Origin of the sequence: Rheinheimera pacifica (genome assembly GCF_900108485.1) — a bacterium.
Classification (GTDB): domain Bacteria; phylum Pseudomonadota; class Gammaproteobacteria; order Enterobacterales; family Alteromonadaceae; genus Alishewanella; species Alishewanella pacifica.
The window spans coordinates 1-57,671 of record NZ_FNXF01000005.1; the positions used below are offsets into that span (position 1 = coordinate 1).

The 57,671-nt window shown below is 50.2% G+C and carries 52 protein-coding genes (1 of these 52 running past the window's edge); 13 read left to right on the forward strand and 39 right to left on the reverse strand.

Annotated elements, in window-relative coordinates; translation table 11 throughout:
• Window positions 1–446: 446 nt before the first annotated feature.
• From BLW68_RS08165 to BLW68_RS20930, 4 genes are all read right to left on the reverse strand, one after another.
• A complete protein-coding gene (locus tag BLW68_RS08165) occupies window positions 447–1,238 on the reverse strand; it encodes a DUF4393 domain-containing protein (RefSeq protein WP_092792189.1) in 792 nt (263 codons plus the stop codon).
• A gap of 93 nt (window positions 1,239–1,331) precedes the next feature.
• Window positions 1,332–2,165 (reverse strand): abortive infection family protein, encoded by an 834-nt coding sequence (locus BLW68_RS08170; protein ID WP_092792191.1) that lies wholly within the window; start codon window positions 2,163–2,165, stop codon window positions 1,332–1,334.
• A 117-nt stretch (window positions 2,166–2,282) separates the two neighbouring features.
• Entirely contained in the window at window positions 2,283–2,645 is a 363-nt protein-coding gene (locus BLW68_RS08175; protein WP_092792193.1) for a hypothetical protein, read from the reverse strand.
• A gap of 82 nt (window positions 2,646–2,727) precedes the next feature.
• Window positions 2,728–3,084, reverse strand: coding sequence for a hypothetical protein (locus tag BLW68_RS20930; protein WP_143039936.1), 357 nt, complete (start codon window positions 3,082–3,084; stop codon window positions 2,728–2,730).
• A 544-nt stretch (window positions 3,085–3,628) separates the two neighbouring features.
• Here BLW68_RS20930 and BLW68_RS08185 point away from each other — a divergent pair.
• Window positions 3,629–4,108, forward strand: a complete 480-nt coding sequence (locus tag BLW68_RS08185; RefSeq protein ID WP_092792197.1) for a pyocin activator PrtN family protein — start codon at window positions 3,629–3,631, stop codon at window positions 4,106–4,108.
• A gap of 315 nt (window positions 4,109–4,423) precedes the next feature.
• Here the strand turns inward: BLW68_RS08185 and BLW68_RS21100 are convergent, their stop codons facing one another.
• Window positions 4,424–4,564 carry a hypothetical protein gene (locus BLW68_RS21100; protein WP_177172188.1) on the reverse strand — a complete coding sequence of 47 codons (141 nt, stop codon included), beginning with the start codon at window positions 4,562–4,564 and terminating at the stop codon, window positions 4,424–4,426.
• 353 nt (window positions 4,565–4,917) lie between these two features.
• On the opposite strand from BLW68_RS21100, the gene BLW68_RS08190 reads away from it, so the two are divergent.
• From BLW68_RS08190 to BLW68_RS08200, 3 genes are all read left to right on the forward strand, one after another.
• Window positions 4,918–5,547, forward strand: a complete 630-nt coding sequence (locus BLW68_RS08190) for a TetR/AcrR family transcriptional regulator (protein ID WP_092792612.1) — start codon at window positions 4,918–4,920, stop codon at window positions 5,545–5,547.
• Window positions 5,548–5,625: 78 nt separating this feature from the next.
• Complete coding sequence (locus tag BLW68_RS08195) at window positions 5,626–6,756, forward strand: efflux RND transporter periplasmic adaptor subunit (protein WP_092792198.1); 1,131 nt, start codon at window positions 5,626–5,628, stop codon at window positions 6,754–6,756.
• Window positions 6,753–9,818 (forward strand): efflux RND transporter permease subunit, encoded by a 3,066-nt coding sequence (locus tag BLW68_RS08200; RefSeq protein ID WP_092792200.1) that lies wholly within the window; start codon window positions 6,753–6,755, stop codon window positions 9,816–9,818. The genes BLW68_RS08195 and BLW68_RS08200 overlap by 4 nt, the downstream gene beginning before the upstream one ends.
• A gap of 68 nt (window positions 9,819–9,886) precedes the next feature.
• On the opposite strand, the gene speD is transcribed toward BLW68_RS08200, so the two are convergent.
• From speD to BLW68_RS08240, 8 genes are all read right to left on the reverse strand, one after another.
• A complete protein-coding gene (gene speD / locus BLW68_RS08205; RefSeq protein ID WP_068232775.1) occupies window positions 9,887–10,693 on the reverse strand; it encodes an adenosylmethionine decarboxylase in 807 nt (268 codons plus the stop codon).
• A gap of 54 nt (window positions 10,694–10,747) precedes the next feature.
• Window positions 10,748–11,176: an OsmC family protein gene (locus BLW68_RS08210; protein ID WP_092792614.1), complete on the reverse strand. Its 429-nt coding sequence runs from the start codon at window positions 11,174–11,176 to the stop codon at window positions 10,748–10,750.
• 84 nt (window positions 11,177–11,260) lie between these two features.
• Window positions 11,261–11,608 carry a DUF3802 family protein gene (locus BLW68_RS08215; RefSeq protein WP_092792204.1) on the reverse strand — a complete coding sequence of 116 codons (348 nt, stop codon included), beginning with the start codon at window positions 11,606–11,608 and terminating at the stop codon, window positions 11,261–11,263.
• Window positions 11,609–11,726: 118 nt separating this feature from the next.
• Window positions 11,727–13,196 carry a succinylglutamate-semialdehyde dehydrogenase gene (gene astD / locus BLW68_RS08220; RefSeq protein WP_092792206.1) on the reverse strand — a complete coding sequence of 490 codons (1,470 nt, stop codon included), beginning with the start codon at window positions 13,194–13,196 and terminating at the stop codon, window positions 11,727–11,729.
• Window positions 13,197–13,208: 12 nt separating this feature from the next.
• Window positions 13,209–14,225 (reverse strand): arginine N-succinyltransferase, encoded by a 1,017-nt coding sequence (gene astA / locus BLW68_RS08225; RefSeq protein WP_092792209.1) that lies wholly within the window; start codon window positions 14,223–14,225, stop codon window positions 13,209–13,211.
• A 118-nt stretch (window positions 14,226–14,343) separates the two neighbouring features.
• Window positions 14,344–15,561 carry an aspartate aminotransferase family protein gene (locus BLW68_RS08230; RefSeq protein ID WP_092792212.1) on the reverse strand — a complete coding sequence of 406 codons (1,218 nt, stop codon included), beginning with the start codon at window positions 15,559–15,561 and terminating at the stop codon, window positions 14,344–14,346.
• Window positions 15,562–15,882: 321 nt separating this feature from the next.
• A complete protein-coding gene (locus BLW68_RS08235; RefSeq protein ID WP_092792616.1) occupies window positions 15,883–16,998 on the reverse strand; it encodes an HDOD domain-containing protein in 1,116 nt (371 codons plus the stop codon).
• 92 nt (window positions 16,999–17,090) lie between these two features.
• Window positions 17,091–17,681, reverse strand: coding sequence for an anthranilate synthase component II (locus tag BLW68_RS08240; protein WP_092792618.1), 591 nt, complete (start codon window positions 17,679–17,681; stop codon window positions 17,091–17,093).
• A gap of 262 nt (window positions 17,682–17,943) precedes the next feature.
• On the opposite strand from BLW68_RS08240, the gene BLW68_RS08245 reads away from it, so the two are divergent.
• Complete coding sequence (locus tag BLW68_RS08245; RefSeq protein ID WP_092792215.1) at window positions 17,944–20,730, forward strand: TonB-dependent receptor; 2,787 nt, start codon at window positions 17,944–17,946, stop codon at window positions 20,728–20,730.
• A 230-nt stretch (window positions 20,731–20,960) separates the two neighbouring features.
• On the opposite strand, the gene BLW68_RS08250 is transcribed toward BLW68_RS08245, so the two are convergent.
• Window positions 20,961–22,814: a family 43 glycosylhydrolase gene (locus tag BLW68_RS08250; RefSeq protein ID WP_092792217.1), complete on the reverse strand. Its 1,854-nt coding sequence runs from the start codon at window positions 22,812–22,814 to the stop codon at window positions 20,961–20,963.
• Between the two features lie 37 nt (window positions 22,815–22,851).
• Entirely contained in the window at window positions 22,852–23,925 is a 1,074-nt protein-coding gene (locus BLW68_RS08255; protein ID WP_218141332.1) for an arabinan endo-1,5-alpha-L-arabinosidase, read from the reverse strand.
• A 223-nt stretch (window positions 23,926–24,148) separates the two neighbouring features.
• On the opposite strand from BLW68_RS08255, the gene BLW68_RS08260 reads away from it, so the two are divergent.
• From BLW68_RS08260 to BLW68_RS08270, 3 genes are read left to right on the forward strand one after another with little or no spacing between them, the layout of a single operon-like run.
• Entirely contained in the window at window positions 24,149–25,501 is a 1,353-nt protein-coding gene (locus BLW68_RS08260) for an MFS transporter (protein ID WP_068232795.1), read from the forward strand.
• A gap of 10 nt (window positions 25,502–25,511) precedes the next feature.
• Window positions 25,512–26,456 carry a glycoside hydrolase family 43 protein gene (locus BLW68_RS08265; protein ID WP_092792219.1) on the forward strand — a complete coding sequence of 315 codons (945 nt, stop codon included), beginning with the start codon at window positions 25,512–25,514 and terminating at the stop codon, window positions 26,454–26,456.
• 26 nt (window positions 26,457–26,482) lie between these two features.
• Window positions 26,483–28,825: a glycoside hydrolase family 127 protein gene (locus tag BLW68_RS08270; protein WP_092792221.1), complete on the forward strand. Its 2,343-nt coding sequence runs from the start codon at window positions 26,483–26,485 to the stop codon at window positions 28,823–28,825.
• Between the two features lie 52 nt (window positions 28,826–28,877).
• On the opposite strand, the gene BLW68_RS08275 is transcribed toward BLW68_RS08270, so the two are convergent.
• From BLW68_RS08275 to BLW68_RS08320, 11 genes are all read right to left on the reverse strand, one after another.
• Window positions 28,878–30,416, reverse strand: coding sequence for a glycoside hydrolase family 43 protein (locus BLW68_RS08275; protein ID WP_092792223.1), 1,539 nt, complete (start codon window positions 30,414–30,416; stop codon window positions 28,878–28,880).
• Window positions 30,417–30,627: 211 nt separating this feature from the next.
• Window positions 30,628–31,668, reverse strand: a complete 1,041-nt coding sequence (locus tag BLW68_RS08280) for a glycoside hydrolase family 43 protein (RefSeq protein WP_092792225.1) — start codon at window positions 31,666–31,668, stop codon at window positions 30,628–30,630.
• A complete protein-coding gene (locus BLW68_RS08285; protein WP_092792227.1) occupies window positions 31,665–32,621 on the reverse strand; it encodes an SMP-30/gluconolactonase/LRE family protein in 957 nt (318 codons plus the stop codon). Before BLW68_RS08285 ends, BLW68_RS08280 begins: the two co-directional genes overlap by 4 nt.
• Window positions 32,614–33,600 carry a galactofuranose ABC transporter, permease protein YjfF gene (gene yjfF, locus BLW68_RS08290; protein WP_092792229.1) on the reverse strand — a complete coding sequence of 329 codons (987 nt, stop codon included), beginning with the start codon at window positions 33,598–33,600 and terminating at the stop codon, window positions 32,614–32,616. The genes BLW68_RS08285 and yjfF overlap by 8 nt, the downstream gene beginning before the upstream one ends.
• Entirely contained in the window at window positions 33,597–34,664 is a 1,068-nt protein-coding gene (locus BLW68_RS21245; protein WP_218141333.1) for an ABC transporter permease, read from the reverse strand. The genes yjfF and BLW68_RS21245 overlap by 4 nt, the downstream gene beginning before the upstream one ends.
• Entirely contained in the window at window positions 34,665–36,167 is a 1,503-nt protein-coding gene (locus BLW68_RS21250) for a sugar ABC transporter ATP-binding protein (RefSeq protein ID WP_218141334.1), read from the reverse strand.
• A gap of 56 nt (window positions 36,168–36,223) precedes the next feature.
• Entirely contained in the window at window positions 36,224–37,183 is a 960-nt protein-coding gene (locus BLW68_RS08300) for an ABC transporter substrate-binding protein (protein WP_092792231.1), read from the reverse strand.
• An 88-nt stretch (window positions 37,184–37,271) separates the two neighbouring features.
• Window positions 37,272–38,339, reverse strand: a complete 1,068-nt coding sequence (locus BLW68_RS08305) for an aldose epimerase family protein (protein ID WP_092792623.1) — start codon at window positions 38,337–38,339, stop codon at window positions 37,272–37,274.
• A gap of 11 nt (window positions 38,340–38,350) precedes the next feature.
• The gene (locus BLW68_RS08310) at window positions 38,351–39,967 is read right to left on the reverse strand and encodes an aldehyde dehydrogenase (NADP(+)) (RefSeq protein WP_092792233.1); all 1,617 of its coding nucleotides are present in this window, start codon (window positions 39,965–39,967) and stop codon (window positions 38,351–38,353) included.
• A 31-nt stretch (window positions 39,968–39,998) separates the two neighbouring features.
• Window positions 39,999–40,781: an SDR family NAD(P)-dependent oxidoreductase gene (locus BLW68_RS08315; protein ID WP_092792235.1), complete on the reverse strand. Its 783-nt coding sequence runs from the start codon at window positions 40,779–40,781 to the stop codon at window positions 39,999–40,001.
• Window positions 40,782–40,829: 48 nt separating this feature from the next.
• Window positions 40,830–42,581: an IlvD/Edd family dehydratase gene (locus BLW68_RS08320; RefSeq protein ID WP_092792237.1), complete on the reverse strand. Its 1,752-nt coding sequence runs from the start codon at window positions 42,579–42,581 to the stop codon at window positions 40,830–40,832.
• Between the two features lie 191 nt (window positions 42,582–42,772).
• On the opposite strand from BLW68_RS08320, the gene BLW68_RS08325 reads away from it, so the two are divergent.
• Together BLW68_RS08325 and araD1 are read left to right on the forward strand one after the other, a co-directional pair.
• Complete coding sequence (locus tag BLW68_RS08325; protein ID WP_092792239.1) at window positions 42,773–43,708, forward strand: glycoside hydrolase family 43 protein; 936 nt, start codon at window positions 42,773–42,775, stop codon at window positions 43,706–43,708.
• 73 nt (window positions 43,709–43,781) lie between these two features.
• Complete coding sequence (araD1, locus tag BLW68_RS08330; RefSeq protein WP_092792241.1) at window positions 43,782–44,780, forward strand: AraD1 family protein; 999 nt, start codon at window positions 43,782–43,784, stop codon at window positions 44,778–44,780.
• An 89-nt stretch (window positions 44,781–44,869) separates the two neighbouring features.
• On the opposite strand, the gene BLW68_RS08335 is transcribed toward araD1, so the two are convergent.
• The 3 genes from BLW68_RS08335 to rpe form a co-directional block, all read right to left on the reverse strand.
• Window positions 44,870–45,598, reverse strand: a complete 729-nt coding sequence (locus tag BLW68_RS08335) for a FadR/GntR family transcriptional regulator (RefSeq protein ID WP_092792243.1) — start codon at window positions 45,596–45,598, stop codon at window positions 44,870–44,872.
• Window positions 45,599–45,809: 211 nt separating this feature from the next.
• Complete coding sequence (gene trpS, locus BLW68_RS08340) at window positions 45,810–46,814, reverse strand: tryptophan--tRNA ligase (RefSeq protein WP_092792245.1); 1,005 nt, start codon at window positions 46,812–46,814, stop codon at window positions 45,810–45,812.
• Window positions 46,815–46,921: 107 nt separating this feature from the next.
• A complete protein-coding gene (gene rpe, locus BLW68_RS08345; RefSeq protein WP_092792247.1) occupies window positions 46,922–47,596 on the reverse strand; it encodes a ribulose-phosphate 3-epimerase in 675 nt (224 codons plus the stop codon).
• Window positions 47,597–47,829: 233 nt separating this feature from the next.
• Here rpe and BLW68_RS08350 point away from each other — a divergent pair, with 233 nt between their 5' ends.
• Window positions 47,830–48,510 carry a TorF family putative porin gene (locus tag BLW68_RS08350; RefSeq protein WP_092792249.1) on the forward strand — a complete coding sequence of 227 codons (681 nt, stop codon included), beginning with the start codon at window positions 47,830–47,832 and terminating at the stop codon, window positions 48,508–48,510.
• Between the two features lie 8 nt (window positions 48,511–48,518).
• Here the strand turns inward: BLW68_RS08350 and BLW68_RS21105 are convergent, their stop codons facing one another.
• Window positions 48,519–48,665 (reverse strand): hypothetical protein, encoded by a 147-nt coding sequence (locus tag BLW68_RS21105; protein ID WP_177172189.1) that lies wholly within the window; start codon window positions 48,663–48,665, stop codon window positions 48,519–48,521.
• On the opposite strand from BLW68_RS21105, the gene BLW68_RS08355 reads away from it, so the two are divergent.
• Together BLW68_RS08355 and BLW68_RS21675 are read left to right on the forward strand one after the other, a co-directional pair.
• Window positions 48,664–48,915, forward strand: a complete 252-nt coding sequence (locus BLW68_RS08355; RefSeq protein WP_218141335.1) for a hypothetical protein — start codon at window positions 48,664–48,666, stop codon at window positions 48,913–48,915. The genes BLW68_RS21105 and BLW68_RS08355 overlap by 2 nt on opposite strands.
• Before the next feature lie 53 nt (window positions 48,916–48,968).
• The gene (locus BLW68_RS21675) at window positions 48,969–49,106 is read left to right on the forward strand and encodes a DUF2970 domain-containing protein (protein WP_425438496.1); all 138 of its coding nucleotides are present in this window, start codon (window positions 48,969–48,971) and stop codon (window positions 49,104–49,106) included.
• Here BLW68_RS21675 and BLW68_RS08365 read toward each other — a convergent pair.
• From BLW68_RS08365 to BLW68_RS08405, 9 genes are all read right to left on the reverse strand, one after another.
• A complete protein-coding gene (locus BLW68_RS08365) occupies window positions 49,051–49,926 on the reverse strand; it encodes a Dam family site-specific DNA-(adenine-N6)-methyltransferase (protein ID WP_092792253.1) in 876 nt (291 codons plus the stop codon). The two genes, BLW68_RS21675 and BLW68_RS08365, sit on opposite strands and share 56 nt — an antisense overlap.
• Before the next feature lie 6 nt (window positions 49,927–49,932).
• Window positions 49,933–51,207, reverse strand: coding sequence for an SPOR domain-containing protein (locus tag BLW68_RS08370; protein WP_092792256.1), 1,275 nt, complete (start codon window positions 51,205–51,207; stop codon window positions 49,933–49,935).
• Window positions 51,194–52,264 carry a 3-dehydroquinate synthase gene (gene aroB, locus BLW68_RS08375; protein ID WP_092792260.1) on the reverse strand — a complete coding sequence of 357 codons (1,071 nt, stop codon included), beginning with the start codon at window positions 52,262–52,264 and terminating at the stop codon, window positions 51,194–51,196. Before aroB ends, BLW68_RS08370 begins: the two co-directional genes overlap by 14 nt.
• A 24-nt stretch (window positions 52,265–52,288) precedes the next feature.
• Entirely contained in the window at window positions 52,289–52,807 is a 519-nt protein-coding gene (gene aroK, locus BLW68_RS08380; protein ID WP_068232868.1) for a shikimate kinase AroK, read from the reverse strand.
• A 173-nt stretch (window positions 52,808–52,980) separates the two neighbouring features.
• Window positions 52,981–54,954 (reverse strand): type IV pilus secretin PilQ, encoded by a 1,974-nt coding sequence (locus BLW68_RS08385; protein ID WP_245728298.1) that lies wholly within the window; start codon window positions 54,952–54,954, stop codon window positions 52,981–52,983.
• Between the two features lie 111 nt (window positions 54,955–55,065).
• Window positions 55,066–55,602, reverse strand: coding sequence for a pilus assembly protein PilP (locus BLW68_RS08390; protein ID WP_092792265.1), 537 nt, complete (start codon window positions 55,600–55,602; stop codon window positions 55,066–55,068).
• Window positions 55,599–56,192: a type IV pilus inner membrane component PilO gene (locus BLW68_RS08395; protein WP_092792267.1), complete on the reverse strand. Its 594-nt coding sequence runs from the start codon at window positions 56,190–56,192 to the stop codon at window positions 55,599–55,601. The genes BLW68_RS08390 and BLW68_RS08395 overlap by 4 nt, the downstream gene beginning before the upstream one ends.
• A complete protein-coding gene (locus BLW68_RS08400) occupies window positions 56,189–56,785 on the reverse strand; it encodes a PilN domain-containing protein (protein ID WP_092792270.1) in 597 nt (198 codons plus the stop codon). Before BLW68_RS08400 ends, BLW68_RS08395 begins: the two co-directional genes overlap by 4 nt.
• A protein-coding gene (locus BLW68_RS08405) for a pilus assembly protein PilM (RefSeq protein WP_092792273.1) crosses the window boundary here: on the reverse strand, window positions 56,773–57,671 show its 3' portion. 181 nt of this gene lie beyond the right edge of the window; the window shows 899 of its 1,080 coding nt (coding positions 182–1,080); the start codon falls outside the window, past its right edge; its stop codon occupies window positions 56,773–56,775. Before BLW68_RS08405 ends, BLW68_RS08400 begins: the two co-directional genes overlap by 13 nt.

Consider the following 57,671-nt stretch of genomic DNA (forward strand, 5'->3'; position numbering starts at 1 on the left):
TGAGGCCTAAATTGTTAAAGCGGATAACCAAATCACTGATGGTTGCCCGGCCAATATTTAAAGCCTGAGAGATTTGCCTGTCGCTTAGTCTGGCCTCAAATTTAAGACGGAATATATCCAGATAAGTTTGCATATCTGTCCTTACCATTTTCTTTTTACGTGTCATGACTACTCCGGCAAACAGTTAAAAAACTGTTATGCCAAAGTCCGTAAAACGAAGGAAGAACAAACTGGCCGGACGATACCGAAACAGGTGGCCGGATAAGGCCGAAATCAGTGGCCGGATGATACCGAAATGGGTGGCCGACTCATGCCGAAATCGCTGGCCGGATCATCCCGAAATACGCATCATTGGCACACGATCTGCGAAAAGACATCAAGGAACTTTGTTTGTCTCAGCACAGATGAATTCCAATAAAGAGCGCCGACTTTGTCGATCAGACTTGTTAAATGCTATACCTTCCGACACACGAATCGACAAAGCCTCGGCCAAAGCCTGTAAAGCTATATTGCCCGCTTTTATAAGAAACTCTATCTAGTTGCGAATTTACACTGCATATTTCTTTTACTTTCTCTGATAAGAAAATTCTTTCATGCTCTTCCTTTGGGAAAGAAGTACCTGATGTTGGAGTTAGCAGGCCCAACCGTTTTAAGTTGGAGAAATACATAACCGAGTTTTCGGGGTTATCGCAATCAGCGTCTTCACAGATTAGGTTTACTTCCGCTGTAGTTGATGTGATTCCAAAGTTACTATCCTCCGAATCTTGTTGGACTATATCAATCGTTGGTGCATGACCTTTTCTATGCTTTTCTTTATTAAACATAAACCGAAGGATCCTAGCTTCATCCGGCTGGAGCTGCTTGATTATTTCGATGTACGCCGGATGAGCAATCCCCGAAGTTTTCTTGTCTAGGCTTGCCGATATTAGATTTGAAAAAAGGCGCTGTATTTCATCTTCATTTATTGCAAATCTGGCCTCATTCAGAGCCTGAAGAGCAACCCTTGGTCGATCGAATGAAATTTGCTCAGGTGCTAATAATGCCAGATTCTCAGCAGTCATCCGCAAGACGCTTGTGACCGCGTGAACGCTATCTTCTACAAGGAAAATTCCCGAATTTACCATTCTGGCAATGGAGACTAATCCCTTTGATAATTCTTTAGAAAAAGGGCTCAGAGCATCTTCATAAACCGGAATAGCGAGCTTTTCGGCTATCGCTTTCACGCTCTCATCTATCATCATGTCTCCAGTGCATTTAACGCACGCAGTACCGGGCAATTTGGAGCGCAGCGGAAAATTAATCCGTTTGCTTGCTTTTGTTATACAAAATCTCTACCGCATTCTCTTTATACAGTCTTGAATGTACCTAAAAACGGTATACATTGCATTAACAATGGCGGTTGCTTCAGGGACATCTAGCAAGTCATTCACATGTGCGAGGCTCGCCTTATTTCTAAGCGTAGAAAAGGCGTCAATTGACGCGGCAAAAGAATTAAGAACTCTGGTAACTTCATCAGCCCTATGACCTGACGCTTGTAATGCCGGATGAAACTGTCGAAGTTGTTTGAACGCTTTTGATGCCGTAGGGTCGTTGGGTAGATCAATTTGATTGTCGATACAAAGTTGCACCAAATATCCATGGAGAGCAGTATGAGCACGATCAATTGCGCTTGACGAATCCACCGTGCCGATTAATGCCTTCGCGTCTCCCAAAGCCCTCATCACCGAAGTCGAAATAGATTCACTGAATTCTGGCGCAGCAACACTGCCTGCTGTTTGAGTGAGCTGATCATCAACAATTTGATAATGGTCTTGGTTCTTAAGCAGAATCTGATTGATATTTTGTACTGTTGGTACAGTAGCGCCACTATGCTCCAGTTCCTCTAAAGCCTCATAGACAGCAGCTATAAAATTCGGAGCATCCTTTGCCGCATTTTGAGCCTGACTGGACATGTCAGACTCAGCCCAGTCAATAGAAGAACTGCGGGCGTAATAATCACCAGAAACTTTGCAAAAGTGTTGTTTAAATACTTCTATTATTCCTTGCCGACTCATTCCCCCTGATACTCTTCTTATCAATGAAATAAAATCATCTACAGACTGTTCACTGAGTGGAGTCGTTGATCCCATGGGAAATCTAAGTTCACTTGCCATTTGAAGCGGCATCAATTGCTCCCCATTTTTTATAACGCATTGCTAGTAGGCTGCTACAGCGCAGCGTACACAGTCCCGTGGAGGGCACGTTGTGTGTGGCAGGAATTAAATTAAGCAACTTGCCAAGCATTAGTGTTTATTACCTGAACTAGCGGGAGGTTTATTAAGTGGACGAATTTCGACAGCAACATCCTCAAGATCCTCTGGAGGATAACCAGAAAAAAACGAAGAAATACCACGAGTTTTTGCTTGGTGGTAATTTGCCTGGACGTCTGGTCGATACTGAACAATCTGCTCTTCATCTAGCAAAAGTTCGCGTTCTACCTCGATTACTTCCCAAGCGTAATCCATAAGGTATGAAAGCGCTTTAATTTCGGCGGCACCCCGCGATGATTCAAAGACCCAAATATCTGCGTGAGCACCACCAACTTTACCGTATTCAGGAGAGCCTTTTGTTGGCTTTACGTGGTAAACAAAAACGTATACTTCCATGTTTCCTCCTGATGCCTAACGCTCGCCATAAACGGCGCGAGGAACGAGCGTCCGACCGTAGGGAGCGAATTTAATGGTTTTGTTAGCTCTTGACTCGAATACGGCCTTTCTCATCTTCAACGCCGTGCTTACCTTTAGGAATAGCAACCATGCGGCCGTCACGGCCTTCCAAACCATGTCCTCCGGGGGAGATTCCGACCATTCTCCCGTCACGGCCTTGAAGACCATGCCCACCTTTAGGTATGTAAGCCATACGACCATCGCGCCCCTCTAAGCCATGACCACCGGCTCGAATAGCCACCATTCTTCCATCTCGGCCTTGCAAGCCATGACCACCTTTTGGGATTGCGACCATATGACCATCACGTCCCTGAAGGCCGTGACCACCATCAGGAATGGTTACTGCCTTTCCATCCCTGCCTGTAAGTTTATGTGGCATAAATTTGTCCTCTGTGGAGCTAACAATTTAATAGAAGGCTTTGTGCCCGCAAGTAGAAATTTTTTCTGCCACCTTTCATGATTTTTACTAATACCAAATTAACGTTGATGTACCTCTAATTCAATAAATTTTTCTGAAATGAGTAAACTTTTGAATCCGACAAAATTTATACAGGTAGTACGCTAATTGTTCTTAAATTTACTCAAGCGATATATCTGGCAATTTAACCAGTAGTTGGAGTTAATAAATGAAGTAATTAGCGAAGGTTTGTCACCATGAGGGATGTCAGGTTTTAGCACTTAGCCACCAGCCAGGCAAAGGGATCTCGGGTAGCCAGCTTGAAATTAATAACACCTATATGACACCTTTCGACAAGCTATCAGCAGATACTGAGGCTTCTTTCTAAAATGGCTTTAAGAGCAGGTATATCAGCTTGCGGCTGATAATGAGCAGCTCAAAAGCATCTAGTTCAGCATAATCACATTTTCTGAAAAGAAAAATTTTTCTTTAGCATTTCATCACTCGAGCGAGATTGGAGTTTTGAATGAGGCTAAGCAGTACCGCCCAACTACTGGTGAAACAGTTTGACGGCTATCTAAACCTGGATGCAGGAGTTGTTGCGACGAAATTTTTCGGCGTGGCACTGAAAACAGCGCGTGCAATACCGGAATTCAGGACGCTGGTTAATAGCCAACTAACTATCAATGTCGCGGATCTGGCCAACCTTATTGATGCTAACCGCAGATTAAAACTGAGAGATGACGATATGAACGCACAACAAATACTTGAATTTGGACTGATGACAGAACACGGTACAGCCGTAATACCACTGGAAGTGGTATCAGATAAATACCTGAACATGAGCCACAAATCGGCCCAGGCAAAATTCAATACCGGCGAGCTAAAACGGTTGGGACTGAACGCATTCCGGCTTAATACCTCACAAAAAGCTCCTATTTTGGTTTTGGTAACCGATCTGGCTGAGTTTGTGCTTACCCGCAGAAAGATCACCATCGCCGCTTAGAACGCCACTGGCGTGGTTTCCCATGCCCCCACTCACTTGTATCTATACTCTCAATGCCTGACAAGTTCGGGCATTCTCCATTTGCCATAGCCAAGCACATTGCCAACGGCTGAATGTCTCAGTAAGCTTGCCTCTGCATGCTCAATTATGCACAAATCTTCCCCCTGCTAAGTCTGATAAAAACATAAAGGCCATCACGAGGATGGCCTTTATAAGAGACTTTACTTTGCCTGATTTATCCGTATATTGCTTTATTGCTACAAGCGTGGGGGACTGAACCACCACAAAATTGCGCACCAGATTACCTATAAATCTTTATAAAACAATAACCTGCCTTAAGCCACCTCTCCAGTCCAGCATAGGGGCAATCGAAAAGCGATGATCGAGGGCAAGCTGGCCAACACCGGCGCCAATACTCGATTTTACCGGGTTTTGATTAGCTTGTTTTTCAGTCATTTTCCGCTATTTCCAGTCATTTATTAATTGCACCTGCCCCATATCTCTATACAGTTAAAGGACATCAAGGTGAAGCGCTAGTATACCGCGTATCACGGACCTTTGGCAGCCTGCCCGACAGTAAGCGTTGCTATAACGCTCGAAATTGGGCGTCAAATTCAGCACTTGCCTAACGGATTGCGACTGCCGGGCTTTGGTCCGGGTTTATGCATACCCTTCTTCCGCGAAAAAACTCAATCACAAATCGTGACCATATCTCAAAATGGTTACTCGTTGTCAATCTTTTATGCAGAGGATACACTATTGGCTATCAGTTTAATTACTACAGACAGCATGACGTTATGGGTAACGAAATGAGTAACGGAACGAGCAACGAAAATACCTATCCTGTATCAAGCCGGGGACCGGCCGACCACGATGTGCGGGATCAAATTCTGCATGCGGCTACAGAGCATTTCAGCCAGTATGGTTATGTAAAAACTACGGTTTCTGATCTGGCCAAAGCTATTGGTTTTTCAAAAGCCTATATCTATAAGTTCTTCCCTTCTAAACAGGTTATTGGCGAGATGATCTGTGCCAACTGCCTGCGTGAAATCGAAGCTGAGGTACGTGCAGCTATTGATGAAGCAGAGCGACCGCCGGAAAAACTGCGGCGAATGTTCAAAGCGATTGTTGAAGCCAGCGTTCGCTTATTTTTCCGCGATCAGAAGCTGTATGAGATTGCCGCCTCCGCGGCGTCTGAACGTTGGCAAGCTGCACTTGCTTACGAGGAGCGCATGCAGCAGTTACTGCAGGATGTGTTGCAGCAAGGTCGGTTAAGCGGAGATTTTGAGCGTAAAACCCCGCTTGATGAAACGGTTATGGCTATTTATCTGGTGATAAGACCTTATCTTAATCCACTGCTATTGCAACACAGTTTTGATCATGCCAGTGATGCATCTGCGCAGTTATCCAGTTTGGTACTGCGCAGCCTTTCACCATAAATTTTACAGTGACCATTGACTAATTTGGTCACATGAATAAAAATAACTCCCCTGATCCAGTCGTCAAGGGGGCTTTATATGTATCGGCGTTACCTCGTTTCACTTACTGTTTTATCTGCGTTGCCACTGGTATTGCTTGGCTGTGGTGAAACATCCCCGGCCGATCCGCGCCTTGCTGCGCCACTGGTGCGTACTGTTATTGTTGAGGAAGCATCGGCCGGGTCCCGGACATTTAGCGGTGTTGTCGCCGCACGGGTGCAAAGTGACCTTGGCTTTCGTGTCTCCGGCAAGGTGCTGGAGCGGTTAGTGGATACCGGCCAAACCGTCAAACGCGGTCAGCCACTGCTGCGTATTGACCCTGTCGACTTGCAACTCGCCGCGCTGGCTCAGCAGCAAGCAGTAGCGGCCGCACGGGCACAAGCCATGCAGGCCGCAGCAGATGAAGTCCGTTATCGTGGCCTGCGCGGAACCGGCGCAATATCCGACTCGTCCTACGATCAGGCTAAAGCCGCGTCCGATGCCGCTCAGGCACAACTCAGTGCCGCCGAAGCTCAGGCTAAAGTGGCACTGAACGCCACTGCCTATACCGACTTAGTCGCTGATGCCGATGGCGTAGTGATGGAAACCCTGGCTGAGCCGGGGCAGGTTGTTAATGCCGGCCAGACTGTAGTACGGCTGGCCCATGCTGGCTCCCGTGAGGCTATTATCCGCTTACCGGAAACCCTGCGACCTGTACCGGGTTCTGCCGCCCACGCCACGCTGTTCGGTAATGGTGGCCACAGCGTGGCGGCCACCCTGCGGCAACTGTCTGACGTCGCCGATCCGTTAACCCGTACCTTCGAGGCACGATATGTGCTGCAGGGTGCACCGGCTGACATCCCGCTGGGTACCACCGTTAGTATCCGGCTGGCAGATGAGCATGGCTCCCAACCCAATGATGTTGCCAATGGTGTAGTGCAGGTGCCAATCGGTGCGCTGTTTGACGCTGGCAAGGGTGCTGGCGTATGGGCTGTTAGTGGCGAACCGGCCACGGTTTCATGGCGACCGGTACAGGTGCAACATCTGACTGATGACAGCGCGCGTATCAGCGGGCAACTGCAGCCCGGCGAGCTTATCGTTGCACTTGGTGCCCACTTGCTGCGCGAAGGCGAGCAGGTCCGGCTGGCGCATCAGACGGTAACAACTGCGGTCAAAGGAGCTCAGCCATGAGTGAAGGCCGTTTTAATCTCTCTGCAATAGCGGTACGTGAGCGTGCTGTTACCTTGTTTTTGATCGTGCTGATCTCGTTGGCAGGCATCATTGCCTTTTCTAAATTGGGGCGGGCCGAAGATCCGGCCTTTACCATTAAGGTCATGACCATTATCACTGCCTGGCCCGGGGCTACAGCGCAGGAGATGCAGGACCAGGTAGCAGAAAAGCTCGAAAAACGCATGCAGGAACTGCGCTGGTATGACCGTACAGAAACCTACACCAGACCGGGTTTAGCTTTCACAACATTGACCTTGCTCGATACGACACCGCCTGCTGAAGTGCAGCAGGAGTTCTATCAGGCCCGCAAAAAAATCAGTGATGAGGCCGCTAACCTGCCCTCCGGCGTGATCGGCCCTATGGTCAACGACGAATACGCCGACGTGACCTTTGCCCTGTTTGCGCTGAAAGCCAAAGGCGAACCGCAGCGTTTGCTGGTGCGCGAGGCTGAGACGCTGCGCCAGCGGCTGCTGCACGTACCCGGCGTCAAGAAGGTCAACATCGTCGGTGAACAGGCCGAACGCATTTATATTGAGTTCTCGCATGAACGTCTGGCCACGCTGGGTGTTAGCCCGCAGCAGGTATTCGCCGCACTGAATAACCAAAATGCCCTGACACCGGCAGGCTCGGTGGAAACCAGAGGACCGGAGGTGTTTATCCGGCTGGATGGCGCCTTTGACGAATTGCAGAACATTCGCGATACACCGGTGATGGCGCAAGGCCGCAGCCTGAAATTATCAGACATTGCTACGGTCACGCGCGGCTATGAAGACCCGGCAACCTTTATGGTACGTAATGGCGGCGAGCCGGCCCTGCTGCTGGGCATTATTATGCGCGACGGTTGGAATGGACTCGATCTCGGTAAGGCACTGGGCAGCGAGGTTGCTGCGATTAACAGCGAACTGCCGCTGGGCATGAGCCTGAGCAAGGTTACGGATCAGGCGGTCAATATCAGTTCGGCGGTCGATGAGTTTATGGTTAAGTTTTTTGTCGCCTTACTGGTCGTGATGCTGGTGTGCTTCGTTAGTATGGGCTGGCGCGTGGGCGTAGTGGTTGCCGCCGCAGTGCCACTCACCCTGGCGATAGTGTTTATGCTGATGCTTGCGAGTGGCAAGAACTTCGACCGCATTACCCTGGGGTCGTTGATCCTGGCACTGGGTTTATTGGTAGACGATGCCATCATCGCCATTGAAATGATGGTGGTAAAAATGGAAGAAGGCTACAGCCGCATTGCCGCTTCGGCCTATGCCTGGAGCCATACCGCAGCGCCGATGTTATCGGGCACGCTGATCACGGCTGTTGGTTTTATGCCCAATGGCTTCGCCCGCTCCTCCGCCGGTGAATACACCAGCAATATGTTTTGGATCGTAGGTATTGCGCTAACGGCATCCTGGCTGGTGGCTGTGGTATTTACGCCTTACCTGGGTGTAAAAATGCTGCCCGACTTCAAAAAAGTTGCCGGCGGTCATGACACTATCTATAACACCGCGCACTATAACCGCTTTCGCAAACTGCTGGGACTTGTCATCTCGCGCAAATGGCTGGTCGCAGGTGCAGTGATAGGCTTGTTCGTGCTGTCAGTCATAGGCATGGCAGTGGTTAAGAAGCAATTCTTCCCGATATCCGACCGCCCGGAAGTGCTGGTTGAGTTGCAAATGCCCTACGGCAGCGCCATTACGCAAACCAGTGCCGCCACAGAGAAAGTGGAGGTCTGGCTGGCGCAACAAGCGGAAGCCAAAATTGTTACCGCTTATGTTGGCCAGGGCGCGCCCCGTTTCTTCTTCTCAGTCGGTCCTGAACTGCCGGATCCGTCCTTTGCGAAAATAGTGGTACGCACTGACAACCAGCATGAACGTGAGGCACTAAAACACCGGCTACGGCAAGCTATCGCTGACGGGCTCGCCTCTGAGGCACAGGTACGCGTCACCCAGCTGGTATTTGGCCCTTATTCGCCGTTTCCGGTGGCTTACCGGGTTAGCGGCCCGGATCCTGATACGTTGCGCAGTATCGCAGCAGAGGTGGAGCAGGTGATGGCGGCCAGCCCGATGATGCGCACAGTTAATACCGACTGGGGCAGCCGCACGCCTACGCTGCATTTCACGTTGGATCAGGACAGATTACAGGCCGTCGGCCTCACCTCCAGCGCAGTAGCGCAGCAACTGCAATTCTTGTTAAGTGGTGTACCGGTTACTACTGTGCGTGAAGATATTCGCACCGTACAGGTGGTCGCGCGCTCAGCCGGCGACACCCGGCTCGATCCGGCCAGAATTGCCGATTTCACCCTGGCGGGTGCCGACGGCCAGCGTATCCCGCTGGCACAAGTGGGAGAGGTTAAGGTGCGGATGGAAGAGCCTGTTATGCGCCGGCGCGATCGCATGCCAACCATCACAGTGCGCGGCGACATCGCCGAAGACTTACAGCCGCCGGATGTATCTACCGCTATTACTGTGCAGTTGCAGTCGATTATACAGGCGCTGCCCAAGGGCTATCACATTGCAGAAGCAGGTTCTATTGAAGAATCCGGCAAGGCGATGACAGCAATGCTGCCCATCTTCCCTATTATGCTGGCCATTACCTTACTGATCATCATTTTGCAGGTGCGTTCTATCCCGGCAATGATCATGGTATTTCTGACCAGTCCTTTGGGCTTGATTGGTGTGGTGCCAATACTGCTGTTATTCCAGCAGCCATTTGGCATTAATGCACTGGTGGGTTTAATTGCGCTGTCCGGCATCCTGATGCGCAATACGCTGATCCTGATTGGCCAAATAGACCACAATCAACAGGCTGGGCTGGCCCCGTTCCACGCCGTGGTCGAGGCTACTGTGCAGCGGGCACGGCCGGTTATCTTAACGGCGCTGGCCGCTATTCTGGCGTTCATCCCGCTCACTTATTCCGTGTTTTGGGGCACGCTCGCTTACACGCTGATCGGCGGCACCTTCGCCGGAACAGTGATAACGCTGGTATTTCTGCCAGCCATGTATGCCATCTGGTTCAAAATAAAACCCGGGCAGGGCAACTAAAGCACAATTAAGCCTGATTCAATAAGGCCGGTAGCTAGCCAAAGCTAACTACGGCCTTTTATATAGTGTTACTTCATATCCGGCAGGTTACGGCCGTAGAAAATCTCGCGCATTTCGCGAAACACTTTTTTGCTGATTGTTTTTTGCTCTTCCGGCGTCATTGAATCTTTGCCCATACCAAACAGGTAGTTATTCAAATCAGCTTCTTTTAGCATCATCTTGGTGTGGAACAGGTTTTCCTGATACACGTTAACGTCAATCATCTGGAAGGCACGTTTGGTGTCTTCGTCCATAAAGTTCTGAATAGAGCTGATAGGGTGATCGATATAATGCTTGGTGCCGCTGACATCACGGGTAAAACCACGTACGCGGTAGTCGATAGTAACTATGTCAGATTCAAAGCTGTGGATCAGGAAGTTCAGTGCTTTCAGTGGCGATATAATACCGCAGGTAGAAACCTCGATATCGGCACGGAAAGTACAGATGCCATCATGCGGATGGATTTCCGGATAGGTATGCACGCAAATATGGCTTTTATCCAGATGTGCCACAACGGCATCAGGCCGCGGCCCCGGGTTTTCTGAGTTGTCCGGATCAACCAGTACCGGCTCTTCACTTACCAGTATGGTAACGCTGGCGCCTTGCGGATCATAATCCTGCCGTGCCACATTCAGAATGTTAGCACCGATTATATCAGTGACTTCAGTCAGAATATCCGTCAACCGATCGGCATTATATTGCTCGTCGATATATTCGATGTATTCCTGCCGGTGTTGCTCAGTTTTGGCATAACAAATGTCATAAAGGCTGAAACTCAGGCTTTTTGTCAGGTTATTAAAACCGTGTAGTTTCAATTTTTCAAAAGGCTTAACCACTTAACATTGTCTCCGCTAAAAAACCGGTTACCGGTTTTGACTAATTTACTGCTGTTATTCTGCTGCCGGCGTAAGCTCAGCAGCTACAACACTGAATGAATGTGTTACGGCTACGCTGCCGGATAACATAATGGATACCGAACAATATTTATCTGCCGATAACTGCACTGCCCGCTCTACCTGCTTTTCACTGAGGTTAACCCCGGTTACGGCAAAATGCAGATGCAATTTGGTAAATACTTTAGGTACGGTGTCGGCGCGCTCGGCACTTAGCTTAACTTCACAATCAAGCACCTGCTGGCGGGATTTTTTTAAAATACTGACAACATCAACAGATGAGCAGGCACCTGCGGCCATCAGCACCATTTCCATCGGGCTGGGGGCGGTACTGTCATCTTTATTGCCGTCGAATACCACTGCATGACCACTACCAGAGCGGCCAATAAAGGTGTTGTTATCGTGCCATTTAACCGTTGCTTCCATCACAAACCCCAGCCAGAAAAAGGAGGCCGACATTCTACGTAAAAGCTGCTCAGGTATCTAGCACATTTGCAGTAAGGTGTGGCGTTAATCCATCAGATCGGCGATGGCAGTATCGAACAGGTTTTTGATTAGCAGAGAGATTTCATTGATAAGTTCAGCCTGCTGGCGGGTGGCTTTTTTATCCAGCACACTGGCAAGCACCTCCTGAAAGTCATACATAATGCCGTCAACTTCACGGATAATCATGCTGCGGTGGTTCATTTCCAGCTCAGTGTGCTGGGTGCAAAGCGTGATAATTTGCTCTGCAATAGACTCTTCCAGTAAGGCACCAATAGTCTTATCTGTATCACCCGAGCCGGTTTGCTCAAACAGCGACAAATGCTCTGTCAGAAACTGGATCAAATGCTCGTATCCGGGTTTATCTGTGACCATGGGCTGTTTACACCTAACTGTTGGCAAGAGATGCATTAAGTATGCGTTATTTAAGCAAATACTGCAGCAGAAAACAAATCGGGGCGTTAGCCCCGATAAGATTTATTTACTGCCAGACTTAAAAAGCCAGACCCGGCGATAATTGCTCTGGCAATACCACCTGCTCCAGTTCCACAGACGCCACCGGATAAGCACAGTAATCTGCGGCATAAAACGCACTGGCTCTGTGATTGCCGCTTGAACCCACACCGCCAAAAGGTGCGGCTGAACTGGCACCGGTAATTGGCCGGTTCCAGTTAACAATACCGGCGCGGATACGGCGGAAGAAATGCTGATATAACTCAGCGCTGTCACTTAACAGCCCGGCAGATAAACCAAACTGGGTATTGTTAGCCGCATCAATCGCCTGATCAAAATCAGTGAAACGAAATACTTTTAACAAGGGGCCAAAATGCTCATCATCCGGATAATCGGTTATATTGCTGCATTCGATAATGCCCGGGCTCACCAAAGCGGTGTTAACATCAATATGCTGCATTTCAACCAGCACCTTCCCACCCAATTCAACTAACTGCTGCTGCACAGCCAGCATACCTTTAGCTGCGGCAACAGAAATCATTGAACCCATAAAAGGCTGCTCGGCGGCGTCATACACACCGACCTTGATATTACGGGTTACTTCAAGCAGGCGCGCCAGAATGGCATCGCCCTGTGCATTAGCCGGTAAAAACAATTTACGGGCGCAGGTACAACGCTGGCCGGCAGAAATAAAAGCCGACTGAATAATATCGTGCACTGCGGCATCAATATTAGCGACATCCTGGACAATCAGCGGGTTATTGCCGCCCATTTCCAGCGCCAGAATTTTATCCGGCCGGCCGGCAAACTGTTGGTGCAGGTAATGGCCGGTGCGGGAGCTGCCGGTAAAGAAAATACCATCAATACCATTGTGGCCGGCAATCGCCTTACCGGTATCTACTTCGCCTTGCAGTAAAGCAATAACGCCAGCAGGTAAACCGGCCTGCTGCCATAGTTTTACCGTTTCCTCTGCCACTTTCGGCGTTAACTCTGAGGGTTTAAACACCACGGCATTACCTGCCAGCAAGGCCGGTACTATGTGGCCATTGGGTAAGTGGCCGGGAAAATTATAAGGCCCGAATACCGCTACTACGCCATGCGGTTTATGCCGCACAAAAGCCCGGCCCTGCGGCATGGGGTTTTCTTTGGTGCCGGTGCGCTCCTGATAAGCCCGTACAGAGATATCAATTTTACCAATCATGGCCGCCACTTCGGTGCGGGCTTCCCAGAGTGCCTTACCGGTTTCGCTGGCAATAGTCAGTGCCATCGCTTCTTTATTTTCGCTAAGTTGCTCAGCAAACTTTTTTACCACAGCAACACGCTCATCAAAGCTTAAACCTGCCCAGTCATATTGCGCTTTACGTGCCACCTGCACCGCAGTATCTACCTGAGCCGCAGTTGCCGCCTGGCCTTGCCATACCTGCGTATTTTTTACCGGGTCCAGTGAAGTAAACTCTTTACCTTCACCACCAAGCCATTGATTATTAATAAACTGTACTGCGTGATTCATATCTCTCCCCTATTAAATTCTGGTAACCCGAACCCAGTCGCCCGCGTTTACCCGCAGTGCGGCGGCCACATCAGCCGGCAGGGTTACCTCTGCGCTGTGTTCGTTTACGTCAAGTGCCAGCCAGGTAGCCCGGAAGTCTACAACGCTGGTATTACATATCAGATAAGGCTGGCCGTTACTGACATCGCCCAGCCGCACTTGCAGGCGCTGGCTGTTGCGCACTGAGCGGATATGTTCCACTCTGGCTTCTACTGTAGGGCCGGCATCAAAAATATCGACATAACCACGATGCGAAAACCCCTCTGACTGCAGCAATGCCAGCGCCGGTTTGGTTTTATCATGTACCCGGCCAATAACCGCTTGCGCCTGTTTGCTCAGCAGGCTGACATAAATCGGATACTTAGGCATCAGTTCTGCGATAAACACCTTCTGGCCTATGCCAGTCAGATAATCTGCGGTGGGGAAATCCAGCGAGAAAAAATGCTCCTGCAACCACTGCCAGAATGGCGAGCTGCCGTCGGAGTTAGAAATGCCGCGCATTTCGGCGATCACTCTGTCGGAAAAACGCTGCGGGAATTCAGCCATAAACAAAAAACGCATTTTTGACAGCAAACGGCCATTGTTTTTCTCGCGGCGGCTTTCACGCAAAAATAACGTGCATAATTCACTAACGCCAGTGTAATCATTACACAGGGTTAATATATCAGCTGTTTTATACACCCCGAGCGAACGTGAGCTGTGTACCACCTTGCCCAGGTGGTAATGATAAAACGCATCATCCAGCCCCACAGCCGCTTCCAATGCGCTGGTGCCACACACCTCACCGGTGAGCGTATCCTCCAGTACAAACAGATAGCCTTCATCTCCCGGCGAGCTGACCACTTTGTTAAATGACTGCTCCGAGCGGCTTATTTTGCGCATCAAGAGTTCATCATTTACCGGTAACGAGGTAAAACCATGTCCAGACTCAACCGCAATGCTATACAGCGCCGGGTAATCATCCGCACGGATTGGGCGAATCACCATCATCGTCGCTACTCCACTTTTACTTTATCGTTTTCGGGGCTCTAAGGCCCCTTAGCTTCATTTTTGCAGTCTTGGTGCTGCTTAATAGTCGTGTCAGAACAGCAGTGTCCTGATAGTAGTGTCAGGCATTAACTACCTGTTTTACCGCCTGTTCAAAACGCTGCATTCCTGCCGTAATATCTTCTGGTGTAATAACCAGTGATGGCGCAAACCGCACGACATCGGGGCCTGCTACCAGCGCCATTAAACCTTGATCTGCCGCCGCCAGGAAAAACTCGCGCGAGCGACCTTTGTATTGCTCATTTAATATCGCCCCCAGCAACATACCTTTGCCGCGTATTTCGCTGAATACCTGGTATTTTTCATTAATGGCAGCAAGCTGTTGGCGGCATAATTGCTCATTGCTTAATACCTGCGCCATCACTTCCGGCTGGTTTACCGTTTCCAGCACCGCCTCTGCCACAGCACAAGCCAGCGGGTTACCGCCATAAGTGCTGCCATGGGTGCCTACTTTCAGGTGCGATGCTATATCGTCAGTGGTAAGCATAGCGCCAATAGGAAAACCACCGCCTAATGATTTTGCCGTGGTAAGAATATCCGGCGTTACGCCATAGTGCATATACGCATACAGCTTACCGGTGCGGCCTACGCCGGTTTGCACTTCGTCCATAATCAACAATGCATTGTGTTGGTTACATAAATCACGTACGCCCTGCAGAAATTCAGCAGTAGCAGGAATAATCCCGCCCTCGCCCTGAATAGGCTCCAGCACAACTGCGCAGGTATTGTCAGAAATTAACGCTTTAACGCTATCAAGGTTATTAAACTCGCCGTGCAATACCGCACCGGGCTTAGGGCCAAAACCATCAGAATATGCGGCCTGACCACCTACCGTTACGGTGAAGAAAGTACGGCCGTGAAAGCTTTTATGAAAAGAAATGATCTGATCTTTATGCGCGCCGAATTTTTCCAATGCATAGCGCCGGGCTAGTTTAAAAGCCGCTTCGTTAGCCTCAGCACCGGAGTTAGCAAAATAGACTTTGTCAGCAAAAGTAGCGTTAACCAATGCACTAGCTAACCGCAGTGCCGGCTCGTTCGTCATCACATTGCTTAAATGCCACAGCTTGTCGGCCTGCTGTTTTAATGCGCTAACCAGAGCCGGGTGGCAATGCCCCAGGCTGCTTACGGCAATACCACCAGCAAAATCAATGTATTCGCGCCCTTGCTGATCCCACACCCGCGAACCTGCACCTTTTACCGGAATAATATTGGCAGGAGCGTAGTTAGGTACCATCACTTCATCAAACAGAGCACGGTTTACTTGCGTTTGGCCAGTCATTTTGTTTTCCTTTTTTATTCCGCTTCAGTTAGCCCGTTACACAGCCAGAACATAGCTGGCGGTGATATAAGTTTGGCGCATTATTGCAGATTTAACAGCCCTTGTCTTGTGTGCCAACAGCAAGCAAACCCAGAAAGCATAAGGCCTGCAGATAGATTTGCATAGGATGTGAATAAGTAAGCACTGCGCTACCAGCCGCAAAAAGAACGCTGGTTTTGCCGCCAGACTCTACACCAAGCGCTGCCTTAAGCGCGGGCGATGAAAATAGCTGCGCTATAACTTTGCATGTTTATGGCTGATATTTTTATTACAGCTGCGCTTTTATAACTCAATACCTAAACGTTTTAGGTTGGTTCTGGCCAGAATATCCTGACTGTCGCTGCTTAACTGTACCGCTGCAAACCAATTACTGGTTTCCTGCTCTGATATCTGCTGACTCTTGCGCAGCGTTTGCCACTGCACATAGGTTTGCGCCTGCAATACCAACCTGGCCAGAGGGCTGCAACCGGCAAAACCTGCACCTTCAGCCAGTTGATCCAGCGTCTGGCATAGCGGTAATGTACTTAACTGCCAGCGCGAAGCGATGTCTGCACTGAGTACCGCCGCAAACTCTGCCAGGCTTTCACACAAAAAGCTGGCATCGGCTTCAAGTTGATCCAGTGTATTGGTAAGCTGCGTATCGCGATTTTCTCTGGCATGCAGCAGTTGCTGCTGGCGTACCTGCAGGTAAGTACGCAGGTAGTTACGAATAACTACGGCATGGCCGGTGGTATGAAACAAGCCGGCACAAAACGCATTGTAAGGATGTTCGGCACTATTCTCTGCTAACGCACGCGCGGCAATGGCAACAGCCAGCGTGTACTCCCACAACCGGCTTTTTAACGGCGTAAAAGGGTCGGTTGAATGCGGTATCATCCGGCGCATAGCATATACCGGTATAATCAGCTGCAAACTTTCAACACCTAAAAAACGTAGCGCGGTTTTAATATCTTTGATCATCGCACCCGATGCGGTGCGGTTACGGTACTGCGGCTGATTAACCAGCCGTAATAGCTCTTCTTTTAACCAGGGTACTTTTGATACCAGCGGGTCCAGCTTGTTAACGGTTACCACTTTGTCGCTTAGCAAATCCAACACCGGAAAAAATGCTTCGCCCGGGTCAAACAACGACGCCATCACCTGTTCAATATTGTGCAATTTGCGTAGTAGCTCATCAGCCACTTCATCATGCAAATGCACCTGAGCAAACTCAGTAAACTGGGCTTTAGCCTGCTCGCCGGCCTCGCGTAGCTGTTGGGCCTGCGCTTCCACGGCCAGCAAAGTACGCTGCGTATCCATCTGCCCCGCCCGGATTTGATAACCGAGACGTTTTTTTTGTGGGTTTACCCCAACTAACTGATCAAAAAAGCGCTGCACCATCACATCTGCAAAAGACACTAAATGCTCCATCTGAATTCGGTGACAGTTGTCATGCGCACTGCCTGCTGCCAATACTGCAACCGGACTCTGGCAGAGTCAAGCCAGCTGGGTTAGCCCGGCTGCGCCAGGGTTAAAAAATTAGCTAACAGCTGTTTACCCTGCTGGCTGAGAATAGCCTCCGGATGAAACTGCACACCGTGTAATGCCAGCCCAGGGTGCATTAAACCCATAATGTCGGCTGTTTCCTGGCTGGCATCATCTGTCCAGGCCGTTTGTACCAGCTCGGTGGGCAGGCTGTGTTTGTCTACCACTAAAGAGTGGTAGCGCGTTACATCAAGTGGATTGGCCAGGCCATGAAATACCGACTGATTATTGTGCCGCACCAGCGAATTTTTACCATGCATAACCTGACGGGCCCGTACCACGCGGCCACCAAATACCTGTGCAATAGCCTGATGGCCCAGGCAAACCCCCAGGATAGGAATTTTGCCGGCAAACTGCTCAATAGCCGCTAATGACACGCCAGCATCATCGGGAGTTTTCGGGCCGGGAGAGATAACAATATGGTCCGGCGCCAGTTTCGCTATCTGCGCCACGCTAATATCATCGTTGCGCCGCACCATAACCTGCTGGCCTAATGCAGCAAAATACTGCACCAGGTTATAAGTAAAAGAGTCGTAATTATCGATCATCAGCAGCATTCGGCCGTCCCTGCTTTGTAAGCCTATAGCGAATAACGGGCTATTTTGCCATAAGCGACGGCTTTTTGCTGCGCTGCTAAAGCGCAACAGTCGGGTTTGGATATTTTTACAGCAGTTCATTGACAGGCTATTAATCATACAATAGGATGATTAATAGTTCGTACAATAGCACGAATAATAAAAACACATATAAAAACGCCTCCATTGTCAGTTTTCTCTGGCCAGGAAGGCAATAACATAAGTGACAAGGGGAGTTATGCTCATGTTTAAACCTTCGGTTTTAAGCAGTGCTGTCGCCATGGCGATAACATTGTCTGCCCATCCGTTATACGCTCAGCAAAGCAGTGACGACACCACAGTATCGCCAGATGAGGTTGAAGTTATTCTGGTAAAAGGCATTCGTGGCAGCCTGGCCCGTTCAGTTGATTTGAAACGGGAAAACATGCAAATCGTCGATTCAATTATCTCGGAAGATATCGGTAAATTTCCCGATAACAACGTAGTAGAAGCCCTGCAACGTTTATCCGGGGTACAGGTAACAGACCGCGGTGCCGGTGAAGTTACCACCGTGTCTATCCGCGGCTTAAACGACGTTACCACCACCGTTAATGGCCGCAATATTTTTACTGCCTCTGGCCGTTCAGTGGCACTGGCTGATATTCCTGCCAGCTTGCTAAACCGGGTAGATGTGTATAAAACCCGCTCTGCCAGCCTGATAGAAACCGGTATCGCCGGCCAGATTGATATTCATACCCAGCGCCCGTTTGATTTTGATACCAGTAAGCTGGTCGTTGCCGGCCGCGGTATCCACTCAGATCAAGCCGATAAAACTGACCCGAATATCAGTGCGTTATTCAGCAATAACTGGGATATTGGCGATAGCCGCTTTGGCGCGCTGATTAACCTGTCTTATGCTGAAACGCATTATCGCGATCAAAGCGTTACTGCCGGCGCTATGATGCCGTTTGCCACCAATAACCCACCGGCCGGCTGGGCGCCGTACGAAATTATTCGCAGCACTGATGGCCGGGCCTCAGAGAACCCGATCTGGCAACCGGGCTTAGAAGCCGGTTTACCCTTTGCACCGGGCTCTACCTTTGATGTTAATGGCGTACCTACCGAATATTTACTGTCGCGTGATGCCGTGTTTGCCAGCGATCTGACCGGTAAACGCGAGCGCCCGGCAGTAAATGTGGCTTTTCAGTTTGCGCCAAACGATACCTCTGAATACATTTTTGAAGCGTTTTATAATGGCTTTCGCAATGAATCTTATAACTCGTTGTTGTTTTCCTTTGTCGACTGGTGGGGCAACTTAGGCGATAACCCGGATATCAGCCTGTTCGAAGGCACCAATATTATTAAATCCCGCACTGTTGGTTCGCCGTATATGTTTACCAGTGGCGATTTAAGCACCGGCAAAACCGACAGCTATGTGTATGCACTGGGCGGAAAATGGCTGATTGGCGACAACCTGCAACTGCGCTCTGAAGTGGTGTATCAGGACACCCAGTACGATGAAAGCTTTTTTGCTATGCGTACTGAGCGGGTAGCAGACAGCATCACTGTCGACTTTAACAGCGGCGGCGGTCTTCCGGCTTTTCAGTTTGGCCCGGCAACCGATTTAACCGCACCGGATCAGTGGGCTATGGCTCAGCTTTATGACCAAGCCTATAGCCGTGGCGGTGATGCCCTAACCTTTACGTTAGATGCCGACTACACGCTGAATAAGAGTATTATTACCAATATCAGCTTTGGTGGCCGTTATGACAAACGTAAAGCCTCCGAAGCCCAGCTGTTGCAAGATACCGGTTTGTGTAACTCTGGCAACGCGGCATGTCAGTTAGCTACCTATGAGGGCTTGCTGCATACCAACAACGGTTTTTTTGATGGCGAATCGGATGTGCCTACCTCTTGGTTAGCTGCCAATGGCTACTATATCCGCGATAACGCCGATATGTTCCGCACTATATACAACACTGAAACCGGATCTAATCTGGCTATTGGTGATCAACGCGTATTAGCACAAACCTTCTCAGTTACCGAAACAACCACTGCGCTGTATGCGCAGGCAGATTTTGAAACTGAACTGGGTGGGCGTTTGTTCGATGGCCAGTTTGGCTTGCGCTATGTTGATGTGGATACCGATATGGCGTTTGCCGGTAATACTGCCTCAACCGGCGCCAGCAAGGTATTACCCAGCCTGATGTTACGTTACAACCTGACCGACGATTTACTGGCCCGTTTTAGCTACGGCGAAACGCTGCGCCGTCCGGGCTTTGCCCAGCTAAACCCTACTATTAACTATGTGCGCGATGTTACCAATATTGGTTATGGCACGGCAACCGGTGGCAACCCTGAGCTAAAACCAACCGAATCTAAAAACTACGATCTGTCGCTGGAATGGTATTTTGCTGAAGGCAGTACGCTGTATGCCACCGCCTTTAAGCGTGACATTGAAGGCTTTGTCGTCGATTTTCGCCGCCGGGTAATTCACGATGATGGCCAGGGCGAATATCCCTATATCCTGAACCAGCCGGATAATGCGTCAAACGGTAAACTGGATGGTTATGAGTTAGGTGTAGTGTACTTCCCCAAAGGGTTACCGGATTTACTGGATGGCATTGGTATACAAGCCAGTTACACCATACTGGATTCTTCGCAGGATATTCCGATCACCAACAGCGAAGGTACGGTAGTGGGTACCGATACCACACCATTATTCGGCGTATCGGATTCATCTTACAGCGTGGTGCTGGCTTATGAAAAAGAGCGTTTCGATATGCGGCTGTCGTATGTCTGGCGTGAAGACTTCCTCAACAACTACGAAGCGGCGCAATTTGCCAATCCGCTGGGTATATACCGTAACCCGGAAAAAAGCCTCGATTTTCAGTTAAGTTACAACGTTACCGACAACCTGATGGTAACGTTTGATGCGACCAACCTGACTAACGAAATTTTCCAGAGTTACTACGAGTATCCGTCAACGCATAACTTTGGCTCTTCGCTGTTTAGCCGAACCTTTGCGCTGGGGTTCCGTTACAGCCTGTAATCTGGCTGCACTAATACAAAAGCCCCTGCAAGTCAGGGGCTTTTGTTTATGTTAAAAAAACCGTGTCAGTTGTACCCTAACTCAACCTGCTGCTCCAGTTCAGCTTGCGGCTCAGCCGCAGGTTGTTCTGCTTCAGAGGCCGGGGCAGCAGCGTCTGGTATAGATGAAGCTGTCATTCTTATTCACCTGTGATCTGGCAGCAGAGCCTAAAGCGGCTCTGCTGCCGGGGGTTAGTTAATGGCGCGGATATGAAAGCGCTGACAAAAGCTGTCTGCGGCCAGCGGCGCCTGTTTTAATTCGGTATCATCTGCCAGCGCACAGGCCGGTACTTCCAGCACCGCTTTGCTATGCGCCGACACTAACCGCATACTGCCGTAGCTATTGGGCTGCAATAACCAGTGGCTGGCTTTGGCATCGCAGGCAGCCATCACCACCGGCGCACCTGCCGCCAGAGACTGTGCTTCTACTGCCATACAAAGCTCAGTATTACTCGCATTACGCAGCTGCAAAGTGCCTTGCTCGGTCTGGCTAAACTGCCAGTGTTGATCGGGCCGGTTTTGCCAGCCTGTCTGGCTGACTTTTGCCGCGCCAGCAGTTTGCCCGGCAGCAACGGATAGCACCTTACCACTGTGGCTACTGCTGATAGCCACCTTACCCGCCGGCAGTAACTGCCAGTCGCTGCACCCTTGCTCTGTATTACAACCCGGTATTTGCAACGCTGTATCACTGGCTTTATTGATTAATTGCCAGGCAGCTGTCTCCGTTGCCGCAAAACGCCACTGCTGGCGTACTTTATTGCGCCATGGCCCGGCTTCAGCCGCACCGTTAAGCCCAAGGCCAATATACTGGCCCTGCCGGGTCACTAAACGGTAATACTCGCCCATGGTCGGGTCTATTTTTAAAGCACTCTGTGCAGAGCAATTAACAGCCGCCGGGGCACCATCCACCACGCTCAGACATTGGCCCTGGCCGTTACGCAGTAACCAGTCAGCCCCTTGCGGCACTGCCGTTATAGGGCCGTTTTCGCCGGACGGTGCCGCTATTACCTGGCCTTCCGGTACCGGCTGGCCAAAATTTGGCGTGCCGTCATCATGCCAGCTAAACGGCTGCGCCCGTAACGAGCGGGTCGCACTGCAGCCATCGGTTGCTTTATTGTTACCATGGTAAACCAGCCAGTCTTCTTTATTGTCCGGCGATTTAAAAAAGCCGTTATGGCCAGGGCCATAAACGCCATTAGCGCGTTCAAATACCGGTTTATCGTATTTTGTCCAGTCTGCCGGGTTAAGCGGGTCATCGCCGGTCAGTTCCAGCAAACCCAGTTTGTAATCGGGTGTGTCACAGTAACTGGCTGAATACACCACAAAGGTGCGACCGTTACGTTTTAACACTTCGGCGCCTTCATTCACTTTACGGCCGGATATTTCCCACGGCAGCTCTGGCCTGGACAGCACTACTCTGGGCCCGGTAATCGTCCAGGGGTTAACCATTTCGGCAATCCAGTTTAGTTGCTCATCACCCTGCCATTCTGACCATAACAAATATAATTTGCCGTTGTGCTGCAAATAATTACCGTCAATATTCCAGCTATCCGGCATCGGTGAGCCTTTAAACTGATAAGGCCCCATAGGATCATCACCGGCACTTTCCAGTACCGACAAATGCTGGCCATCGAGGTTTTCCTGCTTGCCGGAGGTAAACATCATGTACCAGCGATAACCATCCGGCCCTTTGAGGCGGTGAAACTCATAAGCCCAGAAGTTACAACAGCGGGCCGGATCGGTTTCTGACCATAAATAAACCGGCGTTGCCTCTGCCAGCCCGGCCAGCGTGGGTGCTTTGCGCATAACTAACTGCGAGGTCCAGGTGGTGGTGGTCAGGTAATAATTGCCGTCAAAATATTCCAGCCAGGGATCGGCGCCATTGTTATACAGTGGGTTGGTAAAACTCTGGCCTTCATAGGCGTCACTGACCATGCTATTGCTGGCATCCGCTGTCTGATTAAGCGATTGCTGGCAGCCACTTAGTGACAGCACTATGGCGCTGGCCAGTAATGCCGGCTTAAGTATTGGTTTAATATTATGCATCTTCTATCCCCGTTTTTTGTTTGTCGCTTTATCCGCGCTATTTTTGCTCTGCTGGCAGTAATACGCTGCGATAATCATTCAGCACACTGTCACTGAGCAGTGGCCATTTGGCGTCATCCCAGCTCATTTCGGCTATTTTTAGTTTTTGTAAGCCATTATCGGCCGCTTCATAGGCATGAAACACCAGATAGTCTTTACCGTTGAAGGTGTAGGCACTGTTATGGCCCAGGCCGGGCCAGTCGTGGTTGCCTTTAAGCAGCACAGTGCCGCCGCCCTCATTTAGCGACTTACCGTCTTTATCCAGATAAGGGCCGGTAACATTTTTTGCGCGACCAACAACCAGATGATAGGTACTGTCGGCACCACGGCAGCATTTACCGTACGAGACAAACAGATAGTAATAACCATGCTGTTTAAAGATAAAAGGCGCTTCGAGCTCCCCCGGGCCGGGTTCGGCGTCATCAATAAAGGCCGGTCGCTGTGCTTTGGCAATGGTATGCCACTGCTGCGGCTGTGCCAGTGATACCAGGTCATCTGCCAGTTTTACCAGCTTTAAACCGCCCCAGAATGAACCAAAGCTCATCCAGATATCGCCGTTATCATCGGTAATAATATTCGGATCTATCGCGTTCCATAAATCGCGCTGCGGCACCGACTCCAGCACTATGCCTTTGTCCTGCCACTGGTAATCCGGGCTGCTTTTATCCAGCGTATTATTAACAGTAACGCCAATGGCCGAGGTGTTTTTGCCAAAAGCCGACACCGAGTAATACAAATAAAACTTACCGTTGTGCTGATAAATATCCGGCGCCCAGATATGGCCATCAAAGCTTGGCGCCACTTGTTTAGCCCACTGTGGTTCATCAGCAAATACGCGGCCGGCCAGTTGCCACTGCAACATATCGTCAGAGTGATAATAAGTAATACCCGGCCCGGTACTGAATAAATAAAACCGGTTGTCTTGCTGAATCATCACCGGATCATGGATACTGAGTTGTGGCAGTGTTTGTTGTTCATCTGCGCAGGCGGTTTGCCCGGTTAATAACAAGGCCAGCGCTGAAACCCTGCCTATGCCAGCCAGCCATTTTGTGGTCATTACCCCGTTTAACATCTACGCCTCCTTAAGGCTGCAGACCCCACCCCCTATAGGGGTAGATATCTGCTTTCATTTTAGTAGTATTGTATTACTATTTATCATATATTATTCGGCAGTGCAAAACTCAACCAGCCAAACTGTGGCAGTTTTGCGAATAAAAAATATAAAAACCGGCGCTACGCAGGAATAATCACAGGCTTGAACCTGCCGCATAGTACCGGGAACGACAGGGAACTTTATGCAAACTCACAAACTTTCCGTACTGGAGAAAGTCGGCTTTGGCGCCGGCGATATGGCGGTCAACGTGGTGATGTCATCTATGATGCTGATTATCACGTTTTTCTACACCGATATTTTTGGCTTAAAGCCAGCCGACTTAGCGGTGCTGTTTTTAGTGGTGCGGCTGGTTGATGCGGTAACCGATCCGCTAATGGGCATAATTACCGACCGTTTTACTACCCGCTGGGGCCGCTACCGGCCCTACTTCCTGTTTTTAGCCGTACCCTTTGGTATTGCGGTATACCTTACCTTCAGTACCCCCGACTGGGATTACAACAGTAAACTGGTGTGGGCCTATGCTACCTATATTCTGGTCACGGTCATTTTTACTGCGGTGACCATCCCGTATATCTCTATTATTGGCGTGCTAACGGATAACCCGAAAGAGCGCTTATCCGCCAACGGCTACCGGTTATTTTTTGCCAAAATCGCGGCTTTTCTGGTGACTATTATTGTGCCTATTCTGGCAAAGCACTGGGGCGGAGAAAACCTGGCCGGCGGCTATCAGTCGGCGATGGGAGTGATGGCATTAATGGCAACACTGCTGTTTTTATTCTGTTTTTTCACCACTACCGAACGTATCCAGCACACCGTAGAAACATTGCCGTTTTTGCAGCAGCTAAAATACCTGCTGAAAAATGATCAATGGCTGGTGCTGTGCGCGGTATGTGTTACCGGCACTATCGGCTATGTGGTGCGTGGCTCTGTCGCCGCTTACTACGCCAAATATTATCTTGGTGGTGACGCCGCTATGCTGTCGGCATTTTTATCTACCGGGGTAGCGGCAGCAATTCTGGCGATGGTAGCGTCAACCTGGATCACCAAGCATTATTGCAAGGTAAAACTGTTCCGCTACAGCCAGATTTTAGTGGCGATATTAAGTGTGCTGCTATATGTGCTGGTAAACCCCGGTGATGTGATGCTGGCCTTTGTGTTGTATTTTCTGCTGTCATTTGTCGTCGATTTGCATGCCCCGGTATTCTGGTCGGCTATTCCCGAGGCCGTTGATTACGGCGCAGATAAAACCGGCCAGCGCGTGTCCGGCCTGGCTTTTGGTGGTATCTCTTTTTGCCAGAAAGCCGGTATGGGCATCGCTGGTTTTATGGTTGGCAGCCTGCTGGCCGGTTTTGACTATGTGCCGGATCAACCGCAAAGTGCGCTGGCCCTAACCGGCATAGCCTTAATGCTGTCGGTTATTCCGGGCGTATTTCATCTGCTGATGGGCTTGCTGATGTTTCGCTACCGCATTACCGATAACTATTACCAACAGCTGGTCGGGAAAACCAGTGTCGTTAAGCCCACTACTATCTGAGGAGTTTACTGTGAGATTACAGCAGCCATTAATTGAACAGCGCGCCGATCCGTGCATTTATAAACACAGTGACGGCTTTTACTATTTTACCGCGTCAGTGCCGGCTTATGACTTAATTGAGCTACGCCGCGCCAGGACAATAAATGAACTGGCCAGCGCCCCGGCGGTAGCGGTATGGCATAAGCCCGACAGCGGCCCTTACTCTGAGCTGATCTGGGCACCGGAGATCCATTTTAATCAGGGTGCCTGGTATATTTATTTTGCCGCGGCTCCCAGCCGCGAAATCAAAAATAAGCTGTTCCAGCACCGGATGTATGTACTGCGCTGCACTGACGCCAATCCGGTTGGTGGCCAATGGCAGTTTGTCGGCCAGCTCGACAGCGGCATAGACACCTTTTGCCTGGATGCCACCACTTTTAACCACCATGACCAGCTGTACTATGTCTGGGCCCAGAAAGATAACGCCATCGAAGGCAACAGCAATTTATATATTGCCACGATGGACACACCAGACAAGTTAAGCGGGGCGCCGGTTATGCTAAGCAAACCTGAGCTGGAGTGGGAAACGCGCGGTTTTTGGGTTAATGAAGGCCCGGCAGTGCTAAAGCGTAACGGTAAAATCTTTTTAACTTACTCAGCCAGTGCCACCAATGAAAACTACTGTATTGGCCTGTTGTGGGCCGATGAGAATGCCGACCTGTTAAACCCCGCCAGCTGGCATAAATCGCCGCAGCCGGTATTTCAAAGCTGCTTTGAACATGGTGTTTATGGCCCGGGCCATAACAGCTTTACCGTATCAGAAGATGGCCGGCACGATATGCTGGTATACCACGCCCGCACCTATACCGAAATTGTCGGCGACCCGTTATGGGACCCAAACCGCCATACTTATGTTAAAGCCATACGCTGGGATGACAACGGCATGCCGCTATTTGGCAAAGCGTCAGAGGCGTGAAGTTTAACCCTGAGTGAGGAGGCAAGATGAAAGCTTTGCTTAGCCTGTGTATGTTACTGCTGGTACTGCCGGTCAGTGCCGCTATAGACACTTTTGCGCTTAATCAGGTTCGGCTGCACAGCGGGCCTTTTTATCAGGCGCAGCAAACTAACATCGGCTACCTGATGGCGATGAACCCGGACCGCCTGCTGGCCCCCTACCGGCGCGAAGCAGGCCTGCCGCCACTGACCGATCCTTACCCGAACTGGGAAAGCTCTGGCCTGGATGGCCATATTGGCGGCCACTATCTTAGTGCACTGGCCTTGATGTACAGCGCCAGCGGTGAGCCGCAACTGCTCGAGCGGCTAAATTACATGATTAACGAGCTGCACAGTTACCAGCAAAAACACGGCGATGGCTACCTGGGCGGTATTCCCGGCGGCAAAGCCACCTGGCAGCAAATCAGCCAGGGCCAGATAGACGCTGATTTATTTGTGTTAAACAAGCAATGGGTGCCCTGGTATAACCTGCATAAAACCTTCGCCGGTTTGCATGATGCTTATGTTTACGCCGGTAATCAGCAGGCTAAGCAGATGTTGCTGCGACTGAGCGACTGGGCGCTTAAATTAACCAGCCAACTAAGCGATCAGCAACTGCAGCAAATGCTGATCACCGAATATGGTGGCATGAACGATATTCTGGCCAAAGTGGCCAAACTTAGCGGTGACGACAAATACCTGCAGCTGGCGCTGCGCTTTTCTGAACTGCGTATTATGCAGCCGCTGTTGCAACAACAAGACGTACTGGACGGCCTGCACGCCAATACCCAGATCCCGAAAATTATTGGCATGGCGCAGCTTGCCAGCCAAACGAACAACGACAGCTGGTACCAGGCCGCCGATTTTTTCTGGCAACAAGTAGTGAATAAACGCAGTGTCGCCATAGGTGGCAACAGCGTGCGCGAGCATTTTCACCCGTCAGACGATTTCAGCAGCATGCTAACTGATGTAGAGGGGCCGGAAACCTGCAACACCTACAATATGTTAAAGCTAACCAAGCTGCTATATCAGCGCACGCCAGAACCGCGCTATATGGAATACTACGAACGGGCGCTGTATAACCATATTTTATCGTCGCAGCACCCGGAGCATGGCGGCCTGGTGTATTTTACGCCGATGCGGCCTAATCACTACCGCGTCTATTCGTCGCCAGAGCACACCATGTGGTGCTGCGTTGGCTCCGGCATTGAAAACCACGCTAAATACGGCGAAATGATTTATGCCCATAAAGGCGATCAGCTGTATGTGAATTTGTTTGTCGATTCCAGCCTGAACTGGCAACAGCAGGCCGTTAAACTGCGCCAGACGACCGCTTTTCCGGATCAGGACAGCAGCCTGATCACGATAGAACAAGGCGGTAAATTCGGCCTGAATATCCGTGAGCCGCAGTGGGCCGCCGCTAAGGTGCAACTGACACTAAACGGCAAAGCGGTGAAATTCACGTCAACCACACCAGGCTATTTAAGCCTGCAGCGCCAGTGGCGTAAAGGCGATAAGCTGGCGATCACCCTGCCGATGCAAACCACGCTGGAGCAACTGCCGGATAACAGCAAGCACTATGCTATTTTGCACGGCCCTATTGTGCTGGCCGCGCGCAGCCAATGGCAGGACAAGCTTAGTTTCATTGCCGACAGCAGCCGCATGGGCCATATCGCCAGTGGCGAGCAATGCCCGGTTGATCAAACGCCGACCTTTATCAGTGATAACGCCGATTTTGTCCGCCATATTAAACCGGTGGCCGGCAAACCGCTGACCTTTACCAGCGGCGATGCAGTACTGGCCGGTGTTGAGGGCCCGTTAGAACTGGTGCCGTTCTTCCGGCTGCATGACAGCCGCTATACGCTGTATTTCCCGCACAGTAACGCCGGCCAGTGGCAGCAACAACAACACTTATTGCGCCAGCAAAGCCAACTTGACAGCCAGCTGGCAGCTAAAACCATCGATATGATCCGCCCCGGCGAGCAACAGCCGGAAGCCGACCATCAGTTTGCCGGCGAAAAAACAGAAGCCGGGGTGCACCAGGGCCGGCACTGGCGCCATGCCACTGGCTGGTTTAGTTATCGCTTAAACACCGGCGGGCAACAAGCCCTGCAGCTGCGACTGACGTATTTTGGCGCCGACAGCAACCGGCATTTTCAAGTTTTACTGAATAATCAGTTGCTGGCCGATGTCAGTCTGACGGATGAGCAGGGCGATAACTTTTACCATATCGATTACCCGATCCCGGCGCGGCTGTTAAACACGGGCGATAGTATAGAACTGAAATTTGTTGCTGCTCCGGGCTCGGTGGCCGGTGGCATTTATGAAGTGCGTTTAATGCAGATTGATTAATATTACTCAGCTGTAAAAAGCCAGTCCGGTTGCCGGACTGGCTTTTTACTTACTACGGCAGTTTACTGCCCCATACTGAAACACCCTGTGCCGACTGAGCGCTAAAGGTCACGACAAACTGTGCCGGAGTTTCATGCCACTGGCGTGATAATACGCCTTCATACAGACCAGTATCACCGAGGTTCAGCGTGATCTGCTGCTCAGTGCCAAAATGCCAGCTACCACTGATATTGCCCGCACCGCTGCTAACGCTGCCATCAGCAGCTAAGGTAATCAGCTGCGAGTTTTTAATGCTGGCAGAGATATCTTTACCATGATTTATAAATTTGTACTGGCCAGCGACCTCATTTTCGCTAATGGTCGCATTCAGTTCAGTTGAGGCGGTGCTCAGCGGTGCATAGCGATGCGGCGCCACCACCGGCCAGCCGTCTTTATTAATAAAAAACTGGTGCACCCTCAGCTGATGTTGCTCGCCCAGCCCAGGAAAACGGGTATGAAACAGCAAAAAGTACTGGCCGGTGGCCGCGTCAAAATAGGCTGAATTATGCCCCGGTGACACATAGCCACTGCCCGCCCCAGTGCCGGGTTCACCGGCGCCGCGGACAAACAAATGGTTACCCATAATTTTCTGGCCAAAAGGCGCGATAGAAGCATCATCAAACAGTGGCAGCGCCGGATCTGACTTTACTGCCGCCATATCGTTACCCAGCGCATCCAGATAAGGGCCATCCGGCGCACTGGCACGCGCCACCCGCATATTATAAGCGCCGTTGGCATCCAGGCCGCCAAACGAGCTAAACAGATAATAATAATCGCTATCCGGACTGTACAGCACATAAGCGCCTTCAATCCGGCTGTGATTGCCGCCCATCAGATGCTTACCATAGCCCTGCCCCGGCAGCGTTAAGCCGGTCGCCGGGTCCATTTCCAGTATAAACAGGCCGCCGGAATAAGAGCCATACACCAGCCATAACTTGCCGTTTTTATCAAAAAAAGCTTGAGGGTCAACTACATTGGGGTGGATCTGGGCATCGTAGATAGTGCCATCTTCACTGATTTCACCCCACATACCGGATTTAAGCAGAATCTGCTTATTAACATAAGGCCCCTCTATATTATCAGCCACCGCGACACCCAACGCCGAGCGGGGCGAATCCCCTTTACAGGCGTTGTAATACATATAGAACTTGCCATCGGCCAATTGGATCACATCGGTGGCCCATAACGTGTCGGTTTGCGCCCAGGCGAAGGTTTCTTCCAGCTCGGTCAGCACATTGGCAAACAAGGGGTTAGTGCTGTTGACACCATCGGCGACTTGCTGCCAGTGCATCAAATCGGTCGATTTTGCCGCCGCCAGATGCGAGCCAAACACGTAAAAAGTGCCGGCCACTTTAATCACAGATGGATCATGCACACCAACATTAGCAAAAGTGGGGCCTTGTTCCGGTGGCAACGGTACTGGCGGAGCTGTCGATACCGGTGGGTAGGCCACCGCCGCCGGTGGCGAATTGCTGCTGTCGTTACAGGCACTGAGTAAAAGTGCTGTGGCCAATACACTGAAAGAAAAAATACCGCTGTTACATTGTTTCATATTATACCCCTGTCGTTTGTTGTTATTACGGGTAAGCTGTGCTGCCCTGTATTGGCAAAACTGTGCGGCTAAAACAACGTAAATTGCGGCATCTGCCAGTAACACATTACCCTCACCCACTAATATTATTGTATTACTTTTTAAATTTAACTGAAAAATCCCGCTTAAACCGCGATTACAGCGCGGCTATTGTCTTACTACTGACAGCGAATTAATCCGGTAGATGATCGTTAAATAACGGTAAGCCAGCGGCTGACCAGTGTATTTGCCGCCAACGGGTGTGGCGGTTGCCGTCGGTTAACGGCGAGCCTTGCAGTTGCTGAGTGTCGCGAGCGTGGTAAAACATCAGATCTTCACCGTTATCACCCACCACAAAACTGTTATGGCCGGGGCCATAGCGGTTAAATTCCGGCCGGGTCTGAAATACCGGTTCAGGCGCTTTATGCCAGCTTTGCGGGTCAAGCAAATCGGCATTTTCATCGGCCCACAGTAACCCCATGGCATAACGATGATCAGTCGCACTGGCTGAATACGCGATAAAGATTTTGCCATGGCGGATCAATACCGCGGCGCCTTCATTAACTTTATAGCCCTGCTGCTCCCAGCTCAGATCCGGTTGGCTGATAATCACTTCCGGCGCTTCCAGCCGGGTTGGCGTGGCCATTTTTGCCAGCACTAAAGCACTGTTATAGCTGCGCGCGGCATCCTGCTGCGCCCACACCATATAATGCTGGCCGCGGTGGCTAAATACGGTGGCGTCCAGTGAGAAACTGTCCAGCGCGCTTTGCATCTGGCCCAGCTCTTGCCATTGGCCCTGCATGGGATCGGCGGCGCTATTGGCCAGCACATACATACGGATCTGAAACGGCCGTTCAGCCTCGCCGGCTGCGACATATAAATACCAGACGCCGTCTATCCTGTGCAGCTCTGGCGCCCAGATATTGGCGCTCATCGGCCCGCTGGCTTTTTTGCGCCAAACGGTTTTCGCCTGCGCGTTGGCCAGCCCGGCTATGTCGGGGCTAAAACGCAGCTCTATCCGGTCAAACTCTGGCACCGAGGCAGTAAAGTAATAGCCATTGTCGGCTTTATACACCCAGGGATCGGCCCGGCGCGGAATAAAAGCCGCAGAAACCGCGTTATTTACTGCCACAGGCTGTGTTGCAGTTAAGTTGTCAGTCGCCATATTGACTGGCTGGCAGCCGCTTAGCCCCGCCAGGCCGGCTAATACGGCGAATAATGGTAAAAGCTTCATTCAGTACCTCCGTGATAGCGCTTTGCCAATTGCTGCCACGGCATTACCGCCAGTTGTGGCTCGGTCAGGCCCTGGTGCGGGTACTGATAAACCAGTAAATTCCCTGCCTGTGGTTGCTGGCTAAGCTGCTCAGCACTTAAACCCTCAGTTGCGGTGGTAACAAACAGAATATCCAGCTTGTCGCCACCGAGCGCAACACAAGTGGGTTGTGTTACCGGCAGTGGGTAAAACGCCGCCAGGCTGCCATCGGCTGCATAGCGGACCAGTGCGCTGCCACCCCATAAGGCGCATAACAGGTGATCATCAGCATCAATAATGGCGCCATCCGGCTCAGTACCCTCTGGTGTAGTGGCAAAGCGTTCGGCATTGCCGATATCACCGCTTACCGGGTTAAAGCGGTAGCGGTTAATCTGCTGCGTCGGGGAATCGGCGTGGTACATCAGGCTGCTGTCGCGGTTCCAGCACAGCGCATTAGGAATACGCAGGCCGCTTAACATCTGCTGACAACCGTGTTGGTCTAGCCGGTACAGGCTGCCGCTGGCAGCAGTATCTGCTGTTGGCTGCTCTACCATAGTGCCGGCCCAGAACCGGCCCTGCCGGTCGACCCGGCCATCGTTAAAGCGGTTGCCGCTTAATTGCTGCTGCGGTTTTGCCAGCCACAAGATAGCGCCGCTATCGGGGTTATACAGTGCAAAGCCGCTGGCAAAAGCCACCAGCAAGGGGTAGCGGTTTGCCATCGGATCAGCAGCGTTTAGCAAGCTAAAGCAGCTGATACGCTCGGGCAGTGGCCATTGACGTAATGTTTGCTCAGGCCAGCGCAGTTGAAATAACGCTTTACCGTGAATATCAGTCCACCACACGCTACTGCTGGCCGCGTGCCAGAAAATACCTTCGCCCAGGCGGTTTTTTACGCTGATACTGGCTAACAGTTGCAGGTTTTCGCTGTTAGCCATGAGCGGTACTCCCTGCCACTGTTGTTAATGCTGTGCGCCGGCTGAGTACTTTTTGCAGCACAATAAAGCCAAACAGCAGTAGGCCAATGACAATTTTGGTCCACCAGCTGCTTAGGCTGCCGTCAAAAATAATATAGGTCTGGATCACACCCATCAGCAGTACTCCCAGCACAGTACCGATAACAAAGCCGCTACCGCCGGTTAGTAAGGTGCCGCCTATGACTACGGCAGCAATCGCATCCAGCTCCATGCCTACCCCGGCCAGCGCATAACCGGAGAAGGTATAAAAGGTAAACACTATGCCCGCCAGCGCCGCCAGCACACTGCTCAGCGCGTAGATAGCAATAGTAGTACTTGCTACCGGCACGCCCATCAGCTGTGCCGACTGGCTGTTACCGCCAATGGCATAAACACAGGCACCAAAACGGCTGTAGTGCATCAGCATAATTACCAGCACCAGCAACACCATAAAGATCATCGTGGAAGCACCTACCCAGCCGCCGCCGGGCAGCGCAAAGCCAAATTCAGCTATCGCATCGTAAAAACTGTGGTCAATAGCTATAGATTCTTCACTGAGTGTAGTGGCCAGGCCGCGCGCCAGAAACATCCCCGCCAGCGTGACAATAAACGGCTGCAGTTTGTACACGTGGATCAACACTCCCATTAACGCACCAAATAATGCCGCAGCCGGCACAATAAGCGCAAAAGCCGTTAGCGGGTGCCACTGATACTGGCTAATCAGCAAGCCGGTGGCCACACCACTGAGCGCAATCACTGCACCGACCGATAAATCAATGCCACCGGAGATAATCACCAATGTCATACCCAACGCGACAATCAGTAAAAAGGCGTTGTCACTAAACAAATTGCTCACCACAGCCAGCGAGGCAAAGCCGTCAAACTGCCAGCCGCCAATACCAAACAGCAGGCACAGCAACGCCGCAGTGATCCATAAGGGTAAATAGCGTAGCGACATCATGCCTGGCCTCCTTTACGCCACTTTGGTAACACGCTGCTTAGCTGGCGGCGGAACTTATCTGACTGCAGCAACAGCACCAGCAGCACCACCAGGGCTTTAATCAATAAGTTAAATTTGGCCGGTAAACCGCTGACAATAATAGTGGTGCTTAAACTTTGAATAATCAGCACGCCGATAACCGACAACAGCAATGAAAAACGCCCACCGCTCAGTGCCGCACCACCAATCACCACCGCCAGAATGGCATCCAGTTCCAGCCATAAACCGGCGTTGTTGGCATCAGAACCCTGAATATCGGCAGCACTGATCATGCCGGCCAACGCGGCGCAAAAGCCGGCAAAGGCATAAACAAACAGCTTTATCGCTTTATCGTTAATACCTAAATAACGGCTGGCGGTAGCATTGCAGCCTACCGCCTCAATAAACAGGCCCAGTGCGGTGCGCCGCAGTAACAGCTGGCTTAAACCAAACATCGCTATTACCAGCCATACCGGCAGCGGTAACCCCAACCAGCTGCCGCTGCCAAGCCAGGCAAAATCGGGCCGTAAAAAGGTTACTATCTGGCCCTGATTAATCAACTGGGCGACACCGCGCCCGGCCACCATCAGCAATAAGGTCGCCACAATAGGCTGAATTTTCAGATAACTGACCAGAGTGCCATTAATCAGCCCGGCAGCGATACCGGTGGCCAGCCCGGCTGCAATTACCAGTGCTAACGGCAAGTCTGCCTGCAGCAATAAGTTGGCGCATATGCTACCTGCGATAGCCATCACGGCCCCGACCGACAAATCTATACCGCCGGTAGCAATTACCAGGCTCATCCCTATTGCCAGCAATGCTACCGGCGCACTGCGGTTTAAAATATCAATTAACGAGCCATACAAACGGCCATCCTGGAAACTCAGTTGAAAAAAGCTGGCATCCAGCAACAAGTTTACTGCCAGTAACAGTATTAACGCTGCCAGTGGCCACAAATAGCGCGCGGATGCCTTTGTACTGCCTGGGCTGTAACGTGCCAGCCGGGCCTGTTGCAAGGTGTCGGCGCAAGGTTGAGTCTGTTTCATTTATCCCTCTGCAATTGCCTGCATAATATGCTGGGCTGTCATGTTATCGCCGCTTAATTCCGTCACTTTTTGCCGGTCGCGCAGCACCACGACTTTACCGGCAAAAGCGACCAGCTCTTCGAGCTCAGACGAGGTGACCAGCAAAGACATACCTTGCTGACACAGGCTTTTGATCAGTAATACAATTTCGGCATGGGCGCCAATATCAATGCCGCGGGTGGGTTCGTCCAGAATCAGCAATTGCGGATTAATCGCCAGCCAGCGCGCCAGGATCACCTTTTGCTGGTTGCCACCGCTCAGTTGCTCAATAGGTTTGTCGGCATCCGGTGTGGCAATTTGCAGCTTGTCGATGTAAAACGCCGCCAGTTGCTGCTGTTGTTTAACCGGCAAATAACGCCACCAGCCACGGCGTGCCTGCAGCGCCAGCATAATATTTTCCCGGATAGACAACGGGCCGATAATGCCCTCGGTTTTGCGCTCTTCCGGGCACAATGCAATACCGGCTTTTATTGCATCAGCAGGCTGCTGCAATGTCAGCGTTTTACCGCCAAACTGTATTTCGCCGCCGCTTAACACATCTACGCCATACACTGCGCGGCACACTTCTGTGCGGCCAGAGCCAAGCAAGCCTGCCAGCCCCACGGCCTGGCCTTTTGCCACCGTAAGCGAAATATCGCTTAGCGAACCTTTTACCGAAATCTGCTGCAGTACCAGCAAGGGTTCAGCCTGTTTTGCCACGGCTGTTGCAGCCTGCTGTTGGGTCAGCTGTTGTAATTCTTTGCCAAGCATGGCTTCAATCAGCTGCGAACGCGGTAAGTCTGCTGTCAGATACTCGCCAACTTTACTGCCATTGCGCAGCACAGTAATGCGATCACTGATCTGATACACCTGCTCAAGAAAGTGGGTAATAAACACTATCGCCACGCCCTGCTCACGCAGCTGACGCATCACATCGAACAGCATCTGCACTTCACTGCTATCGAGGCTGGCAGTCGGTTCGTCCAGCACCAGCACTTTGGCCGACATTGCCACGCCGCGGGCAATAGCGATCAGCTGCTGCACCGCGACAGAATATTGCGCTAACGGCGCGGTAACGTCGATATTAAGCTTAAAACGCAGCAATAACTGCTGCGCCTGCTGCTGCATTTTTTTATGCTGAATTAAACCGAAGCGGCGTGGCTCATGGCCCAGAAACAGGTTTTGCGCCACGCTAAGGTTGGGTAGTAAATTAACTTCCTGATATACCGTACTGATACCCGCGCGTTGTGCCGCCGCCGGGCTGGCAAAGTGGCACTGCTGGCCGTTAAAGTAGATGTCACCGCTGCTTTTGGCTAAAGCACCGGTCATTACCTTTATCAGCGTGGATTTACCGGCGCCGTTTTCGCCCAGCAAGGCATGTACTTCACCGGCAAATAAACGTAAATCAACATTTTGTAGCGCCTTAACGCCGGGAAAATGCTTGCAGACCTGTTTCAGCTCTAATACCAGAGATGGCGTAGTCATAAATGGCTCCTGTACTTAGCGACAGCGCCGGCATTAACCGGCCTGCTGGCAGTCAGTTATTTATTGGTCCGCTGCTGGTATTCGGCTGCTGCAGTATCCTGGCTGAATAGCTCGCCGGTGTTATTAATGTATTTGGCAATATCTTTATCGCCATTGAGGTAAGCGGCTATCACATCGAAAGCCGGGCCACCCAGGTGCGGGTCAAGCTCAACGGTGGCATTGGCTTCACCGTCAGCCATGGCTTTGAAGTAGTCCGGTACGCCGTCTACTGCTACTACCAGAATATCCTGGCCTGGTTTTAAGCCCGCTTCTTTAATCGCCTGAATCGCCCCCAGCGCCATTTCATCGTTGTGGGCCCATAAAGCACAGATATTGCGCCCGCCCTGCTCGGCTTTAAGAAAACTTTCCATCACTTCTTTGCCTTTACTGCGGGTAAATTCAGCGGTTTGGCTACGGATAATTTTTGCGTTGGGGTGAGCAGATAATACCTCGTTAAAGCCTTTAGCGCGGTCGATTGCAGCGGTGGCACCCACAGTGCCCTGCAATTCAACGATGTTGCATTTACCGTCGGTTTTTTGCATCAGCCAGTTAGCAATTTTGCGGCCTTCCTCGGTAAAGTCTGAGGCAATGCGGGTTAAATATAATGAGTCGTCATTAACCTGAACATTACGATCAACAATAACTACCGGAATACGGGCGCGTTTGGCTTCACGCAGTACCGGTGCCCAGCCGGTTTCGACCACCGGCGCAATAATAATGGCATCGACGCGCTGGGCAATAAAACCGCGCACAGCACGGATCTGGTTTTCCTGTTTTTGTTGCGCGTCAGCAAACTTTAACTCGATGTTACGTGCGCTGGCTTCCCGTTTTACTGACTCACTGAAACTACTGCGCCAGCCGCTTTCTGAGCCGACCTGCGAAAAGCCAATAGTGGTAGCCCTTGCCAAAGAAGATAGTGCCAGTGAAGAAGACAGCGCCAGCATAGCTGTGGCGCCTAACAGACGTTTAATTTTCATATCTTGCCCCCGTTGGCCGGGTTATCCCGGCGCTATTATTAGTTATGCGATGCGGAGTCTTTGCCCCGCTGCTATCGCGCTCAGCAATTTAGCTAATCCTCTGTGTATAAAAACGATAAATAGTGCGTTGCCGGTACGGCTGCGCCGGTGAAATTAAAATCGATGGAAACTGCGGCAGATTTACGGCATTAGGATAATCATGTGTTTCCAGACATAGCCCGGCAAATTTAGTAAGTGGCATACCATCGGCACCATTAAGGCTGCCATCAAGAAAATTACCGCTGTAAAACTGAAGACCAGCCTCAGTGGTCAGGATGTCCATCACCCGGCCTGAGCCCGGATCAGACAGCACAGCCGCCAGTTGTGGTTGCTGTTTATCGGCATGGCTTTGCGCAAAATCGTTCAGCACAAAAAAATGATCATAGCCGTTAGTAAGTTGCGCTATATCGCGGCCGATAGTTTTGGCCTGCTGAAAATCAAACGCTGTACCGGCCACCGCCAGCAAGTTACCGTTAGGTATCAATTGCTGATTAACCTCCAGGGTATGGCCGGCGTTAAGCCATAACGTATGTCCCAGCACATCAGCACCGGGTTTAGCCGCCAGGTTCCAGTAACAATGGTTAGTTAACGATAGCGGCGTAAGCTTATCGGTAGTGGCGTAATAGTCGATGCTAAGCTCGTTATCGCGGTTAAGCCGGTAGCAAACTTCCAGCGCCACATTACCTGGGTAACCCTGATCGCCATCGGCACTTTGGCAGCTGAAAATCACCGCCACACTGTCGGCCTGTTGCTCAGTGCGGTATTGCCAGAAGCGACTGCCAAGCCCTTCTGGCCCGCCATGCAGCTGGTTGGCGCCCTCGTTGGCGGCAAGCTTGACCTGCTTACCATCAAGCTCAAACGCCGCATTCGCAATGCGGTTAGCCACCCGGCCGATGCTGACACCAAAATAGTACCGGTTAGTGGCCCACTGCGCCGGGTCCTGATAGTTCAGCACCAGTTCGGCCGCTGTACCGCTTTCATCAAGCTGGGTAACCGACCAGATGCCGGCACCCAGCGTCGACAGCGTAGCTGTTAGGCCATTGCCATTATCCAGCGTGATCAGCTGCACGGTTTGCGCCAGCGCAGGCTCCGTCAGGCTACGACTGCTAACTGACATTAGCGCTGCCATTAGCTGGCGCCCGCCACCGCAGCTTCTACCGCAGCCGTGGTGCGTACACCATTGACCAGCCGTGAGATTTGCAGCGGGTTGCTATCCTGCAGCTCTTGCGGTAACAGTGCCTGTGGGTAGTTCTGGAAACATATTGGCCGGATAAAACGGGCAATTGACGCTGTACCTACCGAGGTAAAACGGGCATCGGTTGCTGCCGGGAAAGGTCCGCCATGCATCATTGCATCGCACACTTCCACCCCGGTCGGGAAGTTATTAATCACCAACCGGCCCACTTTGCTGCGCAGCAACTGCACCAGTTTACTTTGCTCGGCCAGTTCCGGCTCTGTACAGTGAATAGTGCCGGTAAGCTGGCCTTTAAGGCTGCTAACTACCTGTAACAGCTGCTTCTGGTCGTCACAGACCACCACCACCGAGGTATGGCCAAACACTTCTTCCTGTAAATGCGGGTTCGCCAGAAAGGTCGCGGCATCAACCTGAAATAATTTGGCCTGGGTATAAAAGCCCTGCTCAGCGGTGACACTGGCACCACAGCCCGCCAAAGATACCCCGGCTTGTGCTGCAAGATGCGCAGTGCCTTTATCGTATGCATCGGCAATATTGTCATTCAGCATTACGCCAGCCGGAATTTTTGCCAACGCTTCGCCAGCGCTTTGCAAAAACCTGTCCAGCTCCGGACCGGCTATTGCCACGGCTACGCCGGGGTTAACACAAAACTGGCCACTGCCCAGGGTTAACGAGGCCACATAGCCCTGCGCCAGTGCCGCCGCTGACTGCTGCAATGCCTGTGGCAGAAATACCACCGGGTTAACACTGCCCATTTCAGCAAATACCGGTATCGGTTCCGGCCGGTTATTGGCCAGTTTAAACAGTGCCATACCACCGGCTAATGAGCCGGTAAAACCGACAGCTTTAACAGCTGGTGCTACTACCAGCTCAGAGCCGATTTCACGGCCCGAGCCCATTAATAAAGAGAATACACCAGCGGGTAGCCCACAGGCTTTTACCGCATTATCCAGCGCCTGTGCTACCAGCTCACAGCTGCCAGGGTGCGAATTGTGGCCTTTTACCAACACCGGGCAACCGGCGGCCAGCGCGGCGGCAGTATCGCCACCGGCGACAGAAAACGCCAGTGGAAAATTGCTGGCACCAAATACCACTACCGGCCCCAGCGGCTGGTTCATAAAGCGGATATCAGGCCGCGGCAATGGCTGACGCTCTGGTAACGCCGTATCAATGCGGATATCAAGATAATCGCCGGTGCGGATCGAGCTGGCAAACAAGCGCAGCTGATGGCAGATGCGGCCACGCTCACCTTCCACCCGGCCGCGCGGGTAGCCGGTTTCCTGCATTACCCGTTCAATAAGTTCATCACCCAACGCCATCACTTCTTCGGCGCAGCGCTGTAAAAACTCTGCCCGCTGTGCCGCGCTGGTGTTGGCGTACAAGGGCGCCGCAGCCTCTGCGGCCGCTACAGCCGCTGCCACCTGCGCTTTGCTGGCATAGCTTAATAGTGGGGCTATTTCTTCGCCAGTGGCCGGATTAACGGCCTGATATTGCCCTGCTTCACCTGCCAGCCATTGGCCGTTGATCAGTTGTTTGCCGGTAATACGCATAATCTGTGTCCTGTTAAGTTAGCGCCGCTGGTTAAATCCAGCCGCCGTCTACAATAAAATTTTGTGCGGTGCAAAGTTTGCTGTCGTCAGAGGCCAGAAACAGCGCCATCGCTGCTACATCTTCCGGCATCACGCTGTCTTTAAGGCACTGGTTTTTCTCAATGTCTTTTGCTGTTTCGGGGGTCACCCAGTGCGTTAACTGGCGCTCTGTCATTACCCAGCCTGGCGTCAGCGTATTAACGCGGATTTTATCCGGGCCTAAATCCCGCGCTAAGCCACGGGTTAAACCCAGTACCGCCGCTTTGGCACTGGTATAGCCCGGCATACCGCCCTGGCTTTCGTACCAGCTCATTGAGCCAAGGTTAATAATTGAACCGCCACCCAGTTGCTTCATTTGCGGATACACCGCTTGAATGGCGAAAAACTGATGCCGCAGGTTAATCTGCATGCGCTGATCCCAGTACTCCTCGGTTACGTCCAAAAAGTGATGCCGGGTGTCACTGGCCGCGTTGTTGATCAGTACTGCAATAGCCCCTAAATCCTGCTCAGTCTGGCCGATAACCTGCTTTAACCTGGTGATATCCGTCAGATTGCAATGGTAAAAGCGCACTGCACCATGTTGCAGGTTGTCATCCGGCAACGCCTGCAATTGGCTTATCAGCGCCTGGGATTCAGCCTCGAGGATATCGACAAACGCCACTTTGGCGCCCTGGCGATAAAATGCTTCAACCAGGCAGGCACCAATGCCCGAGCCTCCGCCGGAGATAAATACGGTTTTATCCCGCAAGCTGGGATAGTTATTGCTTAATGTCATAGCCAACCCTGTTTAAGCGCCTGGCATACCAGGCGCTGTTTTTCGTATTTAGTGTGAATGCGCCGGCACTGCAGCACCACGGCAGCCTACCAGAAAATCAAAGTCGCAGCCTTCATCGGCCTGCAATACCCGCTCGCGGTACATTTCCATATAACCGCCGGTGCGCATAATAACCTGGGTGGATTTTAATTTTTCCAGCCTCGCCGCCAGCTCAGCATCGGAGACTTCCAGTTGCAACAGGCCGTTTTCGGCGTCCAGCTGAATATAATCACCTTCCTGTACGGCAGCTAACGGGCCCAGCTCCATCGCTTCGGGTGTGACATGCAACACCACAGTACCAAAGGCGGTACCGCTCATCCGTGCATCAGATATGCGAACCATATCTTTAATACCCTTTTTCAGCACCTTGGGCGGCAGGCCCATATTGCCAACTTCTGCCATGCCGGGGTAGCCTTTAGGGCCACAGTTTTTCAGTACCATTACGCTGTTTTCGTCGATATCCAGCTCAGGATCGTTAATGCGTGCTTTGTATTGATCGAAATTTTCAAATACTACCGCTTTACCCCGGTGTTTCATCAGGTGCGGGCTGGCAGCAGAAGGCTTTAATACTGCGCCACGCGGCGCCAGATTGCCGCGCAAAATGCAAATGCCGCCGTTAGCCACCAGCGGGTTATCCAGCGGGCGAATGACATCATCGTTATGACACTGCGCATCTTTAACGTTATCCCAGATGGTTTTGCCATTTACCGTCAGCGCATCTTTAGTCAGCACGCCCAGCTCACCCAGCCGGCGGTGCACGGCCGGTAAACCACCAGCGTAGTAAAACTCTTCCATCAGATATTTGCCGGATGGCTGTAAATTCACAATGGTGGGCACACCGCGGCCATGTTCCCAGTCGTCCAGGCTTAAATCGACGCCGATGCGCCCGGCGATGGCTTTTAAATGGATCACAGCGTTAGTAGAGCCACCAATAGCAGCATTGGTGCGGATAGCGTTTAAAAATGCGTCTTTGGTCAACACTTTTGACAGGCGTAAATCTTCATGCACCATTTCAACAATGCGCATGCCAGACAAATGCGCCAGCACATAGCGGCGCGAATCTACCGCCGGAATAGCCGCATTATGTGGCAGGCTGGTGCCCAATGACTCCGCCATACAGGCCATAGTCGAAGCAGTGCCCATGGTATTACAGGTACCGGCCGAGCGTGACATACCGGCTTCTGCACTTAAAAACTCGTTCATATCAATATTGCCGGCTTTTAAATCTTCGTGCATGCGCCACACTAAAGTGCCGGAGCCGACATCCTGACCTTTATGTTTACCATTTAACATCGGGCCACCGGTTACCACTATAGTGGGCAAGTCGCAGCTAGCGGCGCCCATCAGCAGCGCCGGGGTGGTCTTATCACAGCCCACCAGCAGCACTACGCCGTCTATCGGATTACCGCGGATAGACTCTTCAGTATCCATCGCCGCCAGATTGCGGGTGAGCATCGCCGTTGGCCGTAAGTTCGATTCACCATTAGAGAACACCGGAAACTCAACCGGAATACCACCGGCTTCACGAATACCATTTTTTACCCGCTCGGCAATTTCACGAAAATGTGCATTGCATGGCGTTAACTCTGACCAGGTATTACACACACCAATAACAGGCCGCCCCTGAAAGTGGTGATCCGGAATACCCTGATTTTTCATCCAACTGCGGTACATAAAGCCGTTCTTGTCATTAGTGCCGAACCAGCTTGCTGAGCGTAATACTGTCTTGTTGCCACTCTTTTTGTCGTCGTTATCTGCCATGGTTGCATCTCGCAATAGCTTAATTTAATATTATTGTATTACTAATACTAAAACCTTAGAAAGGTTACAAGTGATTTTTTTCTCCGGCAGCAAAATCAGCAGCGTGCTAATGGGGTAAAACAGCTGTCAAAGCAGTATATTAGTAATACTATAATTCAAATATGACAATTACAAATACCGACAGGGGACTTATGAAAACACTGCTACTGCTACTTGGCCTGGGCTGGGCACTGGCCGCCAGCGCTAATCCGATTTTTAAGGACGTGCGCACCGCCGATCCGGCCGCGATAGTACATAACGACACCGTATATTTGTACACCGGCCATGACGAAGCGCCAGACAACAAAGGTTTTTTTGTTATGCATGACTGGCTGGTGTTTTCATCCACCGACATGCTGAACTGGCAACGCCACGGGCCAAAGCTCAGCACCAAAGACTTTAAATGGGCCAAAGGCGATGCCTGGGCATCACATGTGATTGAAAAAAACGGCAAGTTTTATTGGTTTGTTACTGTGCGCCACGCCACTATTAACGGTTTTGCTATTGGTGTGGCCGTAGCCGACACCCCACTGGGACCGTTTAAAGATGCGTTGGGTAAGGCACTCATTACCAATGATATGACTACCGACACCGACATAGACTGGGACGACATAGACCCGGCGGTATTTACCGATGATGACGGTCAGTCTTATCTGTTCTGGGGTAATACCAAAGCCCGCTACGCCAAATTAAAAGACAATATGATTGAACTCGATGGCCCGATTAACACCATCGATCTGCCCGATTTTACTGAAGCTTTATGGGTCCACAAACGTGGCGATATTTACTATCTGTCCTATGCCTCCGGCTTTCCGGAAAAAATTGCCTATGCCACCAGCAAAAGTATTCATGGCCCCTGGCAGTATCGCGGCATTCTGAACGAAGTGGCCGGCAATTCGCCGACTAACCATCAGTCGATTATCGAGTTTAAAGATAAATGGTTCTTTATCTACCACACCGGCGCATCGCAACCTGATGGCGGTGAATTCCGCCGTGCGGTGGCAATAGATCCACTGTACTACAACGAAGATGGCAGCATTAAACGCATCATTATGACATCCGAAGGTATCACCGAAGCGGTGAAATAACTTATTTGCCGGCTGCAAGCTAATATGCCGCAGCCGGCTTTTTTGTACTATTTTTTGTAATAAGAGGAACACCATGCGTCTTATTCAGTTTTATACATCAGACAAACAGCGCGCTGTAGCTATTGTTAATTCAGCCGACAGCGTTACAGTGCTGCATAGCGTCAGTTCGGTTTATCAGTTGGCACAGCTGGCGCTAAGCAACCAACTGTCATTGCAACAGCAAAGTCTGGCCCTGAAAAGCGACACCACGTTAAGCTATACCGACATTATTCAGCAACAACGCTTACTGCCGCCCTATGACCACCCGGACGATGCCGCCCATATGCTGGTAACGGGCACCGGCCTGACCCACTTAGGCAGCGCCGACACCCGCGCCACTATGCATGCGCAGACATCCGGCAAAGCCGACTCTGAGCTGACCGATACCATGAAAATGTTTAAGCTGGGAGTAGAAGGCGGCAAGCCTGCAGCGGGCCAGCAAGGCGTGCAGCCAGAATGGTTTTATAAAGGCGATGGCAGCATCGTGGTTGCACCTGGCGCGGCGCTGGTGTCACCTGGTTTTGCACTGGATGGCGGCGAAGAGCCGGAAATTGCCGGCTTGTATATTATTGACCCGCAAGGCCAGCCATACCGGCTTGGCTTTGCTATCGGCAACGAGTTTTCTGATCATAAAACCGAGCGGCAAAACTACCTGTATCTGGCACACTCCAAGCTGCGCCCTTGCTCGTTCGGCCCTGAGCTGCTGGTAGGCGAGTTACCGGCTGATATTCGCGGCCATTCACGTATTATCCGTAACGGCGAAACCGTGTGGCAAAAACCTTTTGTCAGTGGCGAGCAGAATATGTCGCACAGTATTGCCAACCTGGAGGCACATCACTTTAAATACCAGCAGTTCTGCCGCCCTGGGGACGCCCATGTGCATTTTTTTGGTACCGCCACGTTAAGCTTTGGCGATGGCTTTGAAACCCAGGCCGGTGATGTTTTTGAAATTGGCGCTGCGCCATTTAGCCAGCCACTGCAAAATACGCTGGCTATCGATAATGACGTCAGTGTGCAGGTTAAAGCGCTGTAACTGTAGCGCCCGGATGACAAAGCAGTAAGCCAAAATTTTTGTTAACAACTATTGGTTTACTGCTTATTTTTAGCGTACCGCTTAGGGTTTTATGCGCCGCTGCCGGTAAAGTTGGTCAGGGCGTAATCGAGGTTTTCTTTTGACCGGCTTAGCAAACGCGACATCGCCTGTTTCGCGCCTGTTGCATCGCTTGCTGCTATGGCTTCATACACTGCTTTGTGCGCCGGCAGCGCTTCGGTATATTCATCACCAATTGAACTGCTCAGACGGAATAAGCCCATCAACGCCGTTTGAATGGTCATGCCCAACGAAATCATAAATTCATTATTAGTGGCGCTTAGCACACAGAGGTGGAAATTCAGATCACTGGAGAATACCTCATCAGTACCCAGCTTAGCTTTTTCCATATCTTTATAGGCTTTAGCCAACAATTTTATTTGCTCAGCAGTACCATTTTTGGCAGCCAGCTCTGCCGCGGCCGGTTCAAAAATTTCCCGCACTTCAAACAAGGAGACAAAAAACTTTGGCGTAGGCTTCGACTCAAAGCACCAACTGAGTATTTCGGTATCGAACATATTCCAGTACTGCCGCGGCCGCACGCGGGTGCCCAGCTTGGGCCGGGCCTCAATTAAACCTTTAGCAGTAAGAATTTTAAACGCTTCACGCAGCGCGGTGCGCGAGACATCCAGTTCTGCACCAATAGCAGCTTCGTTCGGAATATATTCGCCTGGGGTATAGACCCCGCTGACAATACGGGTTCCCAGCTCTTCGGCTACCCAACCATGGATACTTTGCGGACGATTTCTGCCTGCAGCCATTTAATTCCCCTTGCTCACAACCTGTAATATCAGCCGCCACCATTTAGCTGCACCAATACTACTACAATAATATATATCCTATCTTATTAATGCAGAAAAACCCATAAGCTAAACCAACTTAGCCTGGCTGTGGCAGCCTAACTACAACTACCACCTGGTGCAGTTCTGTGTCTGACAGGTTACGACAAGTACGGTTATCAGCTACTGAACATTATGGCAGCACAAAACCAACAGCATCATTCACTTTCGCCAGCGTCGCCGCGGCGCGCGAACGGGCTTTTTCTGCCCCGGCGCGCATTACTGTGGTTAATGTCGTTTGATCGGCCCGTAACTCAGTAAAGGTTTTCTGTACCGGCTCTAATAAAGCGATGACAGCATCGGCAACATCACCTTTTAAATGGCCGTACATTTTACCTTCGTACTCGGCTTCCAGCGCAGCAATGGTTTTGCCGGTTACTCCACTTAAAATACTTAACAGGTTGGCCACCCCAGGTTTGGCATCCAGATCAAAGCGCACTCGTGGCGGATCTTCTGAATCGGTCATCGCTTTTTTGAATTTTTTGCTGATCATTTTCGGATCTTCGAGCAAACCGACGAAGTTCCACGGGTTTTCGTCCGACTTAGACATTTTCTTCGTTGGGTCCTGCAAGCTCATTACCCGTGCTGCTACCGGCGGAATAAAAGGCTCCGGCACTGTAAAAATGTCGCCGTGCACCGCGTTAAAGCGTGTTGCTACATCACGGGCTAATTCTAAATGCTGTTTTTGATCATGCCCCACCGGAATTTGATTGGCCTGATACAATAAAATATCGGCCGCCATCAGCACCGGGTAAGTAAACAAGCCAGCGTTAACGTTGTGGGTATGGCGCTCCGATTTATCTTTAAACTGCGTCATGCGGCTTAGCTCGCCAAACTGGGTATAGCAGTTCAGCACCCAGGCCAGCTGGCTGTGCTCTGGCACATGTGATTGCATAAATACCGCAGAGCGCTTTGGATCGATACCACAGGCCAGATACAACGCCAGGCTGTCGAGCGAGGCACTGCGCAGTGCAGCAGGCTCCTGCCGTACAGTAATAGCATGCAAATCAACGATACAGTACAAGCAATCATAGTCATCCTGCATTTTGTCCCATTGGCGCAGCGCCCCCAGATAATTACCGATGGTAAGTTGTCCGGATGGCTGTGCACCACTTAGCACAATTGGCTTATTGCTCATAGTTGTATCCACTTTAAAGGCTGTATTGTTAATGACAGGCCGGTACTCACCGGTTTGAAGTGCAGCATTATAACCATATCAGCACGTTGCAACAGTAAAAAAGCCGCCTAGCGCGGCACTTTTGCCAATTGCTGCCGCATCTTTGTAATCACCTCTGCATAATCCGCGGCATTAAAAATGGCCGAACCGGCAACAAACATATCAGCACCGGCTGCAGCAATGTCAGCAATATTATCCGGGTTTACACCACCATCAATTTCCAGCCGGATTGGCAAGCCGCTTTGGTCGATAATATCGCGTGCCGCAGCTAATTTATCCAGCGTAGCCGGAATAAACTTCTGCCCGCCAAAGCCCGGGTTAACCGACATCAGTAAAATAACGTCCACTTTATCCAGTACATAATCCAGGTAACTTAGCGGCGTAGCCGGGTTAAATACTAATCCGGCCTGGCAGCCATGGCTTTTAATTAACTGCAGGGTACGGTCAATATGGCGCGATGCCTCAGGGTGAAACGTAATAATACTGGCACCGGCCTCGGCAAACTGTGGTACCAGGCTATCTACCGGCTCTACCATCAAATGCACATCTATCGGTGCGCTAATGCCATAGTTTCGCAGCGCCTGGCACACCATGGGCCCCATTGTCAGGTTAGGCACATAGTGATTATCCATCACATCGAAATGCACCACATCAGCCCCTGCCTGCATTACAGCTGCTACGTCATCGCCCAACCGGGCAAAATCTGCAGACAAAATAGAGGGCGCAATTAAATAAGGTTGCATAGCAAATATCCGTTTAAACACAGTAGGCGAACTTTACTGAATTTGGCATAAAAATGCACGGTTATGCCGCAGCCTGTTAACGCCCAAAAAACGAGCAGTAGCGCACCAATTTAGCACAAGCTGTTACATAAGTTAAAACGAGACTAACTTATCCACATGAATTAAAACAATAAAACCACATGGCATATATCTTGGAACCCCAAAGTGAGGGAACAGAGAAAAGGGCGAATAAAATGAAAACAGCAACAAAAATGACGACGTTAGCAACAAGCATGATGTTACTTGGATTATCGGCCGGCAGTTTTAGTGCCAGTGCAGTAGAGCTCAGCGGGGATATTACTTTTACCTCTGACTATGCCTTTCGCGGTATTTCACAAACCGAAGAAGCCCCGGCTATACAAGGTGGCTTATCGCTGGCTTCTGAATCGGGCTTTTATGTCTCGGTGTGGGGCTCAAACGTTGATTTTCTGGCTGAAGGCACCCTTGAGCTGGACGTTATGCTGGGCTGGAGTGGCGCCATCAATGACGACTGGTCAACAGATGTTGGTATTATGCGCTACGGCTACCCGAACGCAGAAATTGAAGGCTCAAACTTCTGGGAGATTTACGGCTCCTTATCATACAAAGATTTAACCTTTGGCCTGGCCTACAGTGATGATTACTATGCCAACAGCGGTAAATTCTATTATATATATGCTGACTACAGTTATGCCTTAACAGAAAACTTCAGTTTAGACTTACATGTCGGCCAAAATGAATATGATGACAGCAGTGCCAGTTATCTGGACTGGAGTGTGGGTATCAGCACTGAAGTGTTGGGTGCCGGGCTGAGCCTGGCCTACGTCGACACGGATATGAATGGCTCATATCTGGCAGATCGCCGGGTAATATTTTCTATTTCAAAAAGCTTTTAACGCTGCTGTTAATCTACCGGTGTAACTACACCGGTAGCTACCTCATTTAAATCATATTGTTCGGCTAATAAAATGGTGAAGAAATAATCAGCTTGAATGAAAAAGTCAGATGCTTTATTATCTGGCATGTTTACAAGAGCAAATGGAATTAACATGAAATTCACCACCCCGTTAAAAGCGGCTGTAATTTCAACTGGCATTATTGCCGGTGCTCTGAGCCTTGCCTTGCCTGGCTGGATTGCCAATCACCACTGCCAGCAACTGGCTCAGTCAGCTATACCCTGTACTGAAGTTGATCAACAGAACTGGTTAAGCTGGTTTACCGGCAAAAGCCGCTCGACTCAGTTTCACTTTGTTGATTTACTTGAACTCCTAAGCCGGTTTGCGCCGGTACAAAAGTCTTGATAAACCAAAAACCGTCTCTGCTGCAAGTCATTAAAGCTGTGTTAGGTGCTTTGGTGGGTGTTCAGTCAGAGCAACAGCGACAACAAGATTTCAGCGCAACCAGCCCGTTACCTTATATTGTCGTCGGTATTATTGTCACCCTGCTTTTTGTGGTAACACTGCTACTTGTAGTGTCCTGGGTACTTTCTTAGGCTGATATACCGCAAACAGCTCCGCCACCTTACCGCGTGTTGCACCATTTTGGCTAATTGAACGCCCTACCTGCAAACTGTGCAATTGTGCCTGCTGATAAATCTTTCGTGTCCACGTTGTATCATGGTTACTGATCACTACTGTAACGCCACGCTGTTGCGCCTGCTCGGCTAAATTAGCCAGCTCAGCCTGGTCATCTAAATTAAAACCTTCTGTGGCATAACTGGTAAAACTGGCTGTTTTGCTCAGCGGCACATAAGGCGGATCGCAATAAACCACAGCCCCAGTTGACGCCTGTAGCATGAGTTGCTGATAACTGGCACAGCTAAACTCAGCGCGCTGTGCTTTCTCGGCAAAAAAATACAGTTCAGCTTCAGGAAAATACGGCTTTTTATAACTACCAAAAGGCACATTAAACTTGCCAGACAGATTGTAACGGCACAGGCCATTGTAACCATGGCGGTTCAGATATAAAAATAACTGCGCCCGCTCGTAAGCATCGTCACTGAGGTTGAATTGCTGACGCAACTGAAGATAAGCATCACGCTGGTTAGAGGTTGGCGTAAAAAAGGTTTTTGCGTCTGCAATAAACCGTTCAGGCTGAGTTTTAACCAGCTGATATAAGCTGATTAAATCTGCGTTGATGTCATTTAGTTTATAACTTGAATAATCCGTATTAAGAAATACTGAACCTGCACCGACGAAAGGTTCTATCAGGGTATCACTGTCTGGCAGATGCCGTTGTATGGCATCCACCAGATTGTATTTCCCACCCGCCCATTTAAGAAATGCCCGGCTTTTTTGCCTGCTTTTAACCATCGGTTGCTATTCCGGCACACTTTGCTGATTACGATGCAAGGCATTAATTTCTGTCTGTACGGCCTGCAACCTTTTAACAAAAGGTCCGCTTGCCCGTAATGCTTCTGGCAGCTGAGCCAGTTGCTGATTAGCCGCAGTGGTACTGCTAAAAGGTGCCAGTAATATTACCCATTGCTTTTTCCCCTGCCAGTTACGCTGATAAACCAGGCTATCCAGTTGCGGGTAAGCCTTGTTAAAACGCTGCAATGATGCATTACTGGACAATACCGCAAGTTGCAGTGCTATCTGCTGCTTATCCATCTCCAGCAACTGTGCTTCATCATATTTGAAAGTTCCCGCCGCTGCCGCGTTATCTTTCGCAACCGGCTCTGGTGCTGCAGGCTCTGTTACAACCTCAGTGGTAGTGTCTTCAGCTACTGAAGGCTCAGACACCGATGGCGGGATAACAGGGATCAGCTCAGGCTCTGGCGTAGTATCAAGGATGGTTTCTTGCTCAGCGCTAATCTCAGGTTCCGTGCTAACTTCAGGCTCAGTAGTAACCGCCGGTATCTGTACCGGTATACGTACTGACGTATCCGGTGCTTTGCTTTCAGGCCAGAAAAAATAAAGCAACATAGCGGCCAATACTACCGCTATCACAATATATACGGCTTTAAACGGCGGCATAGCAGGTTTGGTATGTTCAGGTTCTGCTACAGATCTCGCGGCAGCCGGGCGTAATAACAAGTGCAGGTTGCCATTAGCCGCCGCCAGACGGCTGCTAATTTCCAGCGGGTTAAGTTGCTCTGCCTGCAGCAAGTATTCTGCATCGGCGGATGTAAGCGGGCTAATGGTAAGTGTTAAGCCGTCATCCAGCAGCGGTTTAGCGGAAAAGCTGAATAGCAGACAGGGTAAATCCTGTAGCTGTGGCAAAACAGAGCTAAATTGTTCAGCATTATCAACGATAAGCAGCAACGGCACTGTGCCGGTCTGAGCAACGACTTGTTCTGACAATGCGATGCCCGCTTGCGCCGGTAATCCAAACCATTGCTGCATTAACTGGCTGGCAACCTGAGCCTCGTCAGCCGGTGTATTGAGTAAGGCCACGTTATACTGTTCTGAAAACAGCTCAGCCAGTGTCAATGCCAGTGTTGACTTACCGCTACCCACAGCACCGACAGCTTCAATGTGATCAACATTGTTAAACGCCAGCTGAAACAGCAATCTTTCTGTCCATTCCCGCTGTGACGGCAGCAAGTGCTCGAACAATGCCAATCTTGCCTGTAGTTCAGTTGTTTCCATCAGCAAATACCCTGAAAAGTTCCGTTTCGGTTACGTTATCTACCACAGCTGTGGCTCCAAACGCGGTTGGTAACACAAAACGCATACTGCCGTTTTTGACTTTTTTATCTGTTTTCATATAAGGCATAAAATCGCGAATATGCATACCGGCAGGAGGTTTAACCGGCAATGAAAATGCTAACAATAATGCATTAATACGCGCCAACTCTGCCGCTTGCAAATCGCCCCGGCTTAAAGCCAGTTCTGCAGCCATGACCATACCGACAGCGACGGCTTCACCATGCAGCCATTCACCGTAGCCCAGATAAGCTTCTATAGCATGGCCAAAAGTATGACCTAAATTCAGCAGAGCTCTTTCGCCCTGCTCTGTTTCATCGCGGCTGACAATATCGGCTTTCATCTGGCAACAATAGCGGATCATCTCGGCCAGTGTAGCAGCATGCTGTTGTTGAATAAGCTGTTGCTTCTGCTCCAGCCAGCTGAAAAACTCAGCATCAGCTATCAATGCATACTTAATTACTTCGGCCATACCGGCGGCAAACTCACGTGCAGGCAACGTCGATAATACTGCGGTATTAATCAGTACCTGAGCAGGTTGCTTAAAAGCACCGATCATATTTTTGCCAAGCGGGTGATTTACTGCCGTTTTACCACCGACAGAGGAATCCACCTGAGATAATAACGTAGTTGGAATTTGTAAAAATGGCACACCACGCTGATAACACGCTGCCACAAAACCGGTAAGATCGCCTATTACTCCGCCGCCCAGCGCAACCAGCAGCACATCCCGTGACATACGCTGCTGCAATAAAAACTCCATAACCTGCTCAAACGAACTTAAGGTTTTGTAAGCTTCACCATCAGGCAGTAAAAAATGCTGTGTCGTGCAACCGACAAATAATTGTTGCACAGACTGCAGATAAAGCGGCGCCACCGTAGGGTTGGAGATAATAACGACCTGACGGCAATTTGCCAGCTCGGCAGCTAATCCTTGAAAATTATCAGAGATAGAGATGGTGTAGCTGCGTTCGCCAAGTTGGACTTCAACTTTCTGCATCAGCAGCTCCCCGGTAGATGTTGGCTAAAAACCCAGTTGTTCTATAATCTGACTGGCTACAGCACGAGCGCTTTGCTCATCGGTGCGTACAGTGAAGTCAGCAATTTCTGCATAAAGCGGGTTACGTTCAGCCGCCAGACGCTCCAGAACTTCTTTTGGTGCCTCTTCAGTTTGCAGCAAAGGTCTGCGTTTATCACGCTGAGTACGGGCAACCTGCTTTTCGATCGGTGTCTCAAGATACACTACAATACCGCGTGCAGACAAGCGGTTGCGAGTCTCTTTACTCAGTACTGACCCACCGCCAGTAGCAAGCACTATGCCCTGTAGTTCGGTCAGATCCTGAATGACAGTTTCTTCACGTACGCGGAAACCTTCTTCACCTTCCAGATCGAATACCCAGGCAATATCTGCACCAGTGCGGCGCTCGATTTCCTGATCCGAATCGTAGAACTCAAGATGAAGCATGTCTGCTAAGTGACGGCCAATTGTGCTTTTGCCTGCACCCATTGGGCCAACAAGGAAGATATTACGTTTTTCTGCCATAGGTAGTATTACTAATCAGCTAACTCAGTGAAAAGTTGAATTCAAGGACCAAAAGGCTCCCACGAAAATTTGAAGCGCTGAATTATGTCAGGAATAGCCTTTTGTTGGCAAGCTAATTCTCAAACCTCCGGCACTACTGCCAGCGCAGCTACAGCAGTGCTTATGTTGTTCGTTCAAAGGCCATCAGTAATGATTTTTGGTGTAACGAAAATCAGTAACTCGTTCTTTTCATTAACTTCACGCTTTGATCTGAACAAAACCCCCAGATAAGGAATATCACCAAATACCGGTACCTTATTAACTGTCGACAGAATTTGTTGCTGGTAGATCCCACCCAAAACGATGGTTTCGCCATTGTCGACTAACACCTGAGTTTGTATTTGTTGTGTATCAATAGCTGTTGCTGGTCCGGTTGGGGTTTGCACCGTTTCACCACGGGTATTCTGGGTAATAATCAGATCCAGAATGATCTTATTGTCCGGGGTAATTTGCGGCGTTACCGTTAAACTCAGTACCGCTTTTTTAAATTCTACTGTGGTAGCACCACTTGACGCAGCCTGTACATAGGGTATTTCAACACCCTGCTCAATACGGGCTTGCTTCTGGTTGGCAGTAGTAATACGTGGGCTGGCGATAATTTCACCTTTGTTTTCCTGTTCAAGTGCTGAAAGCTCAAGGTCCAGTAAGGTGCCATCTGCCAGACGCGCGATATGAAAAGCGATGCTACCTGCCGGATTGCTGGCAGGTAAGTTAACATTCCAGCGATTGTCGAGCGATGGGATCACACCATTAGCAATACTGTTAGCCCCACCTGCTGAGCCTGATGTTCCCTGGTTAGAACTGCCGCTGCTTTGCTGGTCGCTAAAGCCCCAGCGGATGCCCAGCTCATCAGTAACACTGTCACGCACGGTAACCATGCGTGATTCAATCAGTACCTGACGTACCGGAATATCGAGCCGCTCTATTAACTTACGTACACTTTCAATGTTACGGGCCGTGTCTTTAATTAAGATGGTATTGGTACGCTCGTCAACATTTACAGAACCGCGGGATGACAGCATGGTTGCATCTTTGTTTGATAATAAACCGGCTAGATCAGCCGCTTTAGCATAGTTAATTGCTAAGAAATCTGAGTATAACGGCTCCAGATCAGCCACTGTCTGTTTGGCTTCCAGCTCCCGGGCTTCACGTGCTGCCAACTCGTCAGTTGGCGCTACCATCAGGATATTGCCTTCCATCCGCTTATCCAGACCTTTAACTCTAAGCACAATATCCAGCGCCTGATCCCAGGGCGTACCGTCTAAACGCAACGTAATATTGCCGGTAACAGAGTCGCTGGTTACCAGGTTAAAGCCGTTATAATCCGCAATAATCTGTAGTACGGTACGTACCGGAATATCCTGAAAATTCAATGAAATTGCGCGGCCTTTGTACTCTTTTCCGCCGCCGAGAATGCTGCGGTTAGTGGTATCACGCTCAACATTCAGCGTAAAAATATTATCGATTTGCTGATAGGTAAAGGTAAATTCTGCAGTGGTATCCACCACTAAACGGGTAGAGCCCACCTCTTTAAACGTTTCGATACCTTTTACAATAGTGCCAAAATCAACTACATCCAGTTGGTACAGTAATTCGTCGAGAATATCAGTGTTATGGAACTCAACTTCCAGCTTACCTAAACGCTCAGCAACATCCACAGCAGCAGTGTTGTCGCGTAAAAATACCAGCACCCGGCCTTCACCTTTATCGCCACGGCGGAAATCTATTGCGTTTACCCGGTTAATATAAGTAGGAGTAACGTCGGCAACTGAGCCAAGATTGCCAGAAGTAGGATTGTCGGAAATATGAATATGAAAAACGTTACCCCTGACTCGCGTACGATAGATCTTCAGATAGTCCAGATAGATAACCGTTTTAAACCCTTCGCCGACAAACTCCGAAGTAACACGTTTTACTCCGGCTTTGTTTATTAGTACTTCGTTTAATTTTTCTTCGTAATCTGAGTTATCAAAAAACAGTTCAATACGAGCCGGTTCATTAAATACCTGAATACTCGGATCGGCGTACAACTCTTCATCGAAAATGAATTCAATTTCTGTTTCACCTGTCAGCAGAGGGTTGTATCTGACATCATATAACAGGGGCACAGCTGCTGCGGGTAAGGACAGTAACATTAAGGTTGCAAAGGACACTACCGTGCGCTGGAGTCTGCCAGACATTATTTTGATTATTTTATCCATGATTTACTCGCATACCTGTCAATTACTCGCCACAGATGACATATCAATCATCTGTAACATGGTCGTCCGTTCTTTCCAGCAACCTGCGCCATCGGGGATTAATTCCAGTAACTCTATATGAGTGGGCTCAACATTAATGACGCGGCCATGAAACAATCCCACGTGATTGCTCAGAGTTACCCGGTGTAATGTTTTGTCAGAAGCCTCAATCAGCGCCCAGATATTACCTGTATCACCCAAGGTGCCGCGCATCTTTAAGTTGTCCAGCGCGTATTTTTCTAATGGCTCTTTTCTGCGCCTTGGATCGGGGTGTAAACAGTCCTGTACCTGCAGAAATTTATCCTGCACAGCTTCTGGCCTTGGCGCAGCAAAGGGGCTACGTACATTTTGCGAGCGATAAGGAATATGCACAAACTCCTTAACTTCTGGCAGTGGTTCGACACGGGCTCTGGTGCTGGCTTTTACCTCAGCAATATACTGCTGTACATCGCTCAAATCATTAAAACAACCGCTTAGCAGTACGCTCAGCGCAACCACAGACAAGGGTCTGATCATGGCTGAACCTCTTTATAGCGATAGGTTTTAGCCACTACATTAAAACGCAACCGTTCGTTTGGTTCGGTCTGAATAGAAAAGTCATGCAAGCTTACAATACGTGGCAGCTTAGCAACTTCACTGACGAAATTACCAAACTGATGGTAGTCACCGACTACTTCTATTTTTATCGGTAATTCTGTGTAAAATTCCTTTTCTATTTCTGGTTCCCAGTTGATACGAATAAAAGTTAAACCGCTGGTGGTTCCAACATAGGTAATATCATCCAGCAGGCCCGGCGTTTCATGCGTTGTTGGTAACTGTTTTAATAGAAATGAAAACGTTTGTTCCATTTCCACCATTTGCTGCTTATATAAATCCAGATTGACTGCAGATGCATATTTGTTGCGGTACAGCTGGCGTAACTCAACTTCTTTTTTTTGCGCAAAAGCCAACTCGTCTATCTTGCTGTCAACCAGCAGAAAATAACTTAGTGCCGATACCATAAGCGCCAGCACTGCAGCAAAAATAATCTTTGCCGCAACAGGCCAAGAGCCCATGTTCTGAAAATCCAAATCATTGATATCAATTTCAGACAAATTCAGATTCATTTAGCACCGCCTTTTGCCGGAGTTACAGCGGCGTCAGCGCCCTGCACTGCTTCATAGCCTTCAACCTTCAGGTGCATCTTAAAATTACTTAATAAGCTGGTATTGTCTTTACCGGCTTCAATAAACTCCAATAACGGGCTGGAAAGTAATTCCGATTCTTCTGCTTCGCGTAATAAATTGGACAGGCGGTTATTAGATTCACTTTTGCCTATCAACAGCAAAGCAGTCCCTTTTTTTTCCAGTTGGGTTAGGTAAACCCCGGCAGGTACTGACTTGGCAATAGCGTCCATAATTTGCGTTCCCAGATTACGGCTGCCTTGCAACTGTTCAATCAGCGACATACGCTGCTGTAAGTTTTTCTTCGTATCATTTAGCGTACGGATCTCTGCGATGCGTTGATCCAGCACCTTAATTTCATTTTCCAGGTAACGGTTACGTTGCGTTTGGCCGTCAATACGGGCGTTGTAGGCTATGTTTACCAGAAACATCAGTAAAAAACTCATCACCGCTGTTGCTGTGAGTACAGTCAGGTACTGCTTTTGTTGTTCTTTACGCGCAGCTTCCCGCCACGGCAATAGGTTTATATATGCCATGAGGAAAAACTCCTTAACGCCAGACCGCTGGCAACCATTAGTTGTGATGAATGACGATTAAGCTGGTCACGATCAACAGAAGTGGCTACTTCCATGGCTTTAAAAGGATTAGCTACCACGGTATGAATACCTAATTCATCAATCAGCAGCTTATCAATGCCTTCTATCAGCGCAGTGCCGCCAGACAGCACCAGATAATCCACTGTGTCTTTACCACTGCTGGTGAGGTACATCTGAATACCGCGGCGAACCTGTTGCAGCAGCATAGTCTGAAATGGTGCCAACACTTCAAAGGTGTAGTTTGGTGGCAAATCGCTGTTTACTTTAGCCTGTTCGGCTTCGTCATAACTTTTATTGTAATAAGATAAAATGCTGCGGGTGTATTGATCACCACCAAATACCTGATCGCGGGTATAGAGTGTTTTACCATTTTCCATAATGCTTAGTAATGTCATGGTGGCACCAATGTCCACCATAGCAACCACCTTTTTATGTGCATCATCGGGTAATTGTTTCAAGCATAGTTGTGCTGCACGGCTTAAAGCATAGCTTTCAATATCCACTACCTTGGCAGTGAATCCGCTATTGTCTAATGCGGCAACGCGCGCTTCTATACTTTCTGTACGCGCAGCACTTAACAGTACATTAACTTTTGAAGGATCTGCCTCGTTAACGTCCAGCTTTTCAAAATCCAGACTAACTTCATTTAATGGGTAAGGAATTAAGGTATCAGCTTCTACTTCAATCTGGCTTTCCAATTCAGCATCCGTTAAGGACACATCCATGAAAATGATTTTGCTGATCACAGTAGATCCGGAAACGGCGGCGGCAGCAAACTTTACGGAGCGGGGGATCTTTTTGCGGATCTTGCTAAGCACATTGCCTA

What these genes read in the sequence shown, in the direction of transcription:
- BLW68_RS08165 (WP_092792189.1), bottom strand. Translation starts at nt 1,238, where the DNA reads ATGATAGATGAGAGCGTGAAAGCGATAGCCGAAAAGCTCGCTATTCCG.
- BLW68_RS08285 (WP_092792227.1), bottom strand. Translation starts at nt 32,621, where the DNA reads ATGGCTAACAGCGAAAACCTGCAACTGTTAGCCAGTATCAGCGTAAAA.
- BLW68_RS08305 (WP_092792623.1), bottom strand. Translation starts at nt 38,339, where the DNA reads ATGTCAGTTAGCAGTCGTAGCCTGACGGAGCCTGCGCTGGCGCAAACC.
- BLW68_RS08310 (WP_092792233.1), bottom strand. Translation starts at nt 39,967, where the DNA reads ATGCGTATTACCGGCAAACAACTGATCAACGGCCAATGGCTGGCAGGT.
- astA (WP_092792209.1), bottom strand. Translation starts at nt 14,225, where the DNA reads ATGATGGTGATTCGCCCAATCCGTGCGGATGATTACCCGGCGCTGTAT.
- BLW68_RS08395 (WP_092792267.1), bottom strand. Translation starts at nt 56,192, where the DNA reads ATGAATCTGAATTTGTCTGAAATTGATATCAATGATTTGGATTTTCAG.
- BLW68_RS08200 (WP_092792200.1), top strand. Translation starts at nt 6,753, where the DNA reads ATGAGTGAAGGCCGTTTTAATCTCTCTGCAATAGCGGTACGTGAGCGT.
- BLW68_RS08335 (WP_092792243.1), bottom strand. Translation starts at nt 45,598, where the DNA reads ATGGCTGCAGGCAGAAATCGTCCGCAAAGTATCCATGGTTGGGTAGCC.
- astD (WP_092792206.1), bottom strand. Translation starts at nt 13,196, where the DNA reads ATGAATCACGCAGTACAGTTTATTAATAATCAATGGCTTGGTGGTGAA.
- BLW68_RS08400 (WP_092792270.1), bottom strand. Translation starts at nt 56,785, where the DNA reads ATGGCATATATAAACCTATTGCCGTGGCGGGAAGCTGCGCGTAAAGAA.
- rpe (WP_092792247.1), bottom strand. Translation starts at nt 47,596, where the DNA reads ATGCAACCTTATTTAATTGCGCCCTCTATTTTGTCTGCAGATTTTGCC.
- BLW68_RS08195 (WP_092792198.1), top strand. Translation starts at nt 5,626, where the DNA reads ATGTATCGGCGTTACCTCGTTTCACTTACTGTTTTATCTGCGTTGCCA.
- BLW68_RS08275 (WP_092792223.1), bottom strand. Translation starts at nt 30,416, where the DNA reads ATGAAACAATGTAACAGCGGTATTTTTTCTTTCAGTGTATTGGCCACA.
- yjfF (WP_092792229.1), bottom strand. Translation starts at nt 33,600, where the DNA reads ATGATGTCGCTACGCTATTTACCCTTATGGATCACTGCGGCGTTGCTG.
- BLW68_RS08365 (WP_092792253.1), bottom strand. Translation starts at nt 49,926, where the DNA reads ATGGTTAAAAGCAGGCAAAAAAGCCGGGCATTTCTTAAATGGGCGGGT.
- BLW68_RS08390 (WP_092792265.1), bottom strand. Translation starts at nt 55,602, where the DNA reads ATGATCAGACCCTTGTCTGTGGTTGCGCTGAGCGTACTGCTAAGCGGT.
- BLW68_RS08280 (WP_092792225.1), bottom strand. Translation starts at nt 31,668, where the DNA reads ATGAAGCTTTTACCATTATTCGCCGTATTAGCCGGCCTGGCGGGGCTA.
- BLW68_RS08250 (WP_092792217.1), bottom strand. Translation starts at nt 22,814, where the DNA reads ATGCATAATATTAAACCAATACTTAAGCCGGCATTACTGGCCAGCGCC.
- BLW68_RS08185 (WP_092792197.1), top strand. Translation starts at nt 3,629, where the DNA reads ATGAGGCTAAGCAGTACCGCCCAACTACTGGTGAAACAGTTTGACGGC.
- BLW68_RS08230 (WP_092792212.1), bottom strand. Translation starts at nt 15,561, where the DNA reads ATGACTGGCCAAACGCAAGTAAACCGTGCTCTGTTTGATGAAGTGATG.
- BLW68_RS21245 (WP_218141333.1), bottom strand. Translation starts at nt 34,664, where the DNA reads ATGAAACAGACTCAACCTTGCGCCGACACCTTGCAACAGGCCCGGCTG.
- BLW68_RS08215 (WP_092792204.1), bottom strand. Translation starts at nt 11,608, where the DNA reads ATGGTCACAGATAAACCCGGATACGAGCATTTGATCCAGTTTCTGACA.
- BLW68_RS20930 (WP_143039936.1), bottom strand. Translation starts at nt 3,084, where the DNA reads ATGCCACATAAACTTACAGGCAGGGATGGAAAGGCAGTAACCATTCCT.
- BLW68_RS21100 (WP_177172188.1), bottom strand. Translation starts at nt 4,564, where the DNA reads ATGACTGAAAAACAAGCTAATCAAAACCCGGTAAAATCGAGTATTGGC.
- BLW68_RS08240 (WP_092792618.1), bottom strand. Translation starts at nt 17,681, where the DNA reads ATGCTGCTGATGATCGATAATTACGACTCTTTTACTTATAACCTGGTG.
- aroK (WP_068232868.1), bottom strand. Translation starts at nt 52,807, where the DNA reads ATGGCAGAAAAACGTAATATCTTCCTTGTTGGCCCAATGGGTGCAGGC.
- BLW68_RS08245 (WP_092792215.1), top strand. Translation starts at nt 17,944, where the DNA reads ATGTTTAAACCTTCGGTTTTAAGCAGTGCTGTCGCCATGGCGATAACA.
- BLW68_RS08210 (WP_092792614.1), bottom strand. Translation starts at nt 11,176, where the DNA reads ATGGAAGCAACGGTTAAATGGCACGATAACAACACCTTTATTGGCCGC.
- BLW68_RS08320 (WP_092792237.1), bottom strand. Translation starts at nt 42,581, where the DNA reads ATGGCAGATAACGACGACAAAAAGAGTGGCAACAAGACAGTATTACGC.
- BLW68_RS08190 (WP_092792612.1), top strand. Translation starts at nt 4,918, where the DNA reads ATGAGTAACGGAACGAGCAACGAAAATACCTATCCTGTATCAAGCCGG.
- BLW68_RS08325 (WP_092792239.1), top strand. Translation starts at nt 42,773, where the DNA reads ATGAAAACACTGCTACTGCTACTTGGCCTGGGCTGGGCACTGGCCGCC.
- BLW68_RS08255 (WP_218141332.1), bottom strand. Translation starts at nt 23,925, where the DNA reads ATGTTAAACGGGGTAATGACCACAAAATGGCTGGCTGGCATAGGCAGG.
- aroB (WP_092792260.1), bottom strand. Translation starts at nt 52,264, where the DNA reads ATGCAGAAAGTTGAAGTCCAACTTGGCGAACGCAGCTACACCATCTCT.
- BLW68_RS08315 (WP_092792235.1), bottom strand. Translation starts at nt 40,781, where the DNA reads ATGACATTAAGCAATAACTATCCCAGCTTGCGGGATAAAACCGTATTT.
- BLW68_RS21250 (WP_218141334.1), bottom strand. Translation starts at nt 36,167, where the DNA reads ATGACTACGCCATCTCTGGTATTAGAGCTGAAACAGGTCTGCAAGCAT.
- BLW68_RS08175 (WP_092792193.1), bottom strand. Translation starts at nt 2,645, where the DNA reads ATGGAAGTATACGTTTTTGTTTACCACGTAAAGCCAACAAAAGGCTCT.
- trpS (WP_092792245.1), bottom strand. Translation starts at nt 46,814, where the DNA reads ATGAGCAATAAGCCAATTGTGCTAAGTGGTGCACAGCCATCCGGACAA.
- araD1 (WP_092792241.1), top strand. Translation starts at nt 43,782, where the DNA reads ATGCGTCTTATTCAGTTTTATACATCAGACAAACAGCGCGCTGTAGCT.
- BLW68_RS08370 (WP_092792256.1), bottom strand. Translation starts at nt 51,207, where the DNA reads ATGGAAACAACTGAACTACAGGCAAGATTGGCATTGTTCGAGCACTTG.
- BLW68_RS08260 (WP_068232795.1), top strand. Translation starts at nt 24,149, where the DNA reads ATGCAAACTCACAAACTTTCCGTACTGGAGAAAGTCGGCTTTGGCGCC.
- BLW68_RS08300 (WP_092792231.1), bottom strand. Translation starts at nt 37,183, where the DNA reads ATGAAAATTAAACGTCTGTTAGGCGCCACAGCTATGCTGGCGCTGTCT.
- BLW68_RS08170 (WP_092792191.1), bottom strand. Translation starts at nt 2,165, where the DNA reads ATGCCGCTTCAAATGGCAAGTGAACTTAGATTTCCCATGGGATCAACG.
- BLW68_RS08270 (WP_092792221.1), top strand. Translation starts at nt 26,483, where the DNA reads ATGAAAGCTTTGCTTAGCCTGTGTATGTTACTGCTGGTACTGCCGGTC.
- BLW68_RS08355 (WP_218141335.1), top strand. Translation starts at nt 48,664, where the DNA reads ATGAAATTCACCACCCCGTTAAAAGCGGCTGTAATTTCAACTGGCATT.
- BLW68_RS08350 (WP_092792249.1), top strand. Translation starts at nt 47,830, where the DNA reads ATGAAAACAGCAACAAAAATGACGACGTTAGCAACAAGCATGATGTTA.
- BLW68_RS21105 (WP_177172189.1), bottom strand. Translation starts at nt 48,665, where the DNA reads ATGTTAATTCCATTTGCTCTTGTAAACATGCCAGATAATAAAGCATCT.